The 56,585-nt window shown below is 62.4% G+C and carries 56 protein-coding genes (2 of these 56 only partly in view); 31 read left to right on the forward strand and 25 right to left on the reverse strand.

Going from position 1 to position 56,585, the window contains the following annotated elements; translation table 11 throughout:
• From HP556_RS23025 to HP556_RS23045, 5 genes are all read right to left on the reverse strand, one after another.
• Positions 1-915 carry the 5' portion of an alkene reductase gene (locus tag HP556_RS23025; RefSeq protein ID WP_175368666.1) on the reverse strand. It extends 186 nt beyond the left edge of the window, so the window shows 915 of its 1,101 coding nt (coding positions 1-915); it begins with the start codon at positions 913-915; its stop codon lies off the left edge, out of view.
• Between the two features lie 180 nt (positions 916-1,095).
• Positions 1,096-1,599 carry a DUF1993 domain-containing protein gene (locus HP556_RS23030; RefSeq protein WP_175368667.1) on the reverse strand — a complete coding sequence of 168 codons (504 nt, stop codon included), beginning with the start codon at positions 1,597-1,599 and terminating at the stop codon, positions 1,096-1,098.
• A 167-nt stretch (positions 1,600-1,766) separates the two neighbouring features.
• A complete protein-coding gene (locus tag HP556_RS23035) occupies positions 1,767-2,987 on the reverse strand; it encodes a lytic murein transglycosylase (RefSeq protein WP_175368668.1) in 1,221 nt (406 codons plus the stop codon).
• Between the two features lie 69 nt (positions 2,988-3,056).
• The gene (locus HP556_RS23040; RefSeq protein ID WP_175368669.1) at positions 3,057-3,956 is read right to left on the reverse strand and encodes an HNH endonuclease; all 900 of its coding nucleotides are present in this window, start codon (positions 3,954-3,956) and stop codon (positions 3,057-3,059) included.
• A 47-nt stretch (positions 3,957-4,003) separates the two neighbouring features.
• Positions 4,004-5,449, reverse strand: coding sequence for a helix-turn-helix domain-containing protein (locus tag HP556_RS23045; protein ID WP_175368670.1), 1,446 nt, complete (start codon positions 5,447-5,449; stop codon positions 4,004-4,006).
• A gap of 212 nt (positions 5,450-5,661) precedes the next feature.
• Between HP556_RS23045 and HP556_RS23050 the strand changes: the two genes are divergently transcribed.
• The 4 genes from HP556_RS23050 to HP556_RS23065 all read left to right on the forward strand — a co-directional run bounded on the left by HP556_RS23050 (position 5,662) and on the right by HP556_RS23065 (position 7,930).
• On the forward strand, positions 5,662-5,871 hold the full coding sequence (locus HP556_RS23050) for a DUF4170 domain-containing protein (protein ID WP_068733054.1): 210 nt from the start codon (positions 5,662-5,664) through the stop codon (positions 5,869-5,871).
• A 250-nt stretch (positions 5,872-6,121) separates the two neighbouring features.
• The gene (locus HP556_RS23055) at positions 6,122-6,670 is read left to right on the forward strand and encodes a hypothetical protein (protein ID WP_175368671.1); all 549 of its coding nucleotides are present in this window, start codon (positions 6,122-6,124) and stop codon (positions 6,668-6,670) included.
• Between the two features lie 12 nt (positions 6,671-6,682).
• Positions 6,683-7,174 (forward strand): hypothetical protein, encoded by a 492-nt coding sequence (locus HP556_RS23060; protein WP_175368672.1) that lies wholly within the window; start codon positions 6,683-6,685, stop codon positions 7,172-7,174.
• A 63-nt stretch (positions 7,175-7,237) separates the two neighbouring features.
• Positions 7,238-7,930, forward strand: coding sequence for a glycine-rich domain-containing protein (locus HP556_RS23065; RefSeq protein WP_210269290.1), 693 nt, complete (start codon positions 7,238-7,240; stop codon positions 7,928-7,930).
• Between the two features lie 15 nt (positions 7,931-7,945).
• Here the strand turns inward: HP556_RS23065 and HP556_RS23070 are convergent, their stop codons facing one another.
• Positions 7,946-8,830, reverse strand: a complete 885-nt coding sequence (locus HP556_RS23070; protein WP_175368673.1) for a metallophosphoesterase family protein — start codon at positions 8,828-8,830, stop codon at positions 7,946-7,948.
• A gap of 138 nt (positions 8,831-8,968) precedes the next feature.
• Here HP556_RS23070 and HP556_RS23075 point away from each other — a divergent pair, with 138 nt between their 5' ends.
• Complete coding sequence (locus HP556_RS23075) at positions 8,969-9,457, forward strand: NUDIX domain-containing protein (protein WP_175368674.1); 489 nt, start codon at positions 8,969-8,971, stop codon at positions 9,455-9,457.
• A gap of 57 nt (positions 9,458-9,514) precedes the next feature.
• Positions 9,515-10,027: a GNAT family N-acetyltransferase gene (locus HP556_RS23080; RefSeq protein ID WP_175368675.1), complete on the forward strand. Its 513-nt coding sequence runs from the start codon at positions 9,515-9,517 to the stop codon at positions 10,025-10,027.
• A gap of 157 nt (positions 10,028-10,184) precedes the next feature.
• Here the strand turns inward: HP556_RS23080 and HP556_RS23085 are convergent, their stop codons facing one another.
• The 3 genes from HP556_RS23085 to HP556_RS23095 form a co-directional block, all read right to left on the reverse strand.
• A complete protein-coding gene (locus HP556_RS23085; protein WP_175368676.1) occupies positions 10,185-12,539 on the reverse strand; it encodes a TonB-dependent receptor in 2,355 nt (784 codons plus the stop codon).
• A 124-nt stretch (positions 12,540-12,663) separates the two neighbouring features.
• Positions 12,664-13,041 carry a DUF2946 family protein gene (locus HP556_RS23090; protein ID WP_175368677.1) on the reverse strand — a complete coding sequence of 126 codons (378 nt, stop codon included), beginning with the start codon at positions 13,039-13,041 and terminating at the stop codon, positions 12,664-12,666.
• Positions 13,042-13,246: 205 nt separating this feature from the next.
• Positions 13,247-14,173: a LysR family transcriptional regulator gene (locus tag HP556_RS23095; RefSeq protein WP_175368678.1), complete on the reverse strand. Its 927-nt coding sequence runs from the start codon at positions 14,171-14,173 to the stop codon at positions 13,247-13,249.
• A gap of 101 nt (positions 14,174-14,274) precedes the next feature.
• Here HP556_RS23095 and HP556_RS23100 point away from each other — a divergent pair, with 101 nt between their 5' ends.
• Positions 14,275-15,993 (forward strand): FAD-dependent oxidoreductase, encoded by a 1,719-nt coding sequence (locus tag HP556_RS23100; RefSeq protein ID WP_175368679.1) that lies wholly within the window; start codon positions 14,275-14,277, stop codon positions 15,991-15,993.
• A complete protein-coding gene (locus tag HP556_RS23105; protein ID WP_246297868.1) occupies positions 15,990-16,976 on the forward strand; it encodes a Bug family tripartite tricarboxylate transporter substrate binding protein in 987 nt (328 codons plus the stop codon). The genes HP556_RS23100 and HP556_RS23105 overlap by 4 nt, the downstream gene beginning before the upstream one ends.
• A 22-nt stretch (positions 16,977-16,998) precedes the next feature.
• Here the strand turns inward: HP556_RS23105 and HP556_RS23110 are convergent, their stop codons facing one another.
• The 4 genes from HP556_RS23110 to HP556_RS23125 are packed head-to-tail and all read right to left on the reverse strand — an operon-like array spanning position 16,999 to position 23,833.
• Positions 16,999-19,062 (reverse strand): hypothetical protein, encoded by a 2,064-nt coding sequence (locus HP556_RS23110; RefSeq protein ID WP_175368680.1) that lies wholly within the window; start codon positions 19,060-19,062, stop codon positions 16,999-17,001.
• 9 nt (positions 19,063-19,071) lie between these two features.
• Positions 19,072-21,885 (reverse strand): DUF4159 domain-containing protein, encoded by a 2,814-nt coding sequence (locus HP556_RS23115; RefSeq protein WP_175368850.1) that lies wholly within the window; start codon positions 21,883-21,885, stop codon positions 19,072-19,074.
• Entirely contained in the window at positions 21,885-22,829 is a 945-nt protein-coding gene (locus tag HP556_RS23120) for a DUF58 domain-containing protein (protein ID WP_175368681.1), read from the reverse strand. Before HP556_RS23120 ends, HP556_RS23115 begins: the two co-directional genes overlap by 1 nt.
• Positions 22,829-23,833: an AAA family ATPase gene (locus tag HP556_RS23125; protein WP_089262552.1), complete on the reverse strand. Its 1,005-nt coding sequence runs from the start codon at positions 23,831-23,833 to the stop codon at positions 22,829-22,831. Before HP556_RS23125 ends, HP556_RS23120 begins: the two co-directional genes overlap by 1 nt.
• A gap of 261 nt (positions 23,834-24,094) precedes the next feature.
• Here HP556_RS23125 and HP556_RS23130 point away from each other — a divergent pair, with 261 nt between their 5' ends.
• The 5 genes from HP556_RS23130 to HP556_RS23150 are packed head-to-tail and all read left to right on the forward strand — an operon-like array spanning position 24,095 to position 27,781.
• Complete coding sequence (locus HP556_RS23130; RefSeq protein ID WP_175368682.1) at positions 24,095-24,706, forward strand: DUF1285 domain-containing protein; 612 nt, start codon at positions 24,095-24,097, stop codon at positions 24,704-24,706.
• Between the two features lie 21 nt (positions 24,707-24,727).
• Positions 24,728-25,393, forward strand: a complete 666-nt coding sequence (locus tag HP556_RS23135; protein ID WP_175368851.1) for a CoA pyrophosphatase — start codon at positions 24,728-24,730, stop codon at positions 25,391-25,393.
• Positions 25,390-25,653 (forward strand): DUF6111 family protein, encoded by a 264-nt coding sequence (locus HP556_RS23140; RefSeq protein ID WP_089262546.1) that lies wholly within the window; start codon positions 25,390-25,392, stop codon positions 25,651-25,653. Before HP556_RS23135 ends, HP556_RS23140 begins: the two co-directional genes overlap by 4 nt.
• Entirely contained in the window at positions 25,650-26,903 is a 1,254-nt protein-coding gene (locus HP556_RS23145) for a CCA tRNA nucleotidyltransferase (protein ID WP_175368683.1), read from the forward strand. Before HP556_RS23140 ends, HP556_RS23145 begins: the two co-directional genes overlap by 4 nt.
• 14 nt (positions 26,904-26,917) lie before the next feature.
• Positions 26,918-27,781 carry a serine hydrolase domain-containing protein gene (locus tag HP556_RS23150; protein ID WP_175368684.1) on the forward strand — a complete coding sequence of 288 codons (864 nt, stop codon included), beginning with the start codon at positions 26,918-26,920 and terminating at the stop codon, positions 27,779-27,781.
• A gap of 47 nt (positions 27,782-27,828) precedes the next feature.
• Here HP556_RS23150 and HP556_RS23155 read toward each other — a convergent pair whose 3' ends face one another.
• The 3 genes from HP556_RS23155 to HP556_RS23165 form a co-directional block, all read right to left on the reverse strand.
• Positions 27,829-28,080, reverse strand: coding sequence for a YodC family protein (locus tag HP556_RS23155; RefSeq protein ID WP_093759610.1), 252 nt, complete (start codon positions 28,078-28,080; stop codon positions 27,829-27,831).
• An 82-nt stretch (positions 28,081-28,162) separates the two neighbouring features.
• Positions 28,163-28,885 carry an aspartate/glutamate racemase family protein gene (locus HP556_RS23160; protein ID WP_175368685.1) on the reverse strand — a complete coding sequence of 241 codons (723 nt, stop codon included), beginning with the start codon at positions 28,883-28,885 and terminating at the stop codon, positions 28,163-28,165.
• A gap of 107 nt (positions 28,886-28,992) precedes the next feature.
• Entirely contained in the window at positions 28,993-29,367 is a 375-nt protein-coding gene (locus HP556_RS23165; protein ID WP_175368686.1) for a nuclear transport factor 2 family protein, read from the reverse strand.
• A 29-nt stretch (positions 29,368-29,396) separates the two neighbouring features.
• On the opposite strand from HP556_RS23165, the gene HP556_RS23170 reads away from it, so the two are divergent.
• A complete protein-coding gene (locus HP556_RS23170) occupies positions 29,397-29,876 on the forward strand; it encodes a MarR family winged helix-turn-helix transcriptional regulator (protein ID WP_120288360.1) in 480 nt (159 codons plus the stop codon).
• A 98-nt stretch (positions 29,877-29,974) separates the two neighbouring features.
• A complete protein-coding gene (locus HP556_RS23175) occupies positions 29,975-30,424 on the forward strand; it encodes a PaaI family thioesterase (RefSeq protein ID WP_175368687.1) in 450 nt (149 codons plus the stop codon).
• Positions 30,425-30,504: 80 nt separating this feature from the next.
• Here the strand turns inward: HP556_RS23175 and HP556_RS23180 are convergent, their stop codons facing one another.
• Together HP556_RS23180 and queE are read right to left on the reverse strand one after the other, a co-directional pair.
• Complete coding sequence (locus tag HP556_RS23180; protein ID WP_089262534.1) at positions 30,505-30,870, reverse strand: 6-pyruvoyl trahydropterin synthase family protein; 366 nt, start codon at positions 30,868-30,870, stop codon at positions 30,505-30,507.
• 31 nt (positions 30,871-30,901) lie between these two features.
• Entirely contained in the window at positions 30,902-31,534 is a 633-nt protein-coding gene (gene queE / locus HP556_RS23185; protein WP_175368688.1) for a 7-carboxy-7-deazaguanine synthase, read from the reverse strand.
• Between the two features lie 191 nt (positions 31,535-31,725).
• Here queE and HP556_RS23190 point away from each other — a divergent pair, with 191 nt between their 5' ends.
• On the forward strand, positions 31,726-32,268 hold the full coding sequence (locus tag HP556_RS23190) for a hypothetical protein (RefSeq protein WP_175368689.1): 543 nt from the start codon (positions 31,726-31,728) through the stop codon (positions 32,266-32,268).
• Between the two features lie 24 nt (positions 32,269-32,292).
• On the opposite strand, the gene HP556_RS23195 is transcribed toward HP556_RS23190, so the two are convergent.
• The 4 genes from HP556_RS23195 to HP556_RS23210 form a co-directional block, all read right to left on the reverse strand.
• Complete coding sequence (locus HP556_RS23195) at positions 32,293-33,078, reverse strand: hypothetical protein (protein WP_175368690.1); 786 nt, start codon at positions 33,076-33,078, stop codon at positions 32,293-32,295.
• Between the two features lie 169 nt (positions 33,079-33,247).
• Positions 33,248-33,697, reverse strand: coding sequence for a TrmH family RNA methyltransferase (locus HP556_RS23200; RefSeq protein WP_175368691.1), 450 nt, complete (start codon positions 33,695-33,697; stop codon positions 33,248-33,250).
• A gap of 86 nt (positions 33,698-33,783) precedes the next feature.
• A complete protein-coding gene (fsrB, locus tag HP556_RS23205; RefSeq protein WP_089262527.1) occupies positions 33,784-35,073 on the reverse strand; it encodes a siderophore utilization protein FsrB in 1,290 nt (429 codons plus the stop codon).
• A 106-nt stretch (positions 35,074-35,179) separates the two neighbouring features.
• Positions 35,180-37,378: a TonB-dependent siderophore receptor gene (locus HP556_RS23210; RefSeq protein WP_439075587.1), complete on the reverse strand. Its 2,199-nt coding sequence runs from the start codon at positions 37,376-37,378 to the stop codon at positions 35,180-35,182.
• A 647-nt stretch (positions 37,379-38,025) separates the two neighbouring features.
• On the opposite strand from HP556_RS23210, the gene petA reads away from it, so the two are divergent.
• From petA to HP556_RS23260, 10 genes are all read left to right on the forward strand, one after another.
• The gene (gene petA / locus HP556_RS23215; RefSeq protein WP_068733107.1) at positions 38,026-38,553 is read left to right on the forward strand and encodes a ubiquinol-cytochrome c reductase iron-sulfur subunit; all 528 of its coding nucleotides are present in this window, start codon (positions 38,026-38,028) and stop codon (positions 38,551-38,553) included.
• Positions 38,554-38,612: 59 nt separating this feature from the next.
• The gene (locus HP556_RS23220) at positions 38,613-40,682 is read left to right on the forward strand and encodes a cytochrome c1 (RefSeq protein ID WP_175368692.1); all 2,070 of its coding nucleotides are present in this window, start codon (positions 38,613-38,615) and stop codon (positions 40,680-40,682) included.
• A gap of 169 nt (positions 40,683-40,851) precedes the next feature.
• Positions 40,852-41,781: a bile acid:sodium symporter family protein gene (locus tag HP556_RS23225; protein WP_175368693.1), complete on the forward strand. Its 930-nt coding sequence runs from the start codon at positions 40,852-40,854 to the stop codon at positions 41,779-41,781.
• A complete protein-coding gene (locus tag HP556_RS23230; RefSeq protein WP_175368694.1) occupies positions 41,778-42,743 on the forward strand; it encodes an SDR family oxidoreductase in 966 nt (321 codons plus the stop codon). The genes HP556_RS23225 and HP556_RS23230 overlap by 4 nt, the downstream gene beginning before the upstream one ends.
• Entirely contained in the window at positions 42,740-44,017 is a 1,278-nt protein-coding gene (locus HP556_RS23235; protein ID WP_175368695.1) for a flavin-containing monooxygenase, read from the forward strand. The genes HP556_RS23230 and HP556_RS23235 overlap by 4 nt, the downstream gene beginning before the upstream one ends.
• Before the next feature lie 49 nt (positions 44,018-44,066).
• On the forward strand, positions 44,067-44,741 hold the full coding sequence (locus HP556_RS23240) for a dienelactone hydrolase family protein (RefSeq protein WP_068733116.1): 675 nt from the start codon (positions 44,067-44,069) through the stop codon (positions 44,739-44,741).
• Positions 44,742-44,806: 65 nt separating this feature from the next.
• Positions 44,807-45,241: a GNAT family N-acetyltransferase gene (locus HP556_RS23245; RefSeq protein WP_338117605.1), complete on the forward strand. Its 435-nt coding sequence runs from the start codon at positions 44,807-44,809 to the stop codon at positions 45,239-45,241.
• Between the two features lie 55 nt (positions 45,242-45,296).
• The gene (locus tag HP556_RS23250; RefSeq protein WP_175368697.1) at positions 45,297-45,776 is read left to right on the forward strand and encodes a GNAT family N-acetyltransferase; all 480 of its coding nucleotides are present in this window, start codon (positions 45,297-45,299) and stop codon (positions 45,774-45,776) included.
• Positions 45,777-45,983: 207 nt separating this feature from the next.
• Positions 45,984-48,146 (forward strand): anthranilate synthase component I, encoded by a 2,163-nt coding sequence (locus HP556_RS23255; RefSeq protein WP_120288373.1) that lies wholly within the window; start codon positions 45,984-45,986, stop codon positions 48,144-48,146.
• 28 nt (positions 48,147-48,174) lie between these two features.
• Positions 48,175-48,720: an adenine phosphoribosyltransferase gene (locus HP556_RS23260; RefSeq protein WP_068733118.1), complete on the forward strand. Its 546-nt coding sequence runs from the start codon at positions 48,175-48,177 to the stop codon at positions 48,718-48,720.
• Positions 48,721-48,727: 7 nt separating this feature from the next.
• Here HP556_RS23260 and HP556_RS23265 read toward each other — a convergent pair whose 3' ends face one another.
• Both HP556_RS23265 and HP556_RS23270 read right to left on the reverse strand, forming a co-directional pair.
• Positions 48,728-49,396: a hypothetical protein gene (locus tag HP556_RS23265; protein ID WP_093759593.1), complete on the reverse strand. Its 669-nt coding sequence runs from the start codon at positions 49,394-49,396 to the stop codon at positions 48,728-48,730.
• A 48-nt stretch (positions 49,397-49,444) separates the two neighbouring features.
• Entirely contained in the window at positions 49,445-50,200 is a 756-nt protein-coding gene (locus HP556_RS23270) for a P-loop NTPase family protein (RefSeq protein ID WP_089262507.1), read from the reverse strand.
• 307 nt (positions 50,201-50,507) lie between these two features.
• On the opposite strand from HP556_RS23270, the gene HP556_RS23275 reads away from it, so the two are divergent.
• The 4 genes from HP556_RS23275 to HP556_RS23290 are packed head-to-tail and all read left to right on the forward strand — an operon-like array spanning position 50,508 to position 54,149.
• Complete coding sequence (locus HP556_RS23275) at positions 50,508-50,987, forward strand: MarR family winged helix-turn-helix transcriptional regulator (RefSeq protein ID WP_175368698.1); 480 nt, start codon at positions 50,508-50,510, stop codon at positions 50,985-50,987.
• A complete protein-coding gene (locus HP556_RS23280; protein WP_175368699.1) occupies positions 50,984-53,050 on the forward strand; it encodes an FUSC family protein in 2,067 nt (688 codons plus the stop codon). Before HP556_RS23275 ends, HP556_RS23280 begins: the two co-directional genes overlap by 4 nt.
• Complete coding sequence (locus HP556_RS23285) at positions 53,047-53,256, forward strand: DUF1656 domain-containing protein (protein WP_175368700.1); 210 nt, start codon at positions 53,047-53,049, stop codon at positions 53,254-53,256. Before HP556_RS23280 ends, HP556_RS23285 begins: the two co-directional genes overlap by 4 nt.
• Positions 53,253-54,149, forward strand: a complete 897-nt coding sequence (locus tag HP556_RS23290) for an efflux RND transporter periplasmic adaptor subunit (protein WP_175368701.1) — start codon at positions 53,253-53,255, stop codon at positions 54,147-54,149. The genes HP556_RS23285 and HP556_RS23290 overlap by 4 nt, the downstream gene beginning before the upstream one ends.
• A gap of 4 nt (positions 54,150-54,153) precedes the next feature.
• Here HP556_RS23290 and HP556_RS30520 read toward each other — a convergent pair whose 3' ends face one another.
• Positions 54,154-55,194, reverse strand: coding sequence for a helix-turn-helix transcriptional regulator (locus HP556_RS30520; protein WP_338117606.1), 1,041 nt, complete (start codon positions 55,192-55,194; stop codon positions 54,154-54,156).
• A gap of 237 nt (positions 55,195-55,431) precedes the next feature.
• Here HP556_RS30520 and HP556_RS23300 point away from each other — a divergent pair, with 237 nt between their 5' ends.
• A protein-coding gene (locus HP556_RS23300) for a TonB-dependent receptor (RefSeq protein WP_175368702.1) crosses the window boundary here: on the forward strand, positions 55,432-56,585 show its 5' portion. 1,051 nt of this gene lie beyond the right edge of the window; only the first 1,154 of its 2,205 coding nucleotides appear in the window; it begins with the start codon at positions 55,432-55,434; its stop codon lies beyond the right edge, outside the window.

Consider the following 56,585-nt stretch of genomic DNA (forward strand, 5'->3'; position numbering starts at 1 on the left):
CTTGTTGGCCAGCGCTAGATCGAAGCCGTTATTGGCGATATACGTTCCACTGAAACGCTTGCGCAGGCTGGCATAGTCGAATGGTGCCACGTCGCGCGGACCGCCGGTCGCGCCTTCGACGACATGCAGATAGACCAGCTTCTCGGCGCTGAGCCCGTCGGTGATGTAGTCGAACAGCTTTTGCGCCTGCGTGTCGGCGGCGGCGTCGTTGGCCGGCGTAACCGGCGAGATGCGAATGCCGGTTCTGTCGCCGCCGATTTCCTTGGCAACTGCCGCGGCCACTTCCAGCATCAGTTTGGCGCGGTTCTCGAGCGAACCGCCATAGGCGTCGGTGCGCTTGTTGGTGCTGTCACGCGCGAATTGCTCAAGCAGATAACCGTTGGCGCCATGGATCTCTACGCCGTCGAAACCGGCTTCGACCGCATTGGCAGCGCCGCGTGCGAAACTGTCGATGACGCCTTGAATTTCACCCAGCTCCAGCGCGCGGGGTTCCGAGACATCGGTGAAGGTGTTGTTGACGAAGGTCTTGGTGTTGGCGCGGATCGCCGAAGGGGCCACCGGCGCTCCGCCATTCGGCTGCAGGCTGACATGCGAGATACGGCCAACGTGCCAGATCTGCATATAGATATGACCGCCCTTGGCATGCACGGCCTCGGTCACCTTCTTCCAGCCGGCGATCTGCTCCTTGGTGTAGATGCCCGGGACGTCCTGATAGCCTTGGCCCTGCTGCGAGACGGGTGTGCCTTCGGTTACCAGAAGGCCGGCGCTGGCACGCTGGCTATAATATTCGATCGCCAGCGGGTTCGGCACGTTGCCCGGCAATGCGCGATTGCGCGTCAGCGGCGCCATCACCGTGCGATTGGTCAGCGTGTTTGCACCAAGCTTGTAGGGTTCGAAGAGTTTGGACGTGCTCATGATGAATGATCCAGTCGATGAAAGGTGAAATCGAATTGGGCATCATGCAGCGCATTGGCAATACCGCTGCGCTGCATGTCGTTGGTTCAGGATAAAACGATCGTGGCGATGACGGATTGAATGATCATGATCTCTCTATCGGTCGGCCAGCAGCCGAATATCCTGCGGTGATGGCGCGGCTTACTGCGCGCCGAGGAAGTCGCGCTTGCCGACATCGATGCCGCACATCCGCAGGATGCCGTGGGCAGTGGTGATGTGGAAATAGAAGCTCGGTAGCGAGAAGCTGGTGAGGAATTGCTGGCCGGACATGGTGGTGGTCGTGCCGGGGCCGGTGGGGAAGGTGATCTCCCGGGTCTCGCCGCCGTCGAATTGGGCGGGCTTGTAGTTCTTCAGGTAATCGACGGTCCTGCCGATTCGCTGCTGCAATTCATCGAAGGTCGTTTCGGTATCCGGCACCGCCGGCACTTCGCTGCCGGACAGGCGCGCGCTGCCCTTGGTGGCGAAATCGCAGGAGAGCTGGACCTGCCGGCTCAGCGGCAGCATGTCCGGGAAAAGTCGCGTGCCGAGCAGGACGGCGGGCTCGATCTTCTTTGCGGCAGCATAGGTTTCGGCCTTTTTCAGTCCAGCGGACAGACTGCCCAGCATCTGCAGATAGGCAGGCACGACGGAATCATAGAACGGCATGAGGATGCTCTTTTGTGATGCGTTTCGAGGCACAGCGCGGCAGGTCGAGAAAGATGCTGTTGCATGGAGTTGGGGGGCGGTTGGCTGATTTCAACCGCCCGGCCTCACAAAAGAGAAGAAATTTCGAGGCTTATCCCGATAAGGGGATACCGATTCTTCGCTTCGCTTTATCCCCCGGATTTCAATGCTGTGAGCAATTCGGCCGTCGGCCAGGAGTCCGCGGGCAGGCCGAACTTGACCTGCATGGCCTTCACCGCGGTGCGGCTCTGCTGGCCGAGAATGCCGTCGATCTTACCGACATTGAAGCCGCGCTTCACCAGCAGTTGCTGCAGTTCGCGGAGTTCAGGATGTGACAGCTGCGCGACAGGGGCGGAGGGCTGCCGCATCTTGGAGGCGCCATTGATGCGGGTGGCGAGATAGGCTGCTGTCGTCGAATAGATCAGCGAATTATTCCATTCGGTATAGGCGGCGAAATTCGCGTAAGCGAGGAAAGCGGGACCGTGCCGGCCCATCGGCAGCAGCAGCGAGGCCGGCATACTGTCATTCGGCAGTGGACGCCCGTCGGGATAGCTGACGCCGAATGACGCCCATTTCGCGCGCGGCAGTTGAATGGTGAGATCGGCCTGATCCCAAGGTACGTTCTCGGTGACCCGCACCTCTTGCAGCCACGGTTCGCCGCGGCGCCATTTCAAACCGGTGGAAATATAGTGAGCGGTCGAGCCGATCACGTCGGCCGGGCTGCGCAGCAAATTGCGATGGCCGTCGCCGTCGTAGTCCACGGCATAGTTGAAGTAATGCGTCGGCAGAAACTGCGTCTGGCCGAGTTCGCCGGCCCATGAGCCGATCATCTCGGCGGGCGACAGATCGCCGCGATCGATGATCTTCAGCGCGGCGATGGTCTCGTCCTGAAACATCTTCGAGCGCCGGCAGTCATAGGCCAGCGACACCAGCGAGCGTAGGGTCTGCAGATTGCCCATCTGCACCCCGAAGTCGCTCTCCAGTGCCCAGAACGCCGCGATGACGGCCGGCGGCACGCCATATTCCTTCTCGGCGCGCGCAAAGGCTGCGGCGTTCTGCTTGATCTTGAGCTGCCCGTTCTGCATCCGGTAATCCGCCGCCATGCGTCCGGCGAATTGCGTGAACAACTGCCCGAATACGCGCTGTCCACGGTCGCGGTTGACGATGCCCTGGTCGTAGACGAGGTAGGGCGCCGCTTCCGCCATCGCGCGCTGCGATACCCCGCTAGCGACAGCCTGCTGTTTCAGCCCGGCAAGGAATTGATCGAAGCTCTGGCCGCCATGGCAGGATGCGGCGCGCTGGGCGGAGGCGGGGGAGGCGAGGGCGATCAGGGCTGATGTTGCGAGCAGGATTGCAAATCGAATCGACATAAATATTCGCAGCATGAAGGCCCTTTCGGTCGTCATGCCCGGGCCTGTCCCAGGCATCCTTATGGACAGTTATTGTTTGAAGCAATTGTCGCGATGCCAACTTAAGAAATGTGGATGCGGCCGCTGTGACGTTCGTTGAGGCGGAAGCGCATGGCCATTCTTGTTGACTAGAGCGCGGACGCTCTCAAAATCATTCACGTGACGAGAAATGAGGATTTCAAGTTCGTCGGAGAGGCTAATCAATCCACGGTCGAACATCCAATGAGCTGTGCCTGAAAGAGCGATCCCGTTGTTGATGATGTCGGGGCCATTCGCTTCGACAGGTCGAATGTGAGCTGCATCGACCTCGGCGCGACCACCGCCATTGATAAGCTTGAGTCCAGTCACCGCACAGCGCCGATCATAAGCGTCGAGAATGATGCGCCGAAAAGCTCGATTTCGGACAATTCGTGAAGTGAGATAGTTCAACCGATCTCGCGTTTCTTCGAATTTGAAAGGAGCTTGTACTTCGTCGAATTGTGGGATGGATGTGATGTCGCCAATTCTTGGTAGGACTTGATCGCTCTCATCGAGCCCGAGCGTTAAAATGCGTTCAAAGTCCGTTGGACTAATCGGCCGCACGGCAGACTGGGCTCGACCCGAAATTCGGCCTTGCTCGTTCAGGACGCCGCGCTCAATGACGCCCTGGGCGTCGGTGAAGGGAACAGGTGTCGCGAAATCGAGGTAGCTCGATGGTTCGATTAGTGCGAGATACATGCCTGCTGCTGAAGGGTCTGGGATAATCCGCTCAACCTTGGCAATGGCAAAGTAGCCACGTGTCGCTTCGACTTTGCGCGGTTCGTAATAGATGATCCAGTCGCCAACGAAGGTCTGTGCCCGGCTGAGGTACTGACTCGGAAATTGATACTGCTCGGCCGGGCTGTCGTCGTAGATCGAATCTGTGCGGTGAATGAAAACCCCAAATCCCATGCGATCTGTATAGCACGGCTTTTTCTACCGCAAAGGCTCGGGGCGCCTCACAACTCCCGCGCATTGCTGAACGCAAAGCTCGACACCCGCCGTGTGTTCTCATCGAGGATCAGGCTGCGCGTGATCGGCGGCTCCGCGCGCTGGCTGCAATTCTCGCGCTCGCACAGCCGGCAATTGACACCGATCGGCGTCCCCTCGGTTTTTTCTAGATCAAGGCCGGCCGAATAGGCCAGCTTGCCGGCGTGGCGGATCTCGCAGCCGAGGCCGATGGCGAAGCGCGGTTGCGGCTGCGGATGCGGCGCTGCGGGCCGGCGTAGCGTCTGTGCGATGGAGAAATAGCGGCTGCCGTCGGGCAGTTCGATCACCTGGCTCAGCAGGCGGTCCGGCGTGTCGAAGGTCGAATGCACGTTCCACAGCGGGCAGGTGCCGCCGAATTTCGAAAACGGGAAGGTGCCCGACGAGAACCGCTTCGATACGTTGCCGGCATTATCGACGCGCAGCATGAAAAAGGGAACGCCGCGCGCATTCGGCCGCTGCAGCGTAGTGAGGCGATGACAGATCTGCTCGAAGCCGACATTGAAGCGCTGGCCGAGCACTTGCACGTCGTAGCTCAGCGCTTCCGCCGCAGCATGGAACGCCGCATAGGGCATCAGCGTCGCTGCTGCAAAATAGTTGGCCAGTGTAATTCGATAGAGCCGCCGCGTGGTGTCATCGAGCGGACCTGCGCGGCCGATGATGGTCTCGAAATGCGATGAACATTCGACGAGGCCGATCTGGAACGCGACCTGAAAGGCGCGGCCGGGCGCATCGACCATTTCGGAGATCAACAATTGCCGGCGATGCCGGTCGAAACGTCTGAGCGTCTCGCGCATCACGTCCACCGGCATAATGCGAGTGACGATCGAATATTTGTCGCGCAGTCGCGTGCTCAGCGTCGCAAACAGATCCTGCGACGGCACGTTGATCTCGTCGCGCAGGCCTTCGGCGGCCGCTTCGAGTTCGGGGAAGTAGTTGCGGTTGGCTTCGATCAAATCACGCACGCGCTCGATCGGATTGGCTTCGAATGGCGCGCCTTCGTGCCGATCGGCCATCTGCGCCGCCACCATGGTCTCGCCGCGCCGCGCTTCGGTATAAGCCGCATAGAGCCGCTGCAGCGCATGCGTGACACCGGGGCAGAGTTCGGCAAGGTCGCGCAATTCCTGTTTCGGCAAATCGATCTGGCGAAACAGCGGATCGGAAAAGATTTCGTTCAGCTCCGCGAAGAAGCGATCTTCATCCGCCGTCGCGAGATCGCGGAGATCGAGGTCGTAGGTCTCGGCGAGGCGCAGCAGCAACTGCGCGGTGACCGGCCGCTGGTTGCGCTCAATCAGATTGATGTAGCTCGGCGAAATGCCGAGGCCCTCTGCCATCTGGGTCTGGGACAGGCCCTGTTGCTGCCGGATCCGCCTGAAGCGCGGCCCCACGAACAGCTTCTTGCCAGACTCGCCCGCCATCCGCGCCAATTCCTGGTTCCCCGAGTCGCCACTCGGTCGTTGATTGTGACAAAATTGACAAAATGACATTTATTACAAGTCGTGATGTTACATCACATCACCATTCAAACACAAGGCATCTGGTGGTTTTATCGGACATGGCGTTATCTGTTCACACGGTGAATGCATCGCATGTCACGAATGTCGATTTAAGGAATGAATAGGAGCACGACATGTCACACGGTAGCAATTTCTGGGTCATCGGCGGCGAGTTCGGTTCGATGAACTTCCACAAGCTGGTTGAAGGCTCGGCCCAGGTGCAGGGCCCGTTCAAGACGCGCAAGCAGGCTGAAGAAGCCTGGAAGACCGTGTCGGAAGAGAATCGCCACCGCGCCGGCGTCCGCTTCTCCATCGTCGAAGAGCCGAGCCGTCAGGTCGCTTAGGACCGACGGGTCGCCTGAAGCTGAGATCCCGCGCGGCGCCAGTGCCGCCGGATCGCCTCAAGCCTGTCGCTGATTTGCCCATAAGAAGACGTCCAAGGATATCAGCGGCCTCATCCGGGAAACCGGGTGGGGCCGTTGATGCGTTTAACGGCCAAGCCTCTGGAAACAAACAGCCTTTCCGGCACTCGTGGTTACTGATAGGTTACTGCCCGGTGGATGGCGCGCTCAGGCAGCCAGAAAGGGGTCCAGCGTGGCGAGTAACGGGACGAAGCCTGTCGAGGAAGTCAGGCCGCAGCGACTGCGCGACGCGTTGCGTCAGGCCCGCATCGAGGCGGCCGATCGCACCGGTGTCGTCGTCGAGTTGCGCGATGCCGAAGTGGCGCGGCTGGAGATCCTCAATGAAGCGCTCGATCCGCTGTTCGCCGAGATTCCTGTTGGCATCGAGATGTTCGACCGGGGCATTAGCCAGGGCGACACGCCGCGGCTGTGGATCGACATGGTCGCCCATGTCGCCATGGGGCGTGACAAGCGCATGTATCGCTTCGTGCAGGACACCCGCCATGGCCGCGTGGTGCTGGCCGAGGCGCATGACGTTCCGACCATCGTAAAGGCGGTCACCGACTATATCGCGCGCCGCATGATTGAGCGCGAGCACGCGCTGGTGACAATGCCGGCGCCGGAGGTAGCGACGGCGGTGAAGAAGCCGCGCAGCAGATTCTGGCCGTTCGTGTTCGGTGTGGTCGTTGGCGCCGTTGCGCTCTTTCTGGTTGCATTGTTTGTCGCGATACGCACAGGATAGTGCTCAACTATCGTGGGCACATCAGACGTGATGTTTTCGGGCTTTCAGCGACTGATCATTTTCATACTGGATGTTGTCTTCAGATCGCTTGTGATGGCTTTTCCGCTGTTGCCTTTTTTGGTCTACCTTCTTCCAGTGGCACTGCTGATTTCGGCTATTTATTTTTCCGTGCTGCTGTTGGCCTGCGCTCTTCTGTCGCCGCTGAAAATGAACTCCAGAATCAAGTTCATCTGCAGTCTTGCGCTTGGTAGCGTTTCGTTCGCAGCGTGCTACTGCGCGCTAAAATTGTTACATGCCCGTTCAAGCTCTTTAACCTTTTGCTATGGATCTCTCCGTGAGAGATGTAGCTGGGAAAATGGAGAAATCACCGCGTTCGGGATCAAAGCTCTGGCGATCGATGCGATGGTACAAACTGCCGTGGGTTTGTTCTCCTTGTTGGTCGTCGCATCAATCGTCCACCTTGCTGGCTGCGGAAGGAAGATCGCTGGCCAACAATCCGCGTAGTCATTACTCTGTGTGGCGAACTGCTGGCCAGAGGCTTTCGGGGGAACTGTGGTGGGAATAGCCGTGGCGCTATTAGTTGGCGCGGTGATGATCCTTCTATCGCTACGTCACTGGCTTCAATTTCGCCGCGCCGAATTCATCCGTACTTATACCTGGCCGCGCGGCTTGCTGGAGCTGTTGGAAAAACACCATGCAGGCCTGACGCGAAAGGACAGCGCGCTCGTCTCGCATGGCCTGCGGCAGTTTTTCGTTGCTCATCTGATGAGTGGCCGGCGCTTCGTATCGATGCCGTCGCAGGTCGCGGATGATCTCTGGCACGAGTTCATCCTCTATACGCGCGACTATGACAGGTTTTGCCGCCGCGCGTTTGGCAGGTTCCTGCATCACACGCCGGCGGTGATGCTCACCGCGCATCGCAAGGACAATGAAGGCCTGCGCCGTGTGTGGTGGTACTGCTGCAAATACGAGAATATCGATCCGGTCAATCCGACGCGGCTGCCTTTGCTGTTCGCGCTGGATGCGAAGCTGAAGATCCCCGGCGGCTTTGTCTATCATCCGCAATGTGAAGCGCTCCGGCGCGATGGCTCAGGCGGAGCAGCACATTGCGGAGGCGATTTCGCCAATTCGTCCGTCGATGGCAGCACGGCCGGGTTTGGCGACGGGGGAAGCGATAGTGGCGGCGGTGGCGACGCCGGCGGTAGTGATGGCGGCGGGGGCGGCGATGGAGGAGGCGGTTGCGGTGGAGGCGGCGACTGACGACTGCGCGCCGCGCTACACCAGCATCGTCCGCGTCAGCTCGTGCACCATATTGCTGCCCCCGAATCCTCGCACCGTCTGCTCGCAGCGCCAGCGTTCGCCGTCGCGTTCGATGGCGAACAGATTGTAGGCGGCTGCCGGCTTGTGGCCGTGTGCAATCGATGATGCCGATGGCACGCCGATTGCGGGAATGCGCCGCTGTGGGCCGTCGAACCACATGGTCGAATGAATGTGGTCGTGGCCGTGCAGGATCAGTTCGACGCCGTGGCGCTTGAGCACAGCTTGCAGCGCTTCGGAATCCGTCAGTCGCTTCATTTTCTGCTTTGAGCGTAGCGGATGATGAATCAGCAATACGCGAAACAGATGAGCGTCGGCGAGGCCGCCAAGCATAATGTTGAGCGCCCTAAGCTGTGCGTCGCCGAGCGAGCCCGTCGCCATGAACGGCGCGGTTGGCACACTCGACGACACGCCGATCAGAGCCAGCGGGCCGCGGATACGCAGAAATGGAAAGCGCGTATCGGGGGTGCCGTCACTGCGCATATAGTCGCCGAAAGTCTCGGCGAAACGTTCGGGTGCTCCGCGCACATAGGCGTCGTGATTGCCGGGTACCAGCGAGACCTTGTCCGGTGTGCCGACGCTTTCGATCCAGCGGCGCGCGCGCGGGAATTCGGCATCCAGGGCGAGATTCACGAGATCGCCAGTGACGGCAATATGGTCCGGCTGCTGCGCCTGCATGTCGCTGACGATGACATCCAGCATATCGCGGCGGTGGATCAGATGCCGATTACGCCGCCAGTTCAGATAGCCGAGCACGCGCTGCCCCAGGAGCTCGCGCCATTGCGGCTCTGGCATCGGCGGAACATGCGGATCGGACAGATGGGCGAGGGTGAAAGCGGTCATGAGAAGCGATCTGCCCCTGCGCGTATGTGAACAAGCCGGCTCAATGCGCCCTCATGCCTGTGAAATCCCTGCATGTTTTGGCAAGGTGGGGCATATGACGCAAGCACCCACCGTGTCGCCAGCCAGGAATTTGCCGCGATGACCTCACCGACGTTGCGGCAGCGGCTGGAGCCGACCCTGCGCAAATTCGTGCATCTGTATTTCCGCTTCGCCCGCGGCATGACCTTGGGCGTCCGCGCCGTGGTGTTGGACGCTGACAATCGCGTGTTTCTAGTCCGGCACACTTATGTCACCGGCTGGTATCTACCCGGCGGCGGCGTCGAAGTCGGCCAGACCTTTCGCGAGGCGCTAGCCATGGAGCTGCGGGAAGAGGGGCGCATCGAACTCACGGGAGAGCCGGTTCTGCATGGCGTCTTCCTCAACAGTCACGTCTCGATCCGCGATCATGTGGCGGTCTATGTGGTCAGGCAGTTCCAGCAGGACCGGCTGCCGGAGCCCAATCGCGAAATCGCCGAAACCGGCTTCTTCGTCCTCGATGCCCTGCCTCACGACACCACCGAGGGCACCCGGCTGCGGCTGGCCGAGATCTTCGACGGCAAGCCGATCAGTGCCACCTGGCGGGTCTGATCCCGTCCGCCCGGGCAATGGACCGCGCGCCCGCCAAATGCTATCCCGCCTCCCGACATGAATGACCTTTCTCTGACCATCCTGGCGGAAACCGCCAACGACGCCCAGATCATCGAGCGGCTGCATGCCCGCACCTTCGGCCCGGGCCGTTACGTGCTATCAGCCTACCGGCTGCGCGAACATGTCGGTCATCTGCTCGACCTGTCTTTCACGGCGCGGATCGGCACGTTGCTGGTCGGGTCGGTCCGGCAATTGCCGATCTGTGTGGGCGACACGCCGGCACTGCTGCTCGGGCCGCTGACCGTCGAGCCGCCATTCCGCAGCCGCGGCGTCGGCCGCAAGCTGCTGGACCGCGCCATCGCCGATGCGCGCACAAAGGGCCACAAGCTCATCCTGCTGGTTGGGGACGAGCCCTATTATCGCCGGGTCGGCTTCAAGGCGATCCCGAAGGGTAACGTGACCATGCCGGGTCCGGTCGATCAGAACCGGCTACTGGTGCTTGAGCTGGTGGAAGGCGCTGCTGTGGGTCTCGCCGGCGCTGTCCGGCCGGACTGGGACGCGGCGAAGTAAAAGCCAAAGCCACAAGCTGTCATTCCGGGGCAGGTCGAGCCGCGAAGCGGATCGGCCTGAACCCGGAATCTCGAAGTGCCTTGCAGCGAGTTTCACCACGCCGAGATTCCGGGTCTGCGCCAAAGAGGCGCATCCCGGAATGACGAGTGTATGGAAATCAGAACTTCACACTCGCAAACGCCCGCACGTTCAGTCCGGGTTGCAGCACGTTGTCCTTGTTGTAGGACACCGCATTGCGAATGTTCTCGTTCAAGAGATTGTTGCCGACCACGCCGAGGGTCATTTCCTTGGCGCCGTAGATGCGCGGATCGAGCAGCGTCTTGTAGCTCACTTCCGCTTTCAGCAGGTTGTAGCCCGATGTCGGCGTCTCGGCGATCTCAGCGATGTCGTTCTGCGCGAAAGCGTGCAGCAAGTTCACGCGCGCGAACCAGTTGGCATCGCGCCAGAACAGACCGCCGCCGGCACGCACCGGCGGGATACGCGGCACATTGGTGCCGTCGCTGAAGGTCGCGCGCACGATGTCGGCCTGGGTCTCGATGCCCCACGTGCCGCCATAGATCTGCGCAACATCGAGTTGGCTCTGGAATTCGCCGCCGCGGAAGGTCGCATCGCGCTGCGAATAGATCGCCTGGTTCAGTTCGAGGCCAAGTCCCGCTTGGCAGACTCCATCTCCGCAGGTGTTGCCGGTCAGGCGGCGATAGATGAAGCCACTATACTGCGTGTAGTAGCCGGTGAGCTCGAAGCGGAACGGACCGGCGGCACGGCGCAGGCCGAGTTCGACCGACTTCGCCGTCTCGATGCCGAGATTGGGATTGCCAATGTCGAAGGTCTCGGTGGCATCATGTCCGCCGCGCGAGAACAGTTCGGCGGGCTTCGGTGCGCGCTCGGTATATTGCGCGGTGATGCTGGCGGAGAGCCCATACCAGGGCAGATCCTGGATCAGACCGATGCTGCCGCTCTTCGGCGTGAAGGTCAGGTTGCGCCCGACCGCCGGCCCGATCGCGCCCGGATCTGCATTGAGATCGAACTCGTTCGGGATCGACGATGGCGTCGTGCCCGACAGCTCGACATGCTCGATGCGGCCGGCGATCTGCGCCTTCGTGGTCTCGGTGAATTTGAACTCGTTGAAGCTGTAGCCCGCGACCCGGGTGTTCTTGTTCGGATCCCAAAGACCGTTGAGAGGGCTGCCGATGTCGTCAGGGCTCGGTGCCGTCAGTTCCTGATGGTTGACCTGCAGGCCGAAGGCCGAAGTAATCGTGGCGAAGCGCGCATTGAACGGCATCATCTGCACCTCGAGCCGGCCTTCCTGCTCCTTGTTGGTGAAGGTCTGGCGCACGCCGTCGCTGGTCGGATCGGTGGCATCCGCGAGGCCGATCTCGTTGTGCTTGTAGTTCGTCGCGCCGACCCAGAAGCGGATCGCCTCGATTGCCGCAGCATCCGGACGATACTCACCCTTGGCCGTGAACTTGGTCTGCTGGCCGGCGATGCGGGTGCCGACTTCGGCGCCTTCGACGCCGGGAATGCGATAGGTCGTGTTGTTCTGCGTGATCGCAGCACCGATATAACCGCCGGTGAAGAAGTAGGAACCGCCGACCGATGCGCCGGCCGACTGGTTCGACGAATTCGGCTGCTTGCCGTTGAAGGCGAGGCCGGGCTCCGCATAGGGATAGCTCGGCACATTATAGTCGCCCGCTTTGCGGCCATAGACGTCGGCATGGACGGCGACGTTGCCGCCGCCAGCATCGAGCAGGATGCCGCCATCGACACCGCGATCCACCGAACTGAACGAGGTGCGGACTTCCGCATTCATGCAGCCCGGCGCCGCGAGACCGGCAGCCGGCGCCTTCACCGGCATGCCGTAGCTCTGGAACGGCGCCGCCGCGGCGCAGTTCGGCAGCGCGTCGGGAATGCGATTGTTGGACGCGCTGACCACGCCGCCGATCGATTGCGATCCGTAGCGCAGCGTCGCCGGGCCGCGGATCACCTCGACCTGATTGGCGGCAAACGGATCCACCGGCACGAAATGATCTTCGCCGAGGTCCGATGCGCCGTTGCTTCCGATGCCGTTTTCGACAATGCCGACACGATTGACGTCGAGACCCCTGATGATCGGCCGGCTCGACGCGCCCGGCGCGTAGCCGGAGCCGGTGATGCCGGGCTTGTTGGCGAGGAGGTCGCCGAGCGTCGAGGCGCCGGAGCGGCGGATCTCGTCATTCGGCACTACGGTGACGGTGGCGAACTGATCGGTGACGATCGGGAGTTCGCCCTGCTGGGCTTGTACAACAGGCTCCGCTTCAACGGGCACCGGGGCAGCATTGCGGTTCGGCGCGGGGCGCGTGATATGGGTATGCGCGGTGCGTGACGGCACCGGCTTGCGGCGCACGATCGGGCTTGGCGCGGTGACTTCCACGGCGGGAAGCTGCGTCTGCGCCAGCGCGGATGGCGGGAGGCAGCTCAGTCCCACCACGGCAGATGTGCCGAACAGGAGGGCGCGCTTGAATTGAATCGACATAGGTTTGTCCTGACTTCACCGGCGGCGCGGTTTGTGCGCTTGAGCCGGGACTCGCGGTGATGCGAATCTGACTTCGGTTACGCTGCCTGCGAGGAATTCGCGGCAGCGATCGTCAAAGGTCGTGTCAGGAAACAGGAGGGCCGCGCGGCTGCGACGCGCCGCTGATGGCGTCGAGATGGTCGAATTCAGCCTCGGCGATCCGCTGCAGCAGGACGGCAGCCTGCGGCAACAGCAGGACCGGCGGCGCGGCGAACAGCGCTGTACCGGCCATCGCCATGACGGCGCAGATGGCGCAGGGATCGGCGCCGCGGTGATGGTGGTCAGTATCTGGAGCGGCCGGTGTCTGCGCAGCTTCGCCGGCAGAGAGGGCGATGGCGGTGTCGAGAGGGGCCGCGTGCACCGTCCCGCCATGGACATGGCCGAACGACAGAACGAGCTGCACCGCCAGCGCGAACAGCGCCAGCTTTGCCCCATTCCTGATATTCGCGCGAAACCACTTCATGCCGACAGGCTGCCCCGGCATCGGTCGGCGGAGAGGTCTGCCAGCACCGATGTTATAATGTAACATCGCGCGACAGGCGGCCGGGTGTCAACGGCCAGTCATCTCCGGACACAGAAACCCGGCCTGCTGTGGGATTACGGCAACGCTTCGCGTCGATGGATGTTGGCCAATCCACGCTGATGATGAGAGGGACCGAAATTGCGCGTTACACCGTCGCGCGCCTTGCAATGGCTGTCGCATGCGCGCTGGCCAGCACACGCGCCGTCATCTTCTGAAATTGCAGCGCTGCCGGCGACAGGCTGCGGCCGGTCTGCTGAATCCAGGACAGTTGCCGCGTGATCGCCGGGCGCACGAGCTGGAAAGCGATCAGACCTGGGTACTGCTCGGTCGGCATCATATAGGAGGGCAAGATCGCATAGCCGATGCCCTTCGCCGTCATCGAAAGCGCCGTGTTGATGAGCGACACTTCGTGGGTCGGGATGAGCACCTTGCCATCGCGCCCCAGCCGTCGGTCGATCTGTGCTCGGATCAGCGTGTCGCGGCGCATCGCGATGGTCGGTAGTGTCGCGAGTTCATCCCACGATAGCGTTTGCATCGCTGCGATCGGGCAACCCGGCCAGCCGATGGCGCTGAGACGCCCTCTCACCAGAGGCGTCAGCGTCACCTCGGGCACCGGGCCATCCACGCTGCCGATGGCGAATTCGGCGTCCGACGCGAGCAGCGCGCTTACAAGCTGATCGGATGCGACATCGCGCATGATGACATCAACGTCGGGATAAGCGGTGCGGAATGTCGCGAGCACTGCCGGCATGAGCGCGGAGGCTGCACCGGCCGATGCGACGAAGACGACTGTGCCGCTCCGTGCTTCCGACAGGCTGCGCATCTGACGCGTGAGGCTGAGCGCGTCGCCCAACATACGCTCTGCGGCTCGAACTGCGTCGCGTCCGGCTGCGGTCGGTATACACGACCGTGTCGTGCGGTCGAACATTGGCAGGCCCAACTGCAATTCAAGCTGGCGGAGCAGCAGGCTGACCGCCGCTTGGGTGATGTGAAGTTCTTGAGCTGCGCGCGTCATCGAGCCTGTGCGGCTGACCGCGACCAGTGCTTCCAGTTGGCGAAGGGTGATATTCATGAGGTAATCTTATCAATCAATACTGGAAAAGCGACTTCTCTTATCAAGAGTTGCGGGTAGCTTCAACGTAACGCGCGCAGACGCGGTCGAGGGAGCCAGCCATGCAAGACTATGAGACATCCGTCGTTATCGTTGGCGCAGGGCCTGTGGGCCTCACCGCTGCTCTGGACCTCGCATCCAGAGGGATAGACGTGATCGTGCTCGAGACGCGGCACGCCGGCGAGCCGCCCAATGTCAAATGCAACCATGTTTCGGCGCGATCGATGGAGGTTTTTCGCCGGCTTGGCATCGTGACCCAAATCCGCGACGCCGGTCTGCCGCCCGACTTTCCCAACGATTGCTCGTATCGCACCACCGCAACGGGCATCGAACTCAGCCGGATCGTCATTCCGTCGCGCGCCACGCGCTACACCGCAACGGATGGACCTGACACGTGGTGGCCGACGCCTGAACCGCCGCACCGCATCAACCAGATCTATCTGGAGCCTGTTCTGTTTGCGAACGCGGCCGCCAATCCCAGGATCACGATTTTGTCCCGCACCGAGATGGTGCATTTCGATCAGGACATATCGGGCGTCTCGGTCAAGGCCCGTGGGCTCGATGAGGACCGATCCTTCACCATCCGTGCCCGTTTTCTCATTGGATGTGACGGCGGCCGCTCATTGACACGCAAGCTGATCGGCGCGTCATTTGTAGGAACGCCTGTGATCCAGCGGGTTCAATCGACCCTCATCGATGCGCCGGATCTGAAGACCCTGATGCAGCCCCACACACCAGCCTGGATGGTGCTGGCGCTCAACCCGCGCCGGACCGGCACTGTCGTTGCCATCGACGGGCATGACCGGTGGCTGATCCACAATCACCTCAAGCCGGACGAGCCGGAATTCGACTCGGTCGATCGCGACTGGTCCATCCGTACAATTCTGGGCGTCGGGCCTGATTTCAATTACGAGGTCGTCAGCAAGGAAGACTGGGTCGGGCGCCGTCTTGTCGCCGATCGCTTCCGCGACCGCCGCGCCTTCATCTGCGGGGATGCTGCGCATCTGTGGATGCCTTACGCCGGCTATGGAATGAACGCCGGCATCGCGGATGCGGTTTCGCTCTGCTGGATGCTTGCAGCGCATCTCAACGGCTGGGCGGATGCCGGTCTGCTCGATGCCTATGCGGCCGAACGTCAGCCGATCACCGATCAGGTGTCGCGGTTTGCGATGGAGCATGCGCTGGCCAGCATCAGCCAGCGCGGTGCCGTGCCTACGGTGATCGAGGAAGACAGCGAAGCGGGTGCGGCGGCACGTGCCGCGATCGGCCGCGCCGCCTATGATCTCAACGTGAAGCAATACTGCTGCGCGGGGCTCAATTTCGGCTACTTCTACGATCAGTCACCGGTCATCGCCTATGATGGCGAGGCACCTCCGGCCTATACGATGGGCGATTTTGAACCCTCGACGGTGCCGGGCGCCAGGATGCCGCATGTCTGGCTGAGCGATGGCCGTTCGATCTTTGACGCGATGGGGCCCGGCTATACGCTGTTGCGCTACGATCCGACTTGCGACGTGACTGCGCTGAGAGAGTCCGCGCGCCGCAACGGAGTTCCTCTGACGCTGATTGATCTGTCGATCGCGGATGTCGATGCAGGGCAACCCGCTGAAGCATTGCTGCTGGTGCGGCCAGATCAGCATATTGCCTGGCGTGGTCGCCTCCCTCCGCCGGACCCCGACGCGTTGATTGATCTCATCACGGGCAGAACCGCGTCTACGCATCGGAGCGCAGCCCCGCACCAAAACTCAGCCTCGCATACTGTTTCGGGAGCAATCGCATGACTGTATTCGCTCCGACCCGCAGGATGTTGCTTGCAGGCGCCGCCAGTTCGATCGTGGTCGGTACGACGACGCCCGTGTGGGCCGCCTATCCTGACCAACTCATCAAGATTGTCGTCACCTTTCCGCCAGGCGGCAGCGCCGACATCTTCATTCGTGCGCTTGAGCCGGTGATCGCTGCAGACCTGAAGCAGGGCTTCATCATCGAAAATCGCGGGGGCGCGGGCGGCAATATCGGCATGCAGGCGGTGGCGCAGGCGAAGCCTGACGGCTACACCTTAGGCGTGGCGCCGGCAGGCGCACTGACCATCAACCCTCATATCAGCCCGGCGACGTCTTTCGATCCGATCAAGGATCTGGCACCGATTACGCTGCTTGCCGATATCCCGTTTGTGCTGGTTGCGTCGCCTGACGCCCCATTTGCTACGCTCAAAGAAGCGCTTGCGGCTGCTGCTGCAAAGCCCGGACAACTATCGGTGGGCTATGGCGGCAACGGCACCGTGATGCACATGACGGCTGCGCTGTTTCTCCAAACAACGAATGTCAAACTGACGCTCGTTCCCTATCGGGGCACAGGGCCTGCGGTGACCGATGTCCTTGCCGGGCATATCCCGCTTGCGGTGTTGGACATCCCCAGTTCGCTGGAATTGATCCGTGCCGGGCGACTGAAACCACTTGGCGTCACCAGTGCCAAGCGCGTGCCGTTCCTTCCCGAAGTGCCCACACTCGATGAGCAAGGTGTTGCCGGGTTTGAATCGACGGGCTGGTTCGGCCTCGTGGCTCCCGCCGCGACACCTGGTGACATCGTGACCCGCTTGAATGCCGCCTTCGTCAAGGCTCTGGGAGACCCGGACGTGATCGAGAAGCTGCGGACGATCGGTGCACAGCCGGCACCAATGACGCCGGAAGCCTTCGCGGCCTATATCCGCTCGGAAAGCGCCAAATGGGGGCGTCTCACGCGGGAGATGAACCTCGCGGCGCAATGACCCGCGCCGCCATTGGTTCGTGCTATCGGCTCTCCCGGAGCCACGTCGCAGCGAATGCGCCGAGCAGCAGCAGCAGCCCGATCAGGCCGGCAAACATCGGCAGCACGCCGACGCCGCGGACCACGCTGGCATCGCGCATATGCACGCCCATCCAGCCGTCGCCACGGAAGACGGTCGAGGAGCGCACCGGCACGATGCGCGGCAGCTCGACGCCCGAGCCTTCATTGATCCGTCGGGCGTCGCCACCACTGGCCTGCGCCAGCGGCTTCAGCATCTCGGTGGTCGAGGTGACCTCGGAGAATTCCTTCGGGTTGATCGGGCCGACATTGATCAGCGCCTTCAGCGTGCCGTCGGTGGCCTGCCACAGGCCGAGTTCATCGGCCGGCGTGGTCGCGCGCCACAGGCCGGGCTCGCCGGCTGACAGCGTCAGTTCGCGGGTCTTGCCTGATGGTGAGGTCACAGTCACGGGCTGCACGGCGTCGCCCATGGTCTGGCGCAGCACAACGAGATCCTTGCCCTGACTCTGCAGCTTGAGTGCTTCCTCGTCGAGATCCGGCTGCTTCATCAGCCAGTGCGACGTGCGACGGAGCAGATCGAGATGCGGGCCGCCGCCTTCATAGCCGCGCGCCCACAGCCAGATGTGATCCGACAGCAGCAGCGCGACGCGGCCTTCGCCGGACCGCGACAGCAGCAGCAGCGGCTGGCCGTCGGCGCCAGTCATCACAGGCGGCGTGGTGGTGTTGCGGGTCTCGACGGTGCGGAAGAAGCGGCTCCATTTCGGTGGCTCGGAATTGGAGCCTTCGAGCCCGCGCGTCACCGGGTGACGCTTACCGATATCGCTGAGATGCGCATAGAACGGCTTCTCGCTGACACCGACGGGTTCGGCAGGGAGCACCGAATCCAGCGGTGTGCGCCAGATCGAGGTGTTCGACGCATAGTCGGGACCAGCCGACACCAGCACGGCGCCGCCGGCGCGGACATAGCGCGCGATATTGTCGAAATAGGCGATCGGCAGCACGCCCTGGCGGGCATAGCGATCGAAGATGATCAGCTGGAATTCGTGAATCTTTTGCTGGAACAGTTCGCGGGTCGGAAACGCAATCAACGACAGCTCATTGATCGGCGTGCCGTCCTGCTTCTCCGGCGGGCGCAGAATCGTGAAATGCACGAGATCGATCGAGGCATCGGACTTCAGCAGGTTGCGCCATGTGCGCTCGCCGGAATGCGGCTCGCCGGAGACCAGCAGCACGCGGAGTTTGTCGCGCACGCCATCGATGGCGACCACGGCGCGGTTGTTGACCAGCGTGAGTTCGTTGTCGAGTGGCGAGGCTTCGATCTCGACGATGTTCGGACCGGCATGTTTGATGTCAATATCGACCGACACGGTCTGGCCCGACAGCACCGTGCGCTCGCTCAGCGTATCGCCGTCGCGGCGGATGGCGACACGGGCGCGCTCGCCGGTGACACCCTGATCGTCCAGGCGAAACGTAACGCGTTGCGACTGGCCGACGATGCCAAATCTGGGAGCAGCCGTGATGGCGATGCGGCGATCACGTTCGTCCTTGCGGCCGGTGATCAGCGCATGCACCGGCGCATTGAAGCCGAGACCCGCGACATTGGCCGGGATGTCATGGACACGGCCGTCGGTGATCAGGAAGGCGCCCGCGACACGGTCTGTCGGCACGTCGGAGAGAGCGGAGGACAGTGCGCCGAACAATTTGGTGCCGTCGGTTTCGCCATCAGCCTGTCCGGCTTCGACGACACGGACCTCGAGGCCCTTGACCTGCTTCAGCCGGTCGACCAGCTGCTTCTGCGCTTCCTCGGTTTCCTTGGTGCGCGCGCCGAAATTCTGGCTCGGGCTCTTGTCGATGACGACGGCGGCGACCGATGTGAGCGGCTCGCGCTCCTCGCGTGTGAAGGAGGGATTGGCGAGTGCCAACAGGATCAGCGCCAATGCGGCCACACGCACGGCGGCACCGCGTGCACGGCCGAGCAGTAGCAATGCTGATATCGCGACGATGGCGGCGAGGCCGATCCACAGCACGATGGTCGGGACGAGGGGCGTAAACGCGATGCCGTATTGCATGTCGCGCTCCTATTGTCCGAGACGTTCGATGAGCGCCGGCGCGTGCACCTGATCGGCCTTGTAGTTGCCGGTCAGCGTGTACATCACGATGTTGACGCCGGCGCGGAACGCGAATTCGCGTTGCCGCGGTTCGCCGGGCGTCAGCGGCAGCATCGGCTGGCCGTCCGGCCGCATTGCCCAGGCGCCGGCGAGATCGTTCGAGGTGATGATGATCGGCGATACGCCGTCGCCGCCGCGAGCCGGACGCGAGGCAGCGTCATCGCCATCGTCGCGCGGCAGGGTCTCGACCCAGGTCGGTCCGGAATTGAAGCGGCCGGGGAAGTCGCGCAGAAGATAGAAGGTCTTGGTCAGCACATGTTCGCGCGGCACCGGCTCGAGCTCGGGCACATCGAGCGAGGACAGGATATTGCGCAGCGTCAGCATGCCCGGCGTCTGCGACTCGCCATTAGGTCCGGGCGGCGCCTCGACGGCGTCGCGGGTGTCGAACAGCACCGTGCCGCCTTGCTTCATGTAAGCATCAATGCGGTTGATGGCTTCCTGCGGCGGCTTGGCCGCGCCGGGAATGATCGGCCAGTAGATCAGCGGGAAGAATGACAGTTCGTCGCGAGAAGGATCGACACCGACCGGTTCGCCGGCTTCCAATGCTGTGCGCTGCGCGAGAAACAGCGTCAGTCCGGTCATACCCGACTTCACGATCGAGTCGACATCGGCATTCCCCGTGACGACATAGGCCAGACGCGTCTGAGACACCGCCTTGACTGCGAAATCGTCGCTGGCCGGATCGGCGCGTGACGGCGTCGGCGCGCCGATCACACTCGTCAGCGCGAGAGCAACTGCGAGTGCGGTAGATACAGCGCGGCGACGGAACATCGCGGCAATGGCACCGCCGAGCAGCGCGACGATGATCGCGTCCACCAAAAACAGCGCCAGCGCCGTGGAGAGCAGGATGCCGCGAAGGTCGCGAGGTTCGGCATTGGTGTAGCTGGCGCGGTTGGCCTTCAGGCCTGAGAAATCGATAGGCTCAATGCGATCGGCCGATGCCAGCGCATTCACCGCGAGCGGGCCATCGGCAGGGCCATAGAAGCCCGGCGGGTGATCGAGCGTGGCGCGGTCGCGATAGTCAGCGGCGAGCGGCTTGGCCGTCGATGGCGGCGGGGTGAAGGCACCGAAACCATCAAGGGTGCGCAGCGGCGCAACCGTTTCCGCGCCGGTCTCGCCGGCGACACCTGCGCCGGGCGTGGACGTATAGCCGGAGATATCGACGACCCTGCGCAGCATTTCGACGAAGGTGCCAGACAATGGCAGATCGGACCAGCGCATATCGGCGCTGACATGGAACAGGGTGACGAGACCTTTGCCGCGGCGTTCGCCGGTGACCAGCGGCGTGCCATCGACCAGCGACGCCCAGCTCTTTGAGGCCAGCGCAGCGTTCGGCTCGGCGAGCACCTGGCGGTTCACGGTGATGTCTTTCGGGACAGGCAGACCGGCGAAGGGACCATCGGCGGCGAAGGACGCCAGATGTTGCGGCTTCTCCCAGGTCAGGCTGCCGCCGAGGCTGCGGTCGCCGCGGCGCAGTTTAACCGGGACGAGATCGTCATCGCCTTGCGCGAGGCGTGGGCCGGCAAAGCGCACCAGCACACCGCCTGCATCGATCCAGGCATTCAGACGCTCGCGGATTTCCGGCGACAGCGTGCCGACATCGGCCAGCACGATCATCGGAAGTTTCTGGTCCAAAAATTGCGTGATCGCCTGTTGCGGCGCCCCGCGATCGCCGAGGCGGACGTCAGCGAATGGCGCCAGCGCGCGCGTTAGATAGAAGGTCGAGGCTAGCAGCGGCTGCGCGGTATCGTTGGTGGCGCCCGAAACGATGCCGATGGCGCGACGGCGCCAGCGCTTGTCGAGCAGTTGCACGGCGCCGGCGGAGCGTTCGCCGGTGATTTCAAGCCGCGCGATGTCGTTGCGCAGTTCCACGGGCAGATCGAACGAGGCTTCGGTCTCGCGGTCGTTCGGTGTGAACAGGAACTTGGCTTCGCCAACCGGCGATCCCTTCTGGTCGAGGCCGCGCACCACGCCGCCGTCCGGGCCGCCGCTATTGGCGCGCAGCACCTTCACGGTCATCTTCGCCGCGGCATTTTCCGCTGCGACCAGCGCATGGGCCGGCGTGGCGCCGCCGTCATAGATGGTCAGTGTGCGGTCGCCGATGGTCTTCGCAAGGCCTTGCGTGAAATCCGCGCCACGGCCGGTGTCGACGCCGTCGGAGAGCCAGACGATTTCGCTGTCGCCGGTGGCCTTCAGGAAGCGCTCCAGCGCCGGCAGCGTATCGACGCGGTCGATGGCATAGGGCTTCGGCGAGAGCTGGCGCAGCGCGACGCGTGCGGTGCCGCCGGGTAGCATTGTGATGTCGCGGTTCGGTTCCGACAGCGGAACAAGGGCCACGCCGCGGCGATTGCTGTCGGCATTGGCAATCAGCTCATCCGCCGCCTTGACGCGAGCGTCCCAGCTCGCCGCGGCGCTCCAGCCATCGTCCAGCAAAATCGTCAGCGGGGCGTTGCTGCCGGCAGCTCCGGTCTGCGGATTCCAGACCGGGCCGGCGGCAGCAAAGATGATCAGTGCCGCAGCCAGCAGGCGCAGCAGTGTCAGCCACCACGGCGAGCGCGACGGGGTCTCTTCCTTCGGCGTGATATCGAACAGCAGACGTGTCGGCGGAAACGCGATGCGCTGCGGGCGCGGTGGCATCACGCGCAGCAACCACCATAGCACCGGAAGGCTGATCAGGCCGAGCAGCAGCAGCGGTTGGGCGAAGGCGAGCGGAAAGCCACCGATCATGCTGAACGTCCTGCCTTGACCATGCTGCCGCCGCCGGCAGATTTGTTGACCATCATGCCGCCATGCAGGAACAGCAGCAGCTCAGCCGCCGAGCGGCTGGTGGTGTGTGTCGAGAACAGCCAGCCGAGTTTGGCGGTTTCAGCGCGGATTTCCTCGCGATGCGCGGCGACGCGGGCGACGTAGTCTTCGGCCCAGGTCTGTGCACGGCCGGCGGTGATGACATTGCCGCTTTCCGGCTCGACGAATTCGACGCGGCCGGAATAAGGGAAACTCTCCTCGGCGGGATCGACGACCTGCACCAGTGCGCCATGCGCGCCGGATGACGACAGACCGGCCAGCATCTCCTTGATCTCCGGCATCGGCGACCAGAAGTCGCCGAGCACCACGATCTCGGCCAGTGCTGAGGGCACAAACGAAGGTGGCAGGCTGGCGCGGTTCGTCGTGTCGTGCAGCATCGCCTGCGCCATCTTGTCGATGACGCTGCGGCTGGACGTCGGATTCATCAGGCCGGGCACGCCGACGCGTTCACCGCCGGCCACCAGCAATTCAGCCAGTGCGAAGGTGACGATCAGCGCGCGTTCGAGCTTGCTGTCGCGCGCGCCCTTGGAGGCAAAGGCCATCGACAGCGACCGGTCCGGCCACAGCCAGACTGTGTGCGCGGCTTCCCATTCCTGCTCGCGGACATACAAATGATCGTCGCGCGCCGAACGGCGCCAGTCGACATTCTGCGACGGTTCGCCGGAGACGAAGCGACGATATTGCCAGAAACTTTCGCCATGGCCGGCGCGGCGCCGGCCATGCAGGCCATGGATGACGGTCGCAGCAATGCGCCGGGCCTCCAGCACCAGACGTGGCAATGACGCAGCAAGCGAACGGCTTTCACCATCGGCGCGGCGGACTGCGATGATCTCCTGCGTGGCGTGATCCGGCGCTGCGGCCATTAACCGATCCGCGTCTTGAGCTGACGGATGACGTCGGGGACTGTGCGACCTTCGGCACGCGCCGAGAAGGTCAGCGCCATACGATGCTTCAGGATCGGTTCGGCGAGATAGAGCACGTCGTCGATCGACGGCGCGAGACGGCCATCGAGCAATGCACGGGCACGCACTGCCAGCATCAGCGACTGTGACGCGCGAGGACCTGGGCCCCAGGCGATCAGCTTGCTGGCATCGCCTGCGTCCGGTCCCGGACGTGCCGAGCGCACCAATGTAAGAATCGCTTCGACCACGCTGTCGCCGACCGGCAGACGGCGGATTAGGCGCTGCGCGGTAATCAGCGTTTCAGCGGTCACGGCAGCCTTGGCGATGGTTTCTTCGGCGCCGGTGGTTTCGAACAGGATGCGGCGTTCAGCATCGCGATCCGGATAATCGACGTCGATCTCCATCAGGAAGCGATCGAGCTGCGCTTCCGGCAGCGGATAGGTGCCTTCCTGCTCCAGCGGATTCTGCGTGGCCAGCACATGGAACGGCTTCGGCAGATCGTGCCGGGCGCCGGCGACGGTGATGTGCTGTTCCTGCATCGCCTGCAGCAATGCGGATTGCGTGCGCGGCGAGGCGCGGTTGATTTCGTCGGCCATCAGAAGCTGTGCGAAGACAGGTCCCGAGATGAAGCGGAACGAGCGCTTGCCGGCGACGCTCTCGTCCAGCACTTCGGCGCCGAGAATGTCTGAAGGCATCAGGTCGGGGGTGAACTGGATGCGCTTGGCATCGAGGCCGAGCGTGACGCCCAGCGTTTCCACCAGCTTGGTTTTGGCGAGGCCCGGAACACCGATCAGCAGCGCATGGCCGCCGGACAGAATGGTCACCAGCGTGTTTTCGACGACGCGTTCCTGGCCGAAGATGACAGTGGAGATAGCTTCCTTGGCGGCGCGCATCTGGCCAGCCACCTGTTCCGCGGAGCGGACAATCACGTCTTCGAGTTTCTCGACACTGTCAGCGCCAGCCATCCATTGCTCCTTCGGGTGAACGGCGCCTGAAACACGCCGCCGCATTTGTCGTCACGCCATCTTAGTATTCCATGGACCTGATGCTAAACTTAAGCGAAGGCCATGTATTTGTTGAATTAAACTATCCCCACAATATCGGGATGCGGCTATGAACTGCATCACGTTGTGGCGAGTTTGAATGTGACACCGCACGTTTCAAGACTTGAGGTTCAAGACTTGCACCAAACGTGCCAAATGGCAGTGGTAAAGTCAGGGCAAACAATGGCGAAGCAAGGGCAGATCGCAAATCAGGGGCTGGATGGCCTGACAACTGCGGCGAAGGATGCGGCGGCCAACGGTAAAGCCGGCAAGGGCCTGCCGCCGGTGCATCTGTGGAATCCGCCATTCTGCGGCGATCTCGACATGCGAATCGCTGGCGATGGTACGTGGTTCTATTTGGGGACGCCGATCGGCCGGCCCGCATTGGTGCGGTTGTTCTCAACGATCCTGAAGCGTGAGGGCGGCAAGCACTTTCTCGTGACCCCCGTGGAAAAGGTCGGCATCACCGTGGACGATGCCCCATTTCTCGCCGTCGAGATGCTCAAGGAGCAGGACACGCGCGGCACGGTGTTGAAGTTTCGCACCAATGTGGACGATTGGGTGGAGTGTGACAGCATACACCGGCTGCGATTCGAGATGGCTGAGGACGGCGGGTTGACGCCCTATCTGCATGTCCGCAGTGACCTATGGGCCAAGGTGACGCGGGCGGTCTATTACGATCTGGTTGACATGGGCGAGGAGCGGATGGTCGATGGTACTGCGATGTTCGGCATCGCCTCCGCGGGCGCGTTTTTCGCCATGGCCGATGCGGAGCAGGTGAGGGAAGCTACATAAGTGAGCCGGGCGAATGAGCCGATGCTGAAGACCGACGCGGATGCCGCGGATATCGGTTCAGTTGAGTTTTTCAAGCGGGCGAAGGCACGCCTGAATTTCGATGTGCCAGAGGGGCTCACCGATGCCAGCATCATTCCCGTCACCGGCGATGCCGGCAACGACCGCATGATCCAGATTGTGGCGCAGGAGCGGCCGATCCGTCCGGCCGCGGTCCTGATCGGCATCGTCGAACACGAACAACCAACCGTGCTGCTTACCCAGCGCTCCGCGCATCTCAACGATCATGCCGGACAGATCTCGTTTCCCGGTGGCAAGATCGATCCGACCGATGTCTCGCCGCTGGACGCCGCGTTGCGCGAGGCCGAGGAGGAAATCGGTCTCGATCGCTCCTTCGTCGAGCCGATCGGCTATCTCGACCTGTATGCGACCGGCTTCGGCTTTCGCATCCTGCCGACGCTGGCGCGGGTGAAGCCGGGCTTCAGTCTCACGATCAACGAGAACGAAGTCGAAAGCGCATTCGAGGTGCCGCTGGCGTTTCTGATGGACCCCGCCAATCATCAGTTGCACAGCAAGGAATTCCGCGGCATGGAGCGGTCCTATTACGCGATGCCGTTCGCCGAACGTTATATTTGGGGCGCTACCGCAGGCATCCTGCGCGTGCTGTATGAACGGATCGTGCTCACATGATCCGTCCGGTTCTGACCGAAGTCGGCATTTTCCTCATCCCGTTCGCTCTTTATGCCATTTTCCTCATCGCGACCAAGAATGGCGTGACACTGAAATCGTCATGGCCGATGCCGGTGATGATCAGGCTCGCCATCGCTGCCGCCGTGCTGGTGATTGTCAGCCTCGTGCTGCTGGCGCAGTTTTCCGGCGCGCCGCCGGGATCGACCTATGTCCCGGCGCATATCGAAAACGGCAGGCTCGTTCCCGGGGTCGAAAAATGAGCGTGCGCAAACTGCACGACGCGCCGTGGCTCACGTCAGGACCGTCCGGGCAGGTGCTGGCGCTGCTCAATGGCAATGGCGAGGAAGCCCGCGCGGTCGGCGGCGCTGTGCGCAACGCTCTGATGAAATTGCCAGTGGGCGAAATCGATATAGCCACGACGGCCATGCCCGATGAAGTGATCCGCCGCGCCAAGGCGGCCCATATCAAGAGCGTCCCGACGGGCATTGAGCACGGTACGGTGACGCTGGTGGTCGATGGCGCACCGTTCGAGGTCACGACATTGCGCGAAGACGTCGAGACCTTTGGCCGCAAGGCCAAGGTGGCGTTCGGGCGCGACTGGAAGCGCGATGCCGAACGACGTGATTTCACGATGAACGGCCTTTCGGCATCCATCGACGGCGTGGTGCATGATCATGTCGGAGGCCTGTCCGATCTCGATGCCCGGCGGGTGCGCTTCATCGGCGATCCCGACCGGCGCATCGCCGAAGACTATCTGCGTATTCTCAGGTTCTTCCGCATTCATGCCGCCTATGGCGCCGGGACGCCGGATCGCGAGGGCTATCTCGCCAGCATTCGTGGCCGTGATGGACTGGCGGGAATATCGGCCGAACGTATCAGGATGGAGCTGCTGAAGCTGCTGGTGGCCGATGGGGCCTTCACGGCGGTGGATGCGATGGTCGATGCCGGCCTGATGCTACGGATCGCGGGCGGCGTCACCTACAAGGGACCATTCGCGGCGATGATCGCCATCGAGCAGGTGCTTGGGCAAAAACCCGATGCGGTTCTGCGGCTTGGCGCGCTCGGCGTGGCCGTCACCGAGGATGCGCGGCGGCTTGCGCAAAAGCTGCGGCTGTCCAATGACGAAACAAAGGCCTTGGATTCCATGGGCCATCGCTGGTGGCGGCTGAAGGGCATGGATGAATCCCATGCCCGGCGGCGGCTCTATCGCTTGGGCGAAACCCGTTATCGCAACCGCATGATGCTCGCCTGGGCCCGCGCCGGCCGCGATGCCGATGTAGAGGCGTGGAAAACGCTCGTAACCTTGCCGGAACGATGGACACCGCCGGTGTTTCCGCTCAGGGCCGCCGACTTCATGGCGCGCGGCATCGCCAAGGGCCCGGCGCTCGGCCATGTGCTGGCGCTGGCGGAAGATGCCTGGCTGGCGCTGGACTTTCCGATGGAGGTCGATGTGTTGACTGTTATCGCCGACCAAACGATTGCGCGATTCAAGCACGACCATCAGCTCTAAGTCTCGACGGTACCATGAAGCACGTCATTCGCCCCGGTTCTGCCGATATCAGCGATGATGCCGACGTCGTTGTGCCGTGGTGGAGTTTTACCAAGACGCTGATTGCCGCCGCGGCACTGACCATGGTGCGTGATGGACAGTTGCGTCTGGATGATGCGTTGCCGGGCGAGTCCTTTACGCTCCGCCAGTTGTTGCAGCATCGCGCCGGTCTGGCCGACTACGGTTCTGTTACGGCCTACCATGCGGCTGTCGCTGCCGGTGAAGACGCCTGGCCGGTGGATCAGCTGCTGCACTCAGTTTCTGCTCTGCATGCCGGAATTGAGCCGGGCCATTTCGCCTATTCGAATGTCGGCTATTTGCTGGTCCGGGAACATCTCGAACGCGTGAGCGGGCTGGGGCTCGATGCCTTGATACGACACCGGTTGCTCGAACCCTTCGGTGTGGTCGGGCCGCGCATCGCCAATCAACGCAGCGATCTCGCCGATGTCCGGATGGGCAATGCGCAGTCCTACGATCCGCGCTGGGTCTATCACGGGCTGGCGGTCGGGACATTGCGCGATGCCGCAATGCTATTGCACCGCTTGATGACGACGGACTTGCTGCCTGTGGGGCTGCGCGACGAGATGTGCCACGGAATCGCAGTGGGTGATCCCGGTACAGGACGTCCGTGGCAACACGCGGCTTACGGCCTTGGCGTTATGGCTGGAACGACAACCAGTAATTTACGCGTCGTCGGGCATACCGGCGGAGGTCCGGGCAGTGGCATCGCCGTCTATCATTGTCCCGAACATGCGCAAGCAACCGTTGCGGTCTTCGCGACCGACGGTGCTGCAGGCAATATCGAGGCGGACGCGTTCAAACTCGGTCTGCAAAGATGAGCAACAAGCCGCCGCCGGACATTTGCGCCCGGCGGCGGACGGCCTGATCAGGCCACTTTGCTCTTGTGCTCTTCTTCTTCGTCGTCGTGTTCTTCAGCTTCGTCCTCTTCGCTCTCGTCTTCGTCGTCATGCGGGATGACGAGGGCGAGTTCGAGCACGGCACGCGGAAGGGTCTCGCGGAACAGATCGCCTTCCTCGCCCAGCCAGATGCATTCGATGTTGTCGCCGTCAACGTCGGCCACGGTCAGCGGGCAACCGCCCGACTTCAGCATGACGACATCGCCTGATTTCAATTCCATGGTCGGCTCCCGAAATGTGTTTGACGCGTGCTGAGTCTAGCTGCGCGTCATGACAGGCCGAACACGGAGATGTTTCTACCAGCTATTTTTGCTGAAGCAGTTTTGCGAGTTCCGCGCTGAGGCCGACGCTCTCCAGCGCAGGCGGCGGGCTGCTGTCGAGACCTTTCGCTGCTGCGGCGATCACGGCACGCGTGCCGGTTTCGACGGAACACAAGACGGGTACCGGCACGTCAGCTTGGATGCGAGACGCAAGGCCGGCGAGTGCTGCGCCGCCAAGGATCACGACCTCGGCCCCGTCGTCCGTGGCACATGCGGTGCAGGCGCTGGCGAGTGCGGCCAGTGCTGCATCGGGGTTTCTCGCGATATCGCCGCCGGTCGGTGCGACGGTGCGCACCTTGGCGAGCTTGTCGGCCAAGCCGATGCTCCCGACGAACTCCCGGAGCATCGGCCCCCAGAGCGCGCCGCCCGTCACAATGGCGAAACGGCCGCGTCTGGATGCTTCGATGCACGATGCCTCCGCCATGCCGACCACGGGGACATCAGCGATCTCGCGCAAAGCCAGCAGGCCAGGGTCGCCGAAACAGGCGAGATAGACGGCATCGCAGCGGTCGCGATGCGTCGCATAGGCGTCGAGCGCCGCATGGCCTGCGATGGCCGCCGAGGCGCGCGTCGAGATGTAACGCGCTCCGAACCGGCCGGTCACCGGCACAAAGGTCGCGACATCGCCGGCTATGACCTCGACATGCCGTTTCACCAGCGTGGTGACGCTCTCGGTGGTGTTGGGATTGATCAACAGAATGCGCACAGGGGGGCTCTCGATGAGTCCGTCCACTATAGGCGTCAGCGCGGGAAATGCACGGCGATCATCGAAACGCATGCGGGAGCGCATATGGCGTGCCGCTCGCGGTGGTCTTAGCTACCGGCGCCGTAATAGGCTTCGCTGCGGATGATCTGGTGATCGGCGTCGAAATCCATCATTTCGCAGGCCCGAGTCGGTCCACCGGGCAGCGGCGCGCTCCACCAGACCGTCAGGCGCTGTAACTCGCCGTCCCAGGCGGTGCTTTCCAGGGTGAGGCGCGGCTCTGTCAGCCCGCCATAGGCCGCATGCCAGTAGGTGCGAATGGCGTCGCGTCCCTTTATGGTGGATGATCCCGCCAGTTTCGTTGCCAGCGGGCTGCGCATCTCACCTTCGGGAGCAAAATGATTAACGATCGTATCGATCGCAAGCCGATTCCAGTCGGTAGCCCATTGCTGCGCGAATGCCATCGCGTCCTGCCGCGTCAACATGCATCCTGTCTCCCTGTCGTGAGCCTTCGATGAGCCCATCTTCTGTGAAGCCTAACACCGCCCGCAATCAAGTCAATGTTATTGACCTGAAGAAGCTCGATCCACTCGATGATGCACTGGCGCTGATGTATTTCGGATGGCGCGGGATGACGCGTGCGGCTGACGAGTATCTGGCGACGGTCGGTCTGTCTCGGGTTCACCATCGCATTCTCTATGCCGTGCTGCGCGGCGAGGGCATTACGATGTCGGATCTACTGGCGATCCTGCAGATTTCGAAACAGGCGCTGCATCGCCCGATGAAGCAATTGCTCGATGAGGGCTATGTGGCCGTCAAGCGCGATCCGACGCGGCATCGTTTCAAGATTCTTGAACTGACGCCCGCCGGCCGCGCGGTCGAGCGCATCGCATCCGGTCATGAGCGTAAGATCATGGCCCGCGCCTTCAAGAAGGCGGGGGCGGGCAGCCAGGCCGCATGGTCGGCGGTGATGGCGGAGGCGGCGCGCGACTAGCCAAGTTCAGGTCTTAAGGTCAACAATATTGACTTGAAAGGCAAGCTCTGCCATCCCGGTCCCATAACAAGGATGTTCACGGGACGGCGGAGGCAAACATGACAACTGAGATTGGTGACGCGAGCAGCGGCCTGAAGCTTGTGCAGCAGGCCTTCGCCGCAGGCGGATTTGCGCGCGGCATCGGCCGCACACTCGGCATCAAGGGCGAGTCCGCAGAGCAGGGCAAGGTTGTGCTGGTCGGCTCGCCGAACGAGGATCACTACAATCCGCTCGGAACGGTGCATGGCGGTTACGCAGCCACGATGCTGGACGGCGCTATCGCATTGGCAGTGCAGACCTCGCTACCTGCGGGCACTGGTTACGCGACGTTCGATCTCAAGGTCACCTATATCCGTGCCATGACGGCCGCGTCAGGGCCGATCCGCGCCGAAGGCCGTATCATTCACATGGGGCGCAGGATGGCTGCTACGGAGGGCACACTAACCGACAAGGATGGCAGGCTTTGCGCGCATGCGACCGCGACCTGCATGATCACAGGGAAAGACTAGAGCATGATCCCGAAAACTGGATTCCGCTTTTCGCCGACAAACGAATTCGTTTGTCGAGAGATCATACTCCAATAAAGACTCTAACCCTTCGGACCGAAATATACGCAGCTCTCGTTGCAGCTGTCGCGAAACACGCCGACGCGGACGACCGGAGCCTTGTCGGCGACGCGGTCCCAGATGAAGCGCGAGAGATTTTCCAGCGTCGGAATGCCGATCGCTTCGATCTTGTTGAGAAACTTGTGGTCGAGCGTCTTGCGCAGCTCATCGAGGCTGCGGTCGAGCAAGCCGAGATCCATCACCATGCCGGTCACGGGATCCGGCACGCCGCGGATGGTGACTTCGGCGCGGAAGGAGTGGCCATGGATTTCCTGGCTCACTTCGCCGAGCGTGGTGTGGGACAGCGCATGCGCTGCCTCGAAGCGAAACGATTTGGTCAATTCCCACATCGGAAGTCGTCGTCCTTAGAAGTCCAGGTCCTTAGCGGATCCCAAGTGTCTTGTGTGTCTGCACGCTCAGTCGCCATTGCGGATGGCGCAGGCAATAGTCCACCGCGTCAGCGGTATTGCTGATGGCGTCCGGGCCGTCCATCGGCTGCAACGAGAAACGCTCGAAGGTGAGGCCTTCGAATTTCTCCGGCATCGCCTGTGGTTGCGGATAGACCAGCTTCAATTCGTGTCCGCTGTGCACCACCAGTTCCGCACCGGCCTTCGGGCTGACGCAGATCCAGTCGATGCCTTCGGGCGGCGCGACCGTGCCGTTGGTCTCGACGCCGATCTCGAAGCCGCGCGCATGCAATGCGTCGATCAGTTCGGCGTCCACCTGCAGCAGCGGCTCGCCGCCGGTCAGCACCACATAGCGGTTATCGGAAGGGCCCACCCATTGCGCGGCGATGGTGTCGGCGAGCTGGTCGGCGGTGGGGTAACGACCGCCCAGCGTGCCGTCCATACCGACGAAGTCGGTGTCGCAGAACTGGCAGGTGGCCTCGGCGCGGTCCTGTTCCCGGCCCGTCCAGAGATTACAGCCGGAAAACCGGCAGAATACAGACGCGCGGCCGGCATGGGCGCCTTCGCCCTGTAGTGTCAGGAAAATCTCTTTGACCGCGTAACTCACTGTCTTAGCTCTCTAAAACCGGCATGCCCGATCCGGCTCGGGCACATCTCGGTTCCATATGGGGTAAGCCGCGGCTCTTAGCACGGCTGGCCGGTGGATGTCCCGGCCGATCACCGACATGTCAATTGCGATGTCCGGCGCGGGCCGCCAAAGGTCGATGACATCACGTCAAATTGTCGCACCTGGATACCATGCAGCCGTCGCTCGTCACATCCGGCAGTTCTGCCGCCGCCACGCGTACGTGCGGGACCTGCACCATGTGCTGCAAGGTCTATCGCATCGACGACCTCGCCAAGCCGGCCGGCAAGTGGTGCAAGCACTGCGCGATCGCGCAGGGCTGCAAGATCTATGACACCCGGCCGCAGCAATGCCGCGCCTTCGATTGCGTCTGGATCCAGGACGACGAGATGCCGGAATCCTGGAAGCCGGAAAACTCCAAAATCGTGTTCTCGGTCTATCCGACCACCGGGTTCATCTATGGGCAGGTCGATCCCGGCTCGCCTTTCGCCTGGCAGAAGGAGCCGATCCATTCCGGCCTGATCGCCTGGTCGGAGAAGCTGCTGGCAGAACGTCGCCACCTGCTGATCTTCGTTGGTGGCAATGCCACGCTGATCATGCCCACCGGCCCGGTGCCGATCGGTCCGATGTCGCCGGCGGATGGCTTCATCATCCGCGAAACCTTCACGGCGAAGGGCAAGGACTACATCGCCACGCGTGTGCCGAGCGGGCGGTAGTCAGCCCATCTCGGGCATCAACCCTCAGCGTAACGGCACGTTCAGTCGGTCGCCTATGAGCTGGTAGAGACGCGAGGCGACTACGGCCACGAGCGTCAACGCAACAACCAGTATTGCGCCGAACCACAGCGTACTCACAACCATACCCACATGGTTTCTCGAGCCCACCAGCGGTGCGACCGCAAGAGCAAGCAAGCCGATTGGAATAAGCGGCAGGATCGTTGCCATGAGCACGAACCAGATGTGACGGCGTGTGTCGCTTACTGCATTTTGCCAGGTGGCTCCCGGGGCATCGACAGCCACCGCCGGTAGAAGTGCGAGGCAATACTGGACGGCGACCAAGCCGGTGAGATGGATAATGGTCACGACCACCGAGCGACTGGAGCCGGGGAATGATTGACCAGCGCTATAATAAACAGGACCTCTTGGCGTCGTGAGGGCTTCCAGAAGTGATGGCACGCCCATGATGAAAACAGCCAAAGCGAGCCAGCCGAAATATGACTGGAAACGCGGTTCGGACGGTGTGAAATCGTATTGCTGGGTCAATTCGCCGAGCACGACAAGTCGATGGATTGCTAGCAAGAACGGCGTCAGCAGGAAACATAATCCGGTCGTTATCGTTTGTCGGGCAAGCGCTTGTGCGATTGGATCTCGTGTCAGGAACAACGGTCCAATCAGCGCCGCCACAGTGCCGATGGATACGATCGCAGTCGCGATCAGTGCAGGAAGCCAAGCCGTTCGTAGGGCATGATACAAATCCCAGTAGGCCCATACGAGCATGTTGAGAACTGACGGACGGGTGCGAGTCATCAAGGGTCTCCCGATAATGACCGGTATCAGTATCCCGTCCGTCTTAAAGACGTCGCTGCGCGCGTCGTTAACAAATCATGACGTTTGTCGAAGAACGTGCCTCAGAGTCCTCTGTTTGTATGAACGTGATGCTGTCCGAAAATCGGCGGCCGCTTCTCGGGGTCGCGCTCTAGCCGCGCGTCTGCCTGAGCGCTTCACCGAGCGCCATGGCCACCGTCATCGCCAGATTGATCGAGCGCAGATCCTGGCGCATCGGAATCACCAGCCGTGTATCGGCAGCCGCTGCGACGTCGTCCGGCACCCCGGCGGATTCCCGCCCGAACATCAGGATGTCATTGGTGTCATAGCGATGATCGAGATAGGGCTCCGCGCCCTTGGTGGTGAACAGCGCGAGGCGATGACCGGCCTTGCGCCGCCAGTCCTCGAAATGCCGCCATGAATCGTGCCGGACGATCGATACCTGATCGAGATAGTCCATGCCGGCGCGGCGGAAATGGCGGTCGGAGGTCGGAAAGCCCGCCGGTTCGATAATATGAGCTTCGACATCGAGACAGGCACAGAGCCGCAGGATGGTGCCGGTGTTCTGCGGAATGTCAGGCTGGTAGAGGGCGATGCGCACGGCGGACTTTCTCCGGCCGCATCTTGATCGACGCGACCCATGTCAGGCGATAGCGCCTGACATGCAGTCGGACAAGGCCGGCGGCTCTATTCCGCCGGCGCGAGTCGCGTATTCGAACGTGCTTCCGTTGTCTCGCGTACCTTCACGCGTGCGCGGCGCTTGCGCCACCAGATCACCACGCCGGTCACTGAGAGCGCCGCCACGACCAGGCCCATCGCCGAAATCAGGATGCGGCCGGGCAGACCCAGGATTCGTCCCGAATGCATCGGGAACTGCATCTGCACAAAGATGTCGGCGGCGGTGCCGACCCAGGGCAGCTTGGCGCCGAGCGGACGGCCGTCTTCGCTGTCGTAAAAAAGCGACGGCGGGCCGACGCCTGCGGCGCCGTGATCGTCGCCAGGCTCGAAGAAGAACACCTGATACACGCCGTGTGCCGGGCCGTAGAACAGCGAGCCGATCGGTGTGGTCCAGCCGCGCGCCTTGCCGTCGGCGGTGGCGCGTTCGAGGATCTGGGCCCAGGTCATCTTGGGTTCGATCGGATTATCGAGGTGACGATACTCACGCTGCTCGTAAGGCGTCGGCGTGTAGTCCGAGAACTTCTTCATCAGCGGCGAGAACACCTCGAAATAGAGGTTCAGCGAGAACGCCGTGAAGGCGATGATGAAGAGCAGGGCCCAGGTCCACAGGCTGAAGGCGCGGTGGATGTCGAAATTGATCCGGTAGGCGCTGCCCGAGGTCTTGATCATCCAGGCCGGCTTCCAGCGCGCCCAGAACCCCTTGCCTAGTTCGCGCGCGACGGCGGGAGCGGCTCCCGCCTTGACGCGTTTGCGCGATGGCAGTGTCAGATAGAATCCGATGAAGCAATCGATGGTCCAGATGATGGCGATGACGCCGAGGATGCGCATGCCCCAGCGGTCGCTGCCCCAGAATTCCGGGATGTGCATCGTGTAGTGCAGCTTGTAGAGAAACGAGACGAAGTTCTCGCGGGTCACGGGCCAGACGGCGCCCCAATAGCGGCGGCCGAGTTCCTCACCGGTGTTGGGATCGAGGAAGATCTGATTGTAATCGAGCGTGTAACGCTTGCTTGTCGTGGGATCGATCCGCGGCAGAACAAAGAACGAGAGCGACTCATTCTTTTCCGGCGTCATGTACATGTGGATCACGCGCGCGCGCGGATCGCGCTGCTCGATCAAGCCCGCGAGTTCGATCGACGGTTTGGCGGGGCCTGCGGTGGTGACATCCTTCAGCTTGCTGTTGAGAAGATCGTCAAGCTCGTGATCCCACGAGATAACCGCGCCGGTGACGCCCGAGAAGAACAGGAAGGCGGCGGTGAGGAGTCCAGCCCAGCGATGCAGGCGCCCGAAGATCGATCTCATGGCGTTCCGCCCGTGTTGTTGTGGTCGCGTTTACTACCAAGTGTCGCCACTGCCGGTCGAGAGACCGGCGGTGGCGTATTGTCGCGTTTTAGGGTGATTCTAATGTTCACCAGCGATAGGTCAGCTTGGCGACGACTTTGCGCGAGTCACCGTAGAAGCAGCCATAGACGGGGCTGTAGCAGGATGAAACATAGCGGGTGTCCGCAATGTTGGTGACGTTGAGCGCGAGCCGGTAGTTCTTCTGATTATAGGCCAGCAGCGCGTCGACCACGGTGGCTCCCGGCACCTTGCTTGTGTTGGCATCGTCGGCCCAGCTATCGCCGATATAGCGAATGCCGCCGCCGACCTGGACGCCCTCGAACAGGCCGCCTTGCATCGTGTAGTCGCTCCAGATGCCCAAGCGATTCATCGGCACGGTGGTCAGAGCCTTGCCAACATTCACCGGATCCTTGGTGACTTCGATGTCGATGTAGGAATAGGCGGCGCGGACATTGAAGCCGGCGGCGAGGGTGGCGGTGGCTTCCACTTCGATGCCGCGCGAATTGACCTCGCCGGTTTGAATCGCCGTGAATGGCGCAACAGGCAGGAAGCGAACGACATTTTGCCGGGTCAGGTCGAAGGCGGCAAGCGTGATCATCGCATTGATGCCGACCGGCTGATACTTGATGCCGACCTCATGCTGATGCGCTGTTTCCGGCGCCAGCAGACTGCCATTGGCGATGTTCAGCACCGGCAGGAACGACTCCGAGTAGCTGTAATAGGGCGCCACGCCGCTGTCGAAATTGTAGATCACGCCCGCACGACCGGTGAAGGCCGAGGCGTCGGTGGAGGTCGATGAACCGTCCATGTAGTTGTCGTAGGTCGTCTTGGCGAAATCCTGCCGGCCGCCGAGCTGGACCGAGAGCCGGCCGAGCTTGATCTGGTCCTGGGCATAGATGCCGACCTGCGATTGCTTCACGCGATAGTCTTCGTAGAGGGCGCCCTTGGTCCAGGTGTTGGTGTAGACGGGGTTGAAGACGTTGAGGGGATCGGCGCTGTAGCTCGTGTTGACGTCGGTCGATGTCGTGTTTCGATAGTCTATGCCGAACAGCGTGGTGTGGCTCAGGATGCCGGTGGTGAAGTGGCCCTCCAGCTGGTTGTCGACGGCGATGGAGTTGATCGTCGAGGCCGATGATCCGCCGTAGCGGTAGAGCAGCCCGGCGGCTTCGTCGAGGTAACCGCCGGCATTGATGCTGTCGGATTCGTTGTGCATCCACGAGTAGCGCAGGTTCTGCCGGAAGGTCAGGTTGTCGTTGATGTTATGCGCGAACAGGTAGCCAACCGAAGCGATCTCATTGTCGTATCTGTTGAAGCCGGGTTCGCCGGTGTTGCGGTTGATAGGGATGATGCGGCCCGCATTCGGATAGATCGTGCCGGATGCCGGCAGGAACTGCAGACCCCAGCCGTTCTTCTCCTTCTGATAATTCGCCAGCACTGTGAGTGTGGTGTCTTCGTTCGGCTTGAAGGTGACGGCCGGCGCGATGAAGACGCGGCTGTCCCTGGCGTCATCGACCTGGGTGCCGCCGTCGCGGACCAGACCGGTCAGGCGATAGAGCACCGTGCCTTCCTTGTTGGCGGGACCGCCAAAATCGAACTCGCCCTGATAGCGGTCGAAACTGCCGCCTGACACCGAGATTTCGCCGAACTGCCGGGCGGTCGGAAGCTTGCTGACATAGTTGAGAATGCCGCCCGGCCCGCTGCCACCATACATCACCGAGGACGGCCCTTTCAGTACCTCGAGACGAGACGCGCCAAAGGGATCGAGGCTGTCGAAATGGATATAGGGCGTGCTGGGTAGCCGCAGGCCGTCGAGATACAGCCCCTGCTGCGTCATGTCGAAGCCGCGGATCTGGATGCCGCCATTGCGGGTGTCGGAACCGCCATTGACGTCGCCATTGGCGCCCGCGGTGTAGCGCAGCGCCTGGGTGAGGGTCTGTGCGTCCTGGGTCTTGATCTGGTCGGAGGTGATCACCGAGATCGATTGCGGAGTTTCCATGATCGGGGTGTCGGTCTTGGTGGCGGAGCCGCTGCGATTGGCGACGAAACCGATCACGGGGCCGCCGGCGCGCTCACCGGCGTTGGGATTGGCTGGTGCCACCGGTGCCGCCTGCGGCGCACGGGCTGTGCGATTGGTGCGGGCGGCGCGGCTGGTCGATGCGCGCTGGGTCGGCCTGGCCGTCGCCGGACGCGTACGCTGCTGCGGCGCATCCACCGTCACTGGCGGCAGGGCAGACTGAGCGTCGGCAGTACCTGTCGGAATCGACAAAGCGAGACCGCTGACGGCGCAAAGACATAGAGCCCGAAGCGTGTGCAGCCGAGTTGCCGATTCGATGAAGTGGGATGTTGTCATGACGCTGCGATGCCCCAGTTAGGCCGGCTCTACCGGTAAAATTTGGATGCTTTCGCTTTAGCGCAGGCGAAGAATGAGAACAGAATTAGGGATTTAGAACGTCTTCAAACGCGCTACTTGAGCGCGATTTGTTGCTGAAACGACGCAGAATTATTCACGATCATGAATTGTTGCTGTTTTTGCCTGACCGTCGCGCGAATCGTGGCGCGCGCGAGGTGTCCGGAAAACCGGCGGAGCGCTATCGACTGCGAATCGCGATCCCTTGTCCCGCCAAAAGCCTGATGGCCGTTTCCGATAGTCACGACGTGCCGAATTATCCGCCGCGCGGAAAGGCGTTGATTCTGTGGTGCATCGCATCTTGCTTCGCCGATCGTAGGCTTGCACTGCCGCACCAAGGGTGCCAATAGAACGATTCTGGACTGCGTGTTCTGCCTGTTAGGCAAGGACTAGTAGGCCTCTGCCGCCGTGGGGAGAATCGCGGGCGTCGGTTTTTTGCTTCAGGTCAACGCAAAGGCGTGACCGGGGGTGTCTAAGCCGGCTGCAGATAAGAAAGGGTTGGGATCGTGACGACAACGTCTTCGGCGGAACACACGCGCCGTGATTTCTTGTTCGTGGCCACTGGGGCAGTGGCTGCAGTGGGCGCCGCAGCCGCCGTCTGGCCGCTGATTTCTCAAATGAATCCAGATGCTTCGACCATCGCGGCGGGTGCGCCGATCGAGGTCGATCTGGCCCCCATCGCCGAGGGGCAGGACATCAAGGTGTTCTGGCGCGGCAAGCCGATCTACATCATGAACCGGACCAAGAAGCAGGTCGAAGAGGCGCGCGCCGTTCCGGTGTCGAGCCTGCCCGATCCGCAGACCGATCAGGCCCGCGTCAAGGAAGGCCACGACCAGTGGTTGGTCGTCATCGGCATCTGCACCCATCTGGGCTGTATCCCGATTGCTCACGAAGGCGCTTACGACGGCTTTTTCTGCCCCTGCCACGGTTCGGTCTACGACACTTCGGGCCGCATCCGTCAGGGTCCGGCGCCGCTCAACCTGCCGATCCCGCCTTACGCCTTCGTCTCTGACACCAAGATCAAGATCGGCTGAGCTGTCGGATCCCATCCGATCTCGCGCCGATAGTGTTTTTCTCTTCTCAGGATCGCATCATGAGCGGACCATCGACCTACCAGCCGACCAATCCCGCTTTGCAGTGGATTGAAAAGCGTCTGCCAATTATCGGCCTCGTCCATTCCTCCTTCGTTGCCTATCCGACACCGCGTAACCTGAACTACTGGTGGACGTTCGGCGGCATTCTCTCCTTCATGCTCGGCGTACAGATCGTCACCGGTGTGATCCTGGCGATGCACTACACGCCGCATGTGGACATGGCCTTCAATTCGGTCGAGAGCATTGTCCGCGATGTGAATTACGGCTGGCTGCTGCGCTACCTGCACTCCAATGGTGCATCGATGTTCTTCATCGCCGTCTACATCCATATGCTGCGTGGCCTGTATTACGGGTCGTACAAGGCACCGCGCGAAATCCTCTGGATCCTTGGTGTGATCATCTACCTTCTGATGATGGCGACCGGTTTCATGGGCTACGTGCTGCCGTGGGGCCAGATGAGCTTCTGGGGCGCGACCGTCATCACCAACCTGTTCTCCGCGATTCCCTATGTGGGCGAGAGCATCGTGACCCTGCTGTGGGGCGGCTATTCGGTCGGCAATCCGACGCTGAACCGCTTCTTCTCGCTGCATTACCTGCTGCCCTTCGTGATTGCGGGCGTCGTCGTGCTGCACGTCTGGGCGCTACATGTCGCCGGTCAGAACAATCCGGCCGGCGTCGAGCCGAAGACCGAGAAGGATACCGTGCCGTTCACGCCCTACGCGACCATCAAGGATGGTTTCGGCATGGTCTGCTTCATGATCTTCTACGCCTGGTTCGTGTTCTACATCCCGAACTATCTCGGCGATCCCGATAACTACATTCCGGCCAATCCGGGTGTGACGCCCGCGCACATCGTGCCGGAATGGTACTACCTGCCGTTCTACGCCATCCTGCGTTCGATCCCGAGCAAGCTCGGCGGCGTCATCGCGATGTTCTCGGCGATCATCGTGCTGGCCTTCCTGCCCTGGCTCGATACCGCCAAGACCAAGTCGTCGAAGTATCGTCCGCTGGCCAAGCAGTTCTTCTGGATGTTCGTCGTGGTGGCTGTCCTGCTCGGCTGGCTCGGCGGCAAGCCCGCGGAAGGCATCTACATCATCGCCGGCCGCGTGTTGACGTTCTGCTACTTCGCCTACTTCCTGATCGTGCTGCCGATCCTCAGCCGTATAGAAACGCCGCGCGCAGTGCCGAACTCGATCGCTGACGATGTGCTGGCCAAATACGGCAAGAAGGTCGCATCCGCGATCGTCGCGCTGGTTCTCGCCGGTGGTCTGATGGCCGGCGGCACGCAGAGCGCCAAGGCTGCCGACGAGCATGGCGGCCCGACGCCGCCGTCTCTGAGCTGGTCGTTTGCCGGCCCGTTCGGCAAGTTTGACCGTGGTGCCCTGCAGCGCGGTTACAAAGTCTACAAGGAAGTCTGCTCGACCTGTCACTCGATGAGCCTGATCCACTTCCGCAACCTCGCGGACGTGGGCGGCCCGGGCTTCTCTGCGGCTCAGGCGCTGGCAGTGGCATCCGAGATCAAGGTGCAGGACGGTCCGAACGATGCCGGCGACATGTTTGAGCGTCCCGGTCGTCTCGCGGATCCATTTCCCAAGCCGTTCCCGAACGAGAACGCGGCGCGCGCGGCCAATGGCGGCGCCTATCCGCCGGATCTGTCACTGATGGCCAAGGCCCGCAACTACGACCGCGGCTTCCCGCAATTCGTGTTCGACTTCTTCACCCAGTTCCAGGAGAAGGGCCCGAACTATATCGACGCCCTGCTGCAGGGCTATGTCGATCCGGCGCCGAAGGATTTCGCGCTGCCGCCGGGCGCGTATTACAACAAGTACTTCCCCGGCCATGCCATCAAGATGCCGAAGCCGATCTCCGACGATCAGGTGACCTATGATGACGGCACCCCGCAGAAGGTCGAGAACTACGCCAAGGACGTTTCGACCTTCCTGATGTGGACCGCGGAGCCGCATCTCGAGGCCCGCAAGCGTATCGGCTTGCAGGTGATGGTGTTCCTGATCATCTTCGCGTTCCTGATGTATTTCACGAAGAAGAAGGTCTGGGCGAACGCTCACTGAGCGTCGCAAACATTCTTTCAAAAGGGCCCCCGATGGGGCCCTTTTTCGTTTTCAGCCTGTGCGCGCCCGGACCATGGATTCTCGAGGAACCGTTGACTAAGCTTCGCGCAAAGGCGGGAGACGCGGGCTCGGTGAGCGTCACGGATATCCACGCTCATCGGGGGGATGGATGGCGGGCGCGGCGATCGACGATATTCTGCTGAACATCAGTCCGGGTGGCCAGATGGCGCTCGGCATCGTGCTGGCGCTGATCATGTATGGCGTCGCGCTCGATCTTCGCGTCACCGATTTCGTCGATGTGTTCCGACGTCCGGCGGCGCCGCTCGCGGGGCTCGCCGCGCAACTGATCCTCCTGCCGGCGGTCACATGGGCGATCACCATGGTGTTGAAGCCGCAGCCTTCCATCGCGCTTGGCATGATGGTGGTGGCGGCCTGTCCTGGTGGCAACATCTCCAACCTCATCACTCATATGGCGCGCGGCAACACGGCGCTGTCGGTGTCGATGACCGGCATCTCCAGCCTGCTTGCGTCCGTCACGACGCCGCTGAACATCCTGTTCTGGGCCGGGCTCAATCCGCAAACCGCCGCACTGCTGCGCCAGGTGAGCGTCGATCCCGTCTCGTTCATCGGATCGACCGTGCTGCTGCTCGGCGTGCCGATGGTTGCCGGTTTGCTCACGGTGCGTCATCTGCCGGTGTTGGCAGACCGTCTGCGCCGGCCGCTGCAGATCCTGTCTTTTGTTTTTCTGATCGGCTTTATTCTTGCGGCAACGATCACCAACTGGCGCTACATCTCGGTGTTCTCGACATCCGTATTGCCGTTCGTGGTGCTGCATAACGCCATCGCGGTGGCGCTCGGCTGGGGCGTCGCGAAAATCCTCGGGCTCAGCGACTACGACACCCGCGCGCTGACCATCGAAGTCAGCATGCATAATTCCGGTCTGGGGCTGGCGCTGATCCTCACGCAATTCGACGGGCTTGGCGGGGCTGCGCTGGTCGCCGCTGGCTGGGGAGTCTGGCACCTCGTCTCCGGCTGGGCGCTGGCGGCCTGGTGGAAACGGCGCGATCCACATCCGGCACGCATTGAAGGTGCTGCATGAGCGACGCGATGGCGAATAGTGGGGTGCTGATCACCGGCGCTGCTGGCTTCATCGGCGGCGCGCTGTTGCGCGAGCTGGCGCGCGGTGACGGGCCGGTGACAGCGCTCGATCTGCGCGAGGTGCCACCGCAACAGCGTCTCAACGGCATTGCCTACGAGCATGGCGACATCCGAGATCCCACCTTGAAGGATGTCATCGCCCGCGTGAAGCCGCGCACCGTTGTGCATCTCGCCTCGGTCGTTGCCGTCGGAGGCGACGACCGGCGTGACTATGAGATCGATGTGCTGGGCACGCGCAATGTGCTGGAAGCCTGTCTCGCGGCAGGTGTGGACCACCTGATCGTGACTTCGAGCGGCGCGGCCTATGGCTATCACGCCGACAATCCCGTCCCGTTGCGCGAGACCGATCCGCTACGCGGCAACGAGGACTTTCCCTATGCGCGCAACAAGCGCGAAGTCGAGGAAATGCTGGCGCGATGGCGGCAAGATCATCCGCAACTGCGGCAGACCGTGTTCCGCCCCTGCACGGTGCTTGGGTCAACCACGAACAACCAGATCACTGCGCTGTTCGAGCGACCTGTTGTCACCGGCCTCAGTGGCACCGCAACGCCGTTCTCGCTGATCGCTGATTCCGATGTGGTGGCGGCACTGGCGCAGGCGGTGCGCACCGGCAAGGGCGGCATCTATAATCTCGCCGGCGATGGTACGCTCAGCCTGCGCGAGATCGCTCGGCTGAACGGCAAGCCGTTCGTTCCGATTCCGCCCGCGATGATGAAGGGCGCGCTATGGTTGCTCCATGCGCTCGGGCTGACCAAACTGACACCGCAGAATGTCAAATTCATCCAGTATCGTCCGGTACTCGACAACACCCGGCTCAAATCCGAATTCGGATATTCGCCCAAGCTTGATGCGCGCGCCGTGTTCGAACGCTATCGCGACGAGCGCCCGGAGCCGATGTCATGACCTTCCTTGTCATCGGCGCCGGTCCCGCAGGTCTTGCCGCAATCCAGAGCCTGAAGGCCGCTGGCCATGCTGTGGAAGCCGTCGAGCAGAACGCCGATGTCGGCGGGCAGTGGCTGTATGGCGCGGCGCCGAGTGCGGTCTATGCCTCGACGCATCTGATCTCGTCGAAGCGCACCACGGCTTTTGCGGATTTCCCGATGCCGGAGGACTGGCCCGCCTATCCGGGCCATCGCCGGGTGCTGGATTATCTGCAGAGCTATGCCCGGCATTTCGATCTCTACCCGCTGATCCGCTTCAACACCGGCCTGCGCAGCCTGACGCGGCAGGAAAGTGGATGGCACGCTGCTCTCAGCGACGGCACGTCGGCAGACTATGCCGGCGTCATCATCGCCAATGGCCATCTCAGCGATCCCCTGATCCCCAAAACGTCAGGCACCTTTGATGGCCCACTGATGCACGCCAAGGATTACAAAACCGCGGACATCTTCGCCGGCCAGCGCGTGCTCGTGGTGGGCATGGGCAATACCGGCTGCGACATTGTCGTCGATGCGGTCCATCGCGCGGATAAAGTGTTGTGGAGCGTGCGCGGCGGCAATCATTTCGTGCCGAAGTTTCTCGCCGGAAAACCGGCCGACGAAGGCAATCACAAGCCGAAGCGCTTCATCATTCCGAAGAACCTGCGCTCAAGGCTGCACGAGCCGATCCTGCGCTTCATCGTCGGCGCGCCGGAGCGTTTCGGTCTGCCCAAGCCGCAGCATCGGCTTTATGACCGCACACCGATCGTCAATTCGCTGGTGCTGCAGCATCTCGGCCAAGGCGATGTCAGCTTGCGCAAGCCGGTCCGCGAATTCAACGGCAAGTCGGTCGTGTTTGCCGATGGCCGCTGCGACGAGGTCGATCTGGTGCTGCTCGCGACCGGCTATCGGATCACGTTTCCGTTTCTCGGCGATCTCCGTGCACTCGATTGGCAGGACGCGATCGGTGCGCCCAGGCTGTTCATGAACATGTTTCCGTCGGAGGATAACGGCCTGTATGTGGCCGGGCTGCTGGAAGGCGCGGGCGTGGGTTGGGAAGGGCGTGCATTGCAGGCCCGCGTGATTGCAGCCTATCTCGCGGCCAAGGCCGCGCGGCCGGATGCGGCGGCAACGCTGCGGCAGGAGATCACACAGTGGTTCGCGCGGCCGCCTCGGCGCGACGGCGGCGAACACGGATTGTTTGTCGATTTTCTGACCTACAAGCGAGACCTGCAGCGCGTGCTGGCCCGGTTGAGTTGACACGTGAGGGGTCTATAAGTTGCCCCGAACCATTCCAGCGGAGGACATCATGGGAACATCGATCAGCTTCAAGCGGCCGGACGGCAAGGAAGCCAAGGGCTATCTCGCCAATGCCCAGGCCGGCAATGCGCCGGGCGTCGTCGTCATCCAGGAATGGTGGGGCCTGCAGGAGCAGATCAAGGGCCTGGCCGATCGTCTCGCGCTGGCCGGCTTCGATGCGCTGGCGCCTGATCTCTATAACGGCGTGGTCGTGCCCTATCACGACACGGATGCGGCCGGCAAAGAGATGAACTCGCTCGATTTCATGGACGCCACCACGCAGACCGTGCGTGGCGCGGCGCAGTACCTGTCGCGCAACGGTGCCAAAGTCGGTCTCACCGGTTTCTGCCTCGGCGGAGCGGTGACCATCATCGGTTCGTGCAAGATCCCCGAATTGAAGGCCGCCGTGGCGTTCTATGGCATCCCGCCGGAGCAGGCCGCGAAGCCCGCCGACGTGCAGGTGCCGCTGCAGGGCCACTTCGCCAATCGCGATGACTGGTGCACGCCGGAAGTCGTCGACAATTTCGAGAAGGGCCTCAAGGCCGCCGGCAAGTCCGCCGAATTCTTCCGCTATGATGCCGACCACGCCTTCGTCAACGAACAGCGCGTCAGCGTACATGACCGCGAAGCCGCCGAACTCGCCTGGGGCCGCGCGACGGCGTTCTTCAAGAAGCACCTGGGCTGAGGTCCTATGATCGGATGCTGATCCGCAGAGCACGACCCGATGAAGCGGCCGAGATATGCGATGTCTTGCGCCGCTCCATCGCCGAGCTCTGCGGCGCCGATCATCATGACGATCCGGCGATCCTGCAGAGGTGGCTCGACAACAAGACGCCGGCGGTGGTCGGGGGCTGGATTGCCCATCCGGACAATTTCGTTCTCGTCGCGGTCGAGGAAGAAACAGTGCTCGCCGTCGGCATCGTCAGACACGATGGCGAGATTACGTGCAACTACGTCTCGCCGGATGCCCGGTTCCGGGGCGTCAGCAAGGCGATGCTGGCACAGCTTGAGGCGACCGCACGGGACCATGGCAACGATGTCTGCAATCTGATCAGCACCGAGACAGCACATCGCCTGTATCTGTCTGCCGGCTATGAAGACTGCGGAGTGCCGCAGGGAAAATTCGGCACGACGTCATCCTTTCCCATGCTGAAGCGGCTCACCGGTGAATCTCACACATCGTGACGCATAGCCGCGTGGCAGCTTGATGCGACAGGCCCGACCCTGTAGGTCGAGGCCAATGACATCCGACTACACCATTTCCGATTTGCGCCAGCAGGCCGACTTCTTCGACATCGTCGCCGATCGGATCTGGCAGGCGTGGTGGAAGCGTCATGGCGTGCCCGAGGCCTATATCGTCGAGCGACTGCGCGAGAACATGCAGGGGACCGACCTGCCGATCGCGCTGGTGGCCCATCGTGGGCCAGACTTTCTCGGAACGGCGTCGCTGCTGGTGTCCGATCTCGACGAGCGTCCGCAATATACGCCCTGGGTCGCGGCGGTCTGGACCGAGCCAGATGCCCGCAAACAGGGCATCGCCCCGGCGCTGATCGAGCGGGCCTGCCTGGAGGCCTTCTCTCGGGGGCATGCCCGGGTCTATCTCTGCGCTGCCCCGCCCCGTCGGGCCTGGTACGAGAGCATCGGCTGGACCCCGATCGAGGACGGCGTCGGGGCGCTCAAACTGACGGTATTCGTCCGGGAGCGGCCGGGGGCCGTTTAGTCCCTTGACGTTCCGGGCCGGCCATGGTGATTTGCCGGCCATGAGCACCCCTGTCCGCAACAGCCGTCGTTGGTGGCGCACCTCCTGAAGAGGTGGTCGGTGCGATTTGCTTATTTTCAATCGTCGAAGGCCGCCATCGCAGTGCGACGGCCTTTGCTTGTTTGTTCTGTGTGGCGCCCCCTCCGGCATGTTTCCTAAGAGGACACCATGAACAGGACTGTGTTTTCGCTCCCCGCTGACAGCGCCTACAAGACCCGAGCGGGTCTCACCGTGGCGCGCCATGTCGATTATTTCACCGGCGGCACCGCGCTGGACGATCTGATCGTCCGGCTCGACCAGCGCCGCGGTGTGGTGTTGTCGTCGGGCACCACGGTGCCCGGCCGCTATGAGAGCTTCGATCTCGGTTTTTCCGATCCGCCGTTGCTGCTGGAAACCACCGGGACGGATTTCACGCTGACGGCGCTGAACAAGCGTGGCCAGGTATTGATCGCCTTCCTCGCCGATACGCTGCAGGATCCCTGTATCGCGCTCGACGGGCGGACGATGTCGAAGCTCAAGGGCCACATCATCCGCGGCGAGGCGCCGGTCGAGGAAGACCAGCGCACCCGCCGCGCCAGCGTGATGTCGTTGGTGCGCGACATGGTCGCGCAATTGTTCTCCTCAGACGATTCCATGCTCGGGCTCTATGGCGCCTTCGCCTATGACCTCGTGTTCCAGATGGAAGACCTGAAGCAGAAGCGCACGCGCGAGGCCGACCAGCGCGACATCGTGCTGTATCTGCCCGACACGCTGCTGGCCTATGACCGCGCCACCGGCCGCGGCGTGGTGATGTCCTATGATTTCACCTGGAAGGATCGCACGACCGAAGGCCTGCCGCGTGATACGCCCGACAGCGGCTACAACAAGGCGCCGCGCCAGGGCTTTGCCGATCACGCCCCCGGCGAATATCAGAAGACGGTCGAGAACGCCCGCGCCGCTTTCGCGCGCGGCGACCTGTTCGAGGCGGTGCCCGGGCAATTATTTGCTGAACCTTGCGAACGCTCGCCGGCCGAGGTTTTCCAGCGCCTCTGCGTGATCAATCCGTCGCCTTACGGCGCACTGATGAATCTCGGCGACGGCGAATTTCTCGTCGCTGCCTCGCCCGAGATGTTCGTGCGCTCCGACGGTCGCCGCGTCGAGACCTGTCCGATCTCCGGCACCATCGCGCGCGGCGTCGATGCCATTGGCGATGCCGAGCAGATCCGGCAGTTGCTGAATTCGGAGAAAGACGAGTTCGAACTCAACATGTGCACCGACGTCGATCGTAACGACAAGGCGCGCGTCTGCGTGCCCGGCACGATCAAGGTGCTGGCGCGTCGGCAGATCGAGACCTACTCAAAACTGTTCCATACTGTCGATCATGTGGAAGGCATGCTGCGGCCGGGCTTTGACGCGCTCGATGCGTTCCTGACCCATGCCTGGGCGGTGACGGTGACCGGTGCGCCGAAACTCTGGGCGATGCAGTTCGTCGAGGACAATGAGCGCTCGTCGCGACGTTGGTATGCCGGCGCCATCGGCGCCGTGTCATTCGATGGCGGCATCAATACCGGCATCACCATCCGTACCATTCGCATGAAGGACGGCCTCGCCGAAGTGCGCGTCGGCGCGACGCTGCTGTTCGATTCGGATCCCGTCGCCGAAGAGAAGGAATGCCAGACCAAGGCTGCAGCCCTGTTCCAGGCGCTGCGCGGCGATCCACCGAAGCGGCTGTCGGCCTTCGCGCCGGATGCAACCGGTTCGGGCAAGAAGGTCTTGCTGATCGATCATGATGACAGTTTCGTGCATATGCTGGCGGATTACTTCCGTCAGGTCGGCGCCACCGTCAGCGTGGTTCGTCATGTCCATGCACAGACCGTCCTGAACCGCGAGAGTTTCGATCTCCTCGTGCTGTCGCCGGGGCCGGGACGTCCCGCCGATTTCGGCATCGGCAAGACACTCGATACCGCGCTGGACAAGAAACTGCCGGTGTTCGGCGTCTGCCTGGGCGTGCAGGCAATCGGCGAATATTTCGGCGGCGTGCTGGGCCAGCTCGCGCAGCCGGCGCATGGACGGCCGTCGCGCGTACAGGTGCGGGGCGGAAAGTTGATGAACGGTCTGCCCAATGAAATCGTCATCGGCCGCTATCACTCGCTGTTTGTCGAGCAGGACAGCATGCCCGATGTGCTCACCGTGACGGCCTCGACCGAGGACGGTGTCGCCATGGCCATCGAACACAAGACGCTGCCGGTCGGCGGCGTGCAATTTCATCCGGAATCGCTGATGTCGCTTGGCGGCGAGGTCGGCTTACGTATCGTCGAAAACGCATTTCGGTTGGGGCAGCGCCCCAACTGATGTCCATCTGAAGAACCGAAAGACCCTGATGACACCCGAACTCGCGCACGATCTCAAAGCCTCCGTCCGCACCATTGTGGATTATCCGAAGCCGGGTATCCTGTTTCGCGACATCACCACACTGCTGGGTGATGCGCGCTCGTTCCGCCGCGCGGTGGATGAGCTGGTGCAGCCCTGGGCGGGGCTGAAGATCGACAAGGTCGCCGGCATGGAAGCGCGCGGCTTCATCATCGGCGGCGCGGTGGCGCATCAGTTGTCGGCCGGTTTCGTGCCGATCCGCAAGAAGGGCAAGCTGCCGCACACCACCGTGCGCATCGCTTACTCCCTTGAATACGGTATCGACGAGATGGAAGTGCATGCCGATGCCATCAAGCCCGGCGAGCGCGTCATCCTGGTGGATGATCTGATCGCCACCGGCGGCACGGCTGAAGGTGCGGTCAAACTGATGCGCCAGATCGGTGCCGAGGTGATGGCCGCCTGTTTCATCATCGACCTGCCGGATCTCGGCGGCGCGGCCAAGCTGCGGGCGATGAATGTGCCGGTGCGGACGTTGATGACGTTCGACGGGCATTGATTGCCCGTCACGACCCCTGCAGCAGCAGCCCCAGCTCGATCTCCCGAAAGCTGAAATAATTCTTCCTGATCCACTGATGCAGCTCGGTCGATGAATCCTGCTCCGAGCGCAAATAGCCGGTGAAGGAGAAATTCAGCCGGTCGATATAGGTCTTGAGGAACACCGGCAGCGCCGCGATGCGCAGCATGCGGCCCTGCGCCAGCGCCACCGGGATTTCGCCGCGCAGCACGTGTTCGTTGTCGATCACATAAAGCGAATTGCGGGTGAACTGCTGCTGCAGCATCTCGTAGCCGCGCAATGAGGCGCGGTCGCTATCGCCCATGAAGAACACGATGGGCGCCACGCCGCGGCGTGCGGCTTCCTTGGCGAAACCGATCTCGCCGGTCATTTTGAAGAATTCGTCGAAGGCGAAATAGCCGAGGTCGATCACCTTGGCGACGTCGTCATTGATGATGAGCCGGTCCATCAGCGACATCTTGCCAAATGTGTCGCCGATATCGGCGGTCTCGGTCAGCTTCGGCAGGAAATCCAGCAGCGACGGTTCTTTCAGGCTGACATCGAAGGCGGTGACGTCGCCGCGCTGCAGCTTCAGGAATTCGCACAACAGGCGCGCGACGAGGGTCTTGCCGACCATCGGTCGCGTCGAGCAGATGATATAAACGGGCGTGCGTCGCATCGGCGCAATATCAGGCGAATCCGACGCCGCTCCAATCGTTATATGGACTTACTTCTCGCCGGGGCTGCGGGCGCCGGGCTTGTCGTGGACGATGTCGGTCAGCTTGATGCGGTCGAACTCGCTCCAGACATTGGCCAGCCAGTGCCGGACATAGCCGCGCAGCACGAACGAATAGTTCGCGGTCTCGTCGTGCGGTCCCTTGTTGGCGACGAATTTCAGGAACGGCACGCTGGACACTTCGACCTGCTCATAGGCCATTTCGTTCAGCTTCGGGATGGTGATCTCGGTGGCGCCCTTGATGCGGTGGAAATAGGAGTTGTAGGTCGCCTGGTCCCATTCGAAGAAGCTGGTGTTGTTAATGAAGTTCTTCACAAGGAAATACTTCGCGCCGTCCATGAAGCCGGCGGTCTCGGCGATCTCGTCCAGGGAGGCGATCGACGGGCCGAGTATATGGAAAACGGCAAAGGTGATCTGGCCGGACTTGGCGGCATCGAGGAAGCCGATGTCACGCAGATCGGCCAGCGCCCGGGACAGCAGGCCTGCGCGGACGTCGATCACGGTCACCGAGGGCGATGCGCTGTTGAGCGTATCGAAGATCTTCATCTGGTCGGACGTGGTCGTCATGTCGACGATTTCGGTGATGTCCGAATGGAACCGCTTCAGCGTGCCGCGCGGCGCTTCGGTGTCGAAAGCGCGCGTCGGAACGTTGTTGGCGCTGAAATAGTCCAGAACCGTCCGCGAAACCGTGGTCTTGCCGACCCCACCCTTGTCCGCGCCGACGACAATCACTGCTGGCTTCGCCATGGAATTCCTTTGCCGCTTTCAACTGGAGCATCCGCGCGATGGAGATTCGCGCGCCGGAGAACACTACCCGATGCCTGCTTTGGGCGCGAACATGGCAGAAACAAGGGGGATTTCAATCGCTGAAAGATATGGCCCACGGAAATCATTGGGAAATTCTCAATATTTGGCTGCCGGCGTTGTTTCCCGCGTTACGGCTACCCGACCGGGCTTGCAGGTGCCGGGGTCCCCGGCGGCGCTCACCACACCGTGATTGATGCGACGCACAAAATAGATTGCAGCCTAATCGATAGGGTCCTATCTAATTTCCATGCCCCACTCCCAAGCGCATATCCAGGCCGAACTGGGCCTGCTGGTTGCGCGACTGGCACGGGTCTGGCGCCGCAAGGCTGACCAGACCCTGTCGGCGCATGGCCTGTCCGAAGCCACGGCCCATCCGCTGCTGATCCTGTCGCGGCCCGGACGCGAGAACGTGCGTCAGGGCGTGCTCGCCGACGAAATGGGGCTCGAAGGTCCATCGGTGGTCCGGCTGATCGACCTGCTGGCTGCCGAAGGGCTCGTCGAGCGCCGAGAGGACCCGACCGACCGCCGCGCCAAGGTGCTGCATCTGACGCTGCTCGGCGAAGCCAAGGCCGAAGAGATCAGGCGCGTCATGCGCCGGCTGCGCGGTGACCTGATGAAGGGCATCGCGCCGGATGAACTCGCTATTGCCTTCGATGTGCTCGGACGGATCGAGCTATCGGCGAATCGCCTGTATGAGGCCGCCGAGGAGGCGGACGCGCTGCCATGACCTCCGCTGCTGCCAGACCGCCGTTTCTCGTCCGCCACGCCGACATCATCTTCTCCGTGAAAACCTTCATCGCCGGCATGATGGCTTTGCTCATCGGCTTTGCGATGGATCTGCCGCGGCCCTACTGGGCGCTGGCCACGGTCTATATCGCCTCGCAGCCGCTGGCCGGCGCGACGCGTTCGAAAGCGCTGTTTCGCGTCATCGGCACACTGGTTGGGGCTTCGGCCAGCGTGGTACTGGTCCCGAACCTCGTCAATTCCCCAGAACTGCTCAGCCTCGCCATCGCGCTGTGGGTCGGTCTCTGTCTCTATGTGTCACTGCTGGACAGGACGCCGCGCGGCTACATGTTCATGCTGGCAGGCTATACCTGCGCGCTGATCAGCTTTCCCTCGGTCAACGAACCCGCAGCCATCTTCGATACGGCCGTGGCGCGCAGCGAGGAGATCATTGTCGGCATCCTGTGTGCCACACTGGTCTCCACGATCCTGCTGCCGCGCAGCGTCGGCCCCGCGGTTGCAACGCGGGTCGATAGCTGGCTCGCCGGTGCGCGCAAGCTGACGCAGGACGTGCTAGCCGGCCGCAGCGCCGATCCCGCGACCCGCGACCTGCGCCTCAAGCTCGCCGCCGACGCCGTCGATATCGATACGCTCGCCGATCATCTGGCCTATGATCGGCTCGGCGGACGCGAGACCTCACGCTGGATGCGCGCCCTGCGCACGCGCATGCTGACATTCCTGCCGCTACTGTCATCCATGGGCGATCACATCGACGCGCTGGGCGAAGACGCGCGGACGACCTCACCGCAATTGATGGCGCTGATCGACGACGTCTCCGCCTGGATCGCCGACAACGATACCGACCGCGAACCCGCCGAGCGGCTGCGCAGCATGATCGCCGCGCAGCAGCCGAAACTGAGCGCGTCGTCGTCGTGGACCGAGATCATGATCGCCAGTCTGCTGATGCGGATGCGCGAGCTTGTCGATATTTCGACGGATTGCCGGGTCCTCAATCAGGCGATTGCCGAGGGCGGCCGTCCGCCGGGCGCGAAACTCGCCTTTCAGGCTGAAGCCGGTGTGGCCCCGGTGCGGCATGTCGATCACGGCATGGCGCTATGGTCCGCAGCAGGCGTATTCGTGACCATCCTCGTCTGCTGCGCGTTCTGGATCGCCACCGGCTGGACCGATGGCGCGACAGCACCGACCATGGCGGCTGTCGGCTGCTCGTTCTTCGCCAGCATGGATGATCCCGCGGTGGGGTTGCGCGGCTTCGCCAAATGGACGCTGGCCGCGATGGTGATCATCGCGCTCTATCTGTTCGCGATCCTGCCGGCCATCACCGATGTCGAGTTGCTTGTGGCCGTGCTGGCGCCGCCGTTCCTGCTGTTCGGTTACCTGATCGCACGCCCGGCGACGTTCTTCATTGGCATGCTGCTGGCGGCGAATACCGCGACGCTGATGGCGCTGCAGACGACATACAATGCCGACTTCGCGAGTTTCGCCAATTCCAGCGTGGCTTTCTTCGTCGGCACCGAGCTGTCCGTCATCTCGATCCAGCTGATCCGCTCGGTGGGCTCCGAATGGAGTGTAAAGCGGCTGATGCGGCGCGGCTGGATCGCCATCGCGCAGGCTGCCGAACAGCGCGGCAACCGTGATCGCGCCGCCTTTGCCGGGTTGATGCTGAACCGCATCGGCCTTCTGGCGCCACGGCTGACGGCGCTGAAGGATTCACCGCTGCGTGCTGTCGACAACCTGCGCGAATTGCGCGTCGGGCTGAATATCGTCGATCTGCGCCGGGCGCGTCATCATCTGTCGTCGCCGATGCTCAATGCGATGGACACGATGCTGGACGAACTGGCCGTGAGCTTCCGCAACTACAAAGGCGGAGCGATGCCAGAGCCGCTGCTGGCGAAGGTTGATCACGCGCTGTCGGAGGCCATCAGCGAGCGCGGGGCAGGGCGCGCGGATGCACTGATCGGGCTTGTCGGCATTCGCCGCGGTCTGTTTCCGACAGCACCCGCCTATCTGCCCGAATCGGGCCTTCTCGCCGGGAGTGTGGCGGCATGAGATATGAAATCGATCTGTTCGGCGTGCTGATGCCGTCGCTGATGCTGTGGCTGATTATCACTTACGCCATCGGCGCACTGCTGCGCCCGTTGATCGAGCGCTCCGGCCTCTATCGCTATGTCTGGCACCGCGCGCTGTTCGATCTTGCTCTGTATGTCTGCCTGCTCGGTGGCGTGGTCTATTTATCCTCCGGATTGCTGTCATGAAAAATGCTGTGAGTTTTATTCGTCGTTTCGCCGTCACCGCGCTGGCCGTCGTCGCCGCGCTCGCCGTGGGGCGCTATCTCTGGGTCTATTACATGGATGCGCCGTGGACCCGCGACGGCCGCGTCCGTGCCGACGTGGTGACCGTGGCGCCGGATGTCTCGGGCTTCGTTACCGAGATTCTGGTGAAGGACAATCAGAAGGTGGCCCGTGGCGACGTCATCATGCGGATCGACCGTGCACGTTTCGCGCTGGCACTGCAGCAGGCCGAAGCCGTTGTGGCCGGTCGCAAGGCCAGCCTTGAACAGGCCGATCTCGATCTGAAGCGTTACAAGGAATTGACAACGGCCGCCGTCTCGCAGCAGAAGCAGGAACAGGTGCTGGCGACGCAACTGCTGGCCAAGGCGTCGCTGGATCAGGCCATTGCCGATCGGGCCGTGGCGCAGCTCAATCTCGATCGCAGCGAGGTTCACGCGCCCGTCTCGGGCGTGATCTCCAACATGGACCTGCGCCCCGGTACCTATGTCACTGCCGGCAAGGGCGTGATGGCATTGGTCGATACGTCGAGCCTGCATGTCGACGGCTATTTCGAGGAGACCAAGCTGTCGCGGATCCACGTCGGCGATCCCGTCCACATTCACTTGATGGGTGATGCCGCCAAGCTCACCGGCCATGTGGAGAGCGTTGCCGCCGGCATCGAGGACCGCGACCGCGCAGAGGGTAGCAACCTGCTCGCCAATGTGACCCCGACCTTCAGTTGGGTCCGTCTCGCCCAGCGCGTGCCGGTGCGCATCGCGCTCGACGCTGTTCCGGCAGGTGCGACGCTGGTCGCGGGCCGCACGGCGACGGTGGAGATTTTGCCGGGCAACGGGACGACGGTTGCGAAGGTGAACTGACGCTTCAGGCGTCCGTATCCGGCATCGTATCCAGCAGCATCGTCTCAAATCGCGCACGTATCTCGCGAGGTGTCGCGCCAAAACGTTTCTTGAAGGTGCGGTTGAAATACGAGAGGTCGCCGAAGCCGACCTCGAAAGCGATGGTGCTGACGGCGCGATCCCCGCGGTTGCCATCGCGCAGCATGTGGAAGGCGCGCTCGAGCCGGCGCTCCAGCAGGTAGTCCGAAAACGTCCGGCCTTCGGCCTCGAACAATTTCTGGAAATAACGCGCGGTGACGCCATGGGTGGTCGCGAGCCGCTCCAGTGACAGCGTCGGCTGGCTGAGGCTGGCCTCGATATCGGCCTTGAGCGACAGCAGGCTGATAGTCGGCCGATCCTGGCGCCATGCGCCACGCCGCGCCGGCGCATCGGCTTCATCGATCATGGTGGCGACGAGGCCGTTCATATAATCGATGGCAAGGCCGGTCAGCGCCGCCGAATTCATCGGCAACAATCCGCGCATTACGGCAGCGGCGTAATGGCCGAGCGCGATCAGCCCGCCATTGTCATGGGCGATGTGGCGCAATCCGGTATGGCCATTGCTGGTGAGTAGCAGGCAGTCGACGCGGCTCACATCATTCATGATGAAGGTGGTGGCGCGGCCGGGATCGAGAATGATCGCCTCGCGCGGCATGCATGTCTGGCGCTGGCCATCCTGCTGGACGATCACCACGCCATCGGATGGTCGCAGCACCAGGATATCCTGCGACGGGTCGTTGCCAGTCGTGGCGGTATCGTCGTCGGGCATGGTCCAGAGCGGTGCGGGATCGAAACACGACATCAGTCCGAGATGCGGCTGCATCCGCAGGATCGCCTTTGACTGGAACGGCGCTGCGCGAAACGATCCCAGCGAATTACGCTGCACGGTCTTCCACGGCAGGCGGCTCTCAAGCGGCTTGCGCAGGGTGTCATCGATATCGTCCGCAACCAGCCAGAGCGGGACGAGAGGGCAATCGGGAGCGGCATCGACGCAGGATGGAGACCGCGACTGATGCGCGTTTGCCACAGCATCGAATCCAAACCGCTTCGTTCGCTCCAGTCCGACTATCAATTCACCAAGTCCAAGTCATGCCATGGGGCTGTGCCGTATCGCTGTGACGATAGACGGAATGCACAGGCGTAAGAAGAGTAAAGCCGCGGCTGGAATTTACATTGATTCCAAACTGCTGCGGCCTCGGTCGAATTGACCGGCTCGACCTCTCCAGTGCTTCGTCGCCACGAACATACGGAAGATTCCGAGCTCATGCGTTACAGCCAGTTCCTTCTCATCCCCGCCGTCGGGCTCATGTCGTCGCAGGCCGTTGCGCAGCAGAGCGCGGGCGTCACGCTCGACGAGATCACGGTCACCGCCGCGCGTGCCCAGCGCTCGATTTCGGATATTCCGCAGACGGTGCAGGTGGTCGATCAGAAGGAGATCGACGAACAGCTCAAGCAGAGCGGCAGCGCATCCGCGCTGCTGGCCAAGCTGCTGCCGGGCTTCTCGGTGTCGAACCAGACCATCTCCGGTGCTTCCGAAAGCTATCGCGGCCGCGACCTTCTGGTGCTGATGGACGGCGTGCCGCTGACGACGCCGCTCCGCGACGTCTCGCGCGTGCTGTCGCTGATCGATCTGAATTCCGTCGAGCGCATCGAACTGGTCGCCGGTGCATCGAGCCTCTATGGTGCCGGCGCGACGGGCGGTACGGTGAATTTCGTTACCAAGAAAGCGCAGCCGGGCGGTCCGCGCGTCAGCGTCAACACCGCGCTGCGCACCTTCACCGCCGATCCCGGCGGTTCGCTGGCGCCAGAAATGTCGGCGACGGTCAGTGGCAAGGGCACGAATGGCATCGACTATGTATTCGTCGGCAGCGGCCGCGGCGCGCAGAAGACCTATGACGGCGCGGGCCGCGAGCTGCCATCGGACGCCATGCTCGGGCAGGGAGGTGGCGATCGCCTCGTCAGCGGTAATTTCCTGGGCAAGATCGGTTACGATTTCGATGGCGGCAAGCGCATCGAAGCCTCGATCAGCCAGTTCTATCTCGACCAGACGCCGAAATACCTCACCGACTATTCCGGCGCCTATGCGAAGCCGGATTTCACCAAGCCCTATACCGGGCAGAGCGTGCTCGAAGATTCGCGCTCGTTCCAATTGCGCTATAGCGATACCGACTTCGTGCTCGGCAATCTCAGCGTGGTCGGCTTCTACAATGACATCAAGAAGCGCTTCAACTATTCGGAGTTCTCCTATCCTTATAACTCGCTGGTCTATTATTCCGGCAACCCGCTGAGCCCGACCAGCCCCGCCAACCAGACCACGCTGTATTCCGAGCGCGGAGGCGTCAATCTGACGATCGATACGCCGCTCGACCGCATCTGGAACGGCGCCAAGGTGACCTGGGGCACGGACGTCGTCCATGA

The sequence above is a fragment of the Tardiphaga robiniae genome (assembly GCF_013359755.1).
Classification (GTDB): Bacteria; Pseudomonadota; Alphaproteobacteria; order Rhizobiales; family Xanthobacteraceae; genus Tardiphaga; species Tardiphaga robiniae.

Excerpts from the sequence above, each read along its gene's own strand:
- HP556_RS23140 (WP_089262546.1), top strand. The coding sequence starts at position 25,390 with ATGATCCGTCCGGTTCTGACCGAAGTCGGCATTTTCCTCATCCCGTTC.
- HP556_RS23095 (WP_175368678.1), bottom strand. The coding sequence starts at position 14,173 with ATGAATATCACCCTTCGCCAACTGGAAGCACTGGTCGCGGTCAGCCGC.
- HP556_RS23030 (WP_175368667.1), bottom strand. The coding sequence starts at position 1,599 with ATGCCGTTCTATGATTCCGTCGTGCCTGCCTATCTGCAGATGCTGGGC.
- HP556_RS23145 (WP_175368683.1), top strand. The coding sequence starts at position 25,650 with ATGAGCGTGCGCAAACTGCACGACGCGCCGTGGCTCACGTCAGGACCG.
- HP556_RS23035 (WP_175368668.1), bottom strand. The coding sequence starts at position 2,987 with ATGTCGATTCGATTTGCAATCCTGCTCGCAACATCAGCCCTGATCGCC.
- HP556_RS23120 (WP_175368681.1), bottom strand. The coding sequence starts at position 22,829 with ATGGCCGCAGCGCCGGATCACGCCACGCAGGAGATCATCGCAGTCCGC.
- HP556_RS23170 (WP_120288360.1), top strand. The coding sequence starts at position 29,397 with ATGAGCCCATCTTCTGTGAAGCCTAACACCGCCCGCAATCAAGTCAAT.
- HP556_RS23240 (WP_068733116.1), top strand. The coding sequence starts at position 44,067 with ATGGGAACATCGATCAGCTTCAAGCGGCCGGACGGCAAGGAAGCCAAG.
- HP556_RS23255 (WP_120288373.1), top strand. The coding sequence starts at position 45,984 with ATGAACAGGACTGTGTTTTCGCTCCCCGCTGACAGCGCCTACAAGACC.
- HP556_RS23135 (WP_175368851.1), top strand. The coding sequence starts at position 24,728 with ATGCTGAAGACCGACGCGGATGCCGCGGATATCGGTTCAGTTGAGTTT.
- HP556_RS23180 (WP_089262534.1), bottom strand. The coding sequence starts at position 30,870 with ATGTGGGAATTGACCAAATCGTTTCGCTTCGAGGCAGCGCATGCGCTG.
- HP556_RS23285 (WP_175368700.1), top strand. The coding sequence starts at position 53,047 with ATGAGATATGAAATCGATCTGTTCGGCGTGCTGATGCCGTCGCTGATG.
- HP556_RS23080 (WP_175368675.1), top strand. The coding sequence starts at position 9,515 with ATGAATGACCTTTCTCTGACCATCCTGGCGGAAACCGCCAACGACGCC.
- HP556_RS23290 (WP_175368701.1), top strand. The coding sequence starts at position 53,253 with ATGAAAAATGCTGTGAGTTTTATTCGTCGTTTCGCCGTCACCGCGCTG.
- HP556_RS23195 (WP_175368690.1), bottom strand. The coding sequence starts at position 33,078 with ATGACTCGCACCCGTCCGTCAGTTCTCAACATGCTCGTATGGGCCTAC.
- HP556_RS23155 (WP_093759610.1), bottom strand. The coding sequence starts at position 28,080 with ATGGAATTGAAATCAGGCGATGTCGTCATGCTGAAGTCGGGCGGTTGC.
- HP556_RS23130 (WP_175368682.1), top strand. The coding sequence starts at position 24,095 with ATGGCGAAGCAAGGGCAGATCGCAAATCAGGGGCTGGATGGCCTGACA.
- HP556_RS23070 (WP_175368673.1), bottom strand. The coding sequence starts at position 8,830 with ATGACCGCTTTCACCCTCGCCCATCTGTCCGATCCGCATGTTCCGCCG.
- HP556_RS23085 (WP_175368676.1), bottom strand. The coding sequence starts at position 12,539 with ATGTCGATTCAATTCAAGCGCGCCCTCCTGTTCGGCACATCTGCCGTG.
- HP556_RS23125 (WP_089262552.1), bottom strand. The coding sequence starts at position 23,833 with ATGGCTGGCGCTGACAGTGTCGAGAAACTCGAAGACGTGATTGTCCGC.
- HP556_RS23110 (WP_175368680.1), bottom strand. The coding sequence starts at position 19,062 with ATGCAATACGGCATCGCGTTTACGCCCCTCGTCCCGACCATCGTGCTG.
- fsrB (WP_089262527.1), bottom strand. The coding sequence starts at position 35,073 with ATGAGATCGATCTTCGGGCGCCTGCATCGCTGGGCTGGACTCCTCACC.
- HP556_RS23050 (WP_068733054.1), top strand. The coding sequence starts at position 5,662 with ATGTCACACGGTAGCAATTTCTGGGTCATCGGCGGCGAGTTCGGTTCG.
- HP556_RS23045 (WP_175368670.1), bottom strand. The coding sequence starts at position 5,449 with ATGGCGGGCGAGTCTGGCAAGAAGCTGTTCGTGGGGCCGCGCTTCAGG.
- HP556_RS23250 (WP_175368697.1), top strand. The coding sequence starts at position 45,297 with ATGACATCCGACTACACCATTTCCGATTTGCGCCAGCAGGCCGACTTC.
- HP556_RS23040 (WP_175368669.1), bottom strand. The coding sequence starts at position 3,956 with ATGGGATTTGGGGTTTTCATTCACCGCACAGATTCGATCTACGACGAC.
- HP556_RS23175 (WP_175368687.1), top strand. The coding sequence starts at position 29,975 with ATGACAACTGAGATTGGTGACGCGAGCAGCGGCCTGAAGCTTGTGCAG.
- HP556_RS23235 (WP_175368695.1), top strand. The coding sequence starts at position 42,740 with ATGACCTTCCTTGTCATCGGCGCCGGTCCCGCAGGTCTTGCCGCAATC.
- HP556_RS23265 (WP_093759593.1), bottom strand. The coding sequence starts at position 49,396 with ATGCGACGCACGCCCGTTTATATCATCTGCTCGACGCGACCGATGGTC.
- HP556_RS23190 (WP_175368689.1), top strand. The coding sequence starts at position 31,726 with ATGCAGCCGTCGCTCGTCACATCCGGCAGTTCTGCCGCCGCCACGCGT.
- HP556_RS23225 (WP_175368693.1), top strand. The coding sequence starts at position 40,852 with ATGGCGGGCGCGGCGATCGACGATATTCTGCTGAACATCAGTCCGGGT.
- HP556_RS23270 (WP_089262507.1), bottom strand. The coding sequence starts at position 50,200 with ATGGCGAAGCCAGCAGTGATTGTCGTCGGCGCGGACAAGGGTGGGGTC.
- HP556_RS23280 (WP_175368699.1), top strand. The coding sequence starts at position 50,984 with ATGACCTCCGCTGCTGCCAGACCGCCGTTTCTCGTCCGCCACGCCGAC.
- HP556_RS23150 (WP_175368684.1), top strand. The coding sequence starts at position 26,918 with ATGAAGCACGTCATTCGCCCCGGTTCTGCCGATATCAGCGATGATGCC.
- HP556_RS23165 (WP_175368686.1), bottom strand. The coding sequence starts at position 29,367 with ATGTTGACGCGGCAGGACGCGATGGCATTCGCGCAGCAATGGGCTACC.
- HP556_RS23260 (WP_068733118.1), top strand. The coding sequence starts at position 48,175 with ATGACACCCGAACTCGCGCACGATCTCAAAGCCTCCGTCCGCACCATT.
- HP556_RS23075 (WP_175368674.1), top strand. The coding sequence starts at position 8,969 with ATGACCTCACCGACGTTGCGGCAGCGGCTGGAGCCGACCCTGCGCAAA.
- HP556_RS23230 (WP_175368694.1), top strand. The coding sequence starts at position 41,778 with ATGAGCGACGCGATGGCGAATAGTGGGGTGCTGATCACCGGCGCTGCT.
- HP556_RS23090 (WP_175368677.1), bottom strand. The coding sequence starts at position 13,041 with ATGAAGTGGTTTCGCGCGAATATCAGGAATGGGGCAAAGCTGGCGCTG.
- HP556_RS23105 (WP_246297868.1), top strand. The coding sequence starts at position 15,990 with ATGACTGTATTCGCTCCGACCCGCAGGATGTTGCTTGCAGGCGCCGCC.
- HP556_RS23220 (WP_175368692.1), top strand. The coding sequence starts at position 38,613 with ATGAGCGGACCATCGACCTACCAGCCGACCAATCCCGCTTTGCAGTGG.
- HP556_RS23275 (WP_175368698.1), top strand. The coding sequence starts at position 50,508 with ATGCCCCACTCCCAAGCGCATATCCAGGCCGAACTGGGCCTGCTGGTT.
- HP556_RS23100 (WP_175368679.1), top strand. The coding sequence starts at position 14,275 with ATGCAAGACTATGAGACATCCGTCGTTATCGTTGGCGCAGGGCCTGTG.